The 56,187-nt window shown below is 55.7% G+C and carries 55 protein-coding genes and 1 pseudogene (2 of these 56 only partly in view); 30 read left to right on the top strand and 26 right to left on the bottom strand.

The features are described from left to right. Together zwf and C1Y41_RS06385 are read left to right on the top strand one after the other, a co-directional pair. Positions 1–1,414: the 3' portion of a glucose-6-phosphate dehydrogenase gene (zwf, locus tag C1Y41_RS06390; RefSeq protein WP_071668883.1), read on the top strand. It extends 65 nt beyond the left edge of the window; only the last 1,414 of its 1,479 coding nucleotides appear in the window; the start codon falls outside the window, past its left edge; its stop codon occupies positions 1,412–1,414. A 215-nt stretch (positions 1,415–1,629) separates the two neighbouring features. Continuing rightward, positions 1,630–2,268: a bifunctional 4-hydroxy-2-oxoglutarate aldolase/2-dehydro-3-deoxy-phosphogluconate aldolase gene (locus tag C1Y41_RS06385; RefSeq protein WP_094111070.1), complete on the top strand. Its 639-nt coding sequence runs from the start codon at positions 1,630–1,632 to the stop codon at positions 2,266–2,268. A gap of 50 nt (positions 2,269–2,318) precedes the next feature. Here C1Y41_RS06385 and purT read toward each other — a convergent pair whose 3' ends face one another. Then, a complete protein-coding gene (gene purT, locus C1Y41_RS06380; protein ID WP_104085098.1) occupies positions 2,319–3,497 on the bottom strand; it encodes a formate-dependent phosphoribosylglycinamide formyltransferase in 1,179 nt (392 codons plus the stop codon). Positions 3,498–3,660: 163 nt separating this feature from the next. Between purT and C1Y41_RS06375 the strand changes: the two genes are divergently transcribed. After that, complete coding sequence (locus tag C1Y41_RS06375; RefSeq protein ID WP_104085097.1) at positions 3,661–4,296, top strand: tellurite resistance TerB family protein; 636 nt, start codon at positions 3,661–3,663, stop codon at positions 4,294–4,296. Between the two features lie 95 nt (positions 4,297–4,391). Then, positions 4,392–6,455: a prolyl oligopeptidase family serine peptidase gene (locus C1Y41_RS06370; RefSeq protein WP_104085096.1), complete on the top strand. Its 2,064-nt coding sequence runs from the start codon at positions 4,392–4,394 to the stop codon at positions 6,453–6,455. On the opposite strand, the gene exoX is transcribed toward C1Y41_RS06370, so the two are convergent. Together exoX and C1Y41_RS06360 are read right to left on the bottom strand one after the other, a co-directional pair. Next, entirely contained in the window at positions 6,449–7,117 is a 669-nt protein-coding gene (gene exoX, locus C1Y41_RS06365; RefSeq protein WP_104085095.1) for an exodeoxyribonuclease X, read from the bottom strand. The genes C1Y41_RS06370 and exoX overlap by 7 nt on opposite strands. A gap of 3 nt (positions 7,118–7,120) precedes the next feature. Beyond that, a complete protein-coding gene (locus C1Y41_RS06360; protein ID WP_039385974.1) occupies positions 7,121–7,351 on the bottom strand; it encodes a DNA polymerase III subunit theta in 231 nt (76 codons plus the stop codon). 191 nt (positions 7,352–7,542) lie between these two features. Here C1Y41_RS06360 and C1Y41_RS06355 point away from each other — a divergent pair, with 191 nt between their 5' ends. After that, a complete protein-coding gene (locus tag C1Y41_RS06355) occupies positions 7,543–7,890 on the top strand; it encodes a YebY family protein (protein ID WP_039384858.1) in 348 nt (115 codons plus the stop codon). 374 nt (positions 7,891–8,264) lie between these two features. On the opposite strand, the gene C1Y41_RS06350 is transcribed toward C1Y41_RS06355, so the two are convergent. Beyond that, positions 8,265–9,020 carry a glycosyltransferase family 25 protein gene (locus tag C1Y41_RS06350; RefSeq protein WP_104085093.1) on the bottom strand — a complete coding sequence of 252 codons (756 nt, stop codon included), beginning with the start codon at positions 9,018–9,020 and terminating at the stop codon, positions 8,265–8,267. Positions 9,021–10,101: 1,081 nt separating this feature from the next. Then, positions 10,102–10,272, bottom strand: coding sequence for a hypothetical protein (locus C1Y41_RS20105; protein ID WP_039384855.1), 171 nt, complete (start codon positions 10,270–10,272; stop codon positions 10,102–10,104). 202 nt (positions 10,273–10,474) lie between these two features. Here C1Y41_RS20105 and C1Y41_RS06345 point away from each other — a divergent pair, with 202 nt between their 5' ends. The 3 genes from C1Y41_RS06345 to C1Y41_RS20100 all read left to right on the top strand — a co-directional run bounded on the left by C1Y41_RS06345 (position 10,475) and on the right by C1Y41_RS20100 (position 11,291). After that, a complete protein-coding gene (locus C1Y41_RS06345) occupies positions 10,475–10,681 on the top strand; it encodes a hypothetical protein (protein WP_039384852.1) in 207 nt (68 codons plus the stop codon). Positions 10,682–10,818: 137 nt separating this feature from the next. Next, complete coding sequence (locus tag C1Y41_RS20020; RefSeq protein WP_158086430.1) at positions 10,819–10,956, top strand: hypothetical protein; 138 nt, start codon at positions 10,819–10,821, stop codon at positions 10,954–10,956. A gap of 167 nt (positions 10,957–11,123) precedes the next feature. Beyond that, complete coding sequence (locus C1Y41_RS20100) at positions 11,124–11,291, top strand: hypothetical protein (protein ID WP_166713891.1); 168 nt, start codon at positions 11,124–11,126, stop codon at positions 11,289–11,291. Positions 11,292–11,487: 196 nt separating this feature from the next. On the opposite strand, the gene rsmF is transcribed toward C1Y41_RS20100, so the two are convergent. The 3 genes from rsmF to yebS all read right to left on the bottom strand — a co-directional run bounded on the left by rsmF (position 11,488) and on the right by yebS (position 16,834). Then, positions 11,488–12,912 (bottom strand): 16S rRNA (cytosine(1407)-C(5))-methyltransferase RsmF, encoded by a 1,425-nt coding sequence (gene rsmF, locus C1Y41_RS06340; RefSeq protein WP_104085092.1) that lies wholly within the window; start codon positions 12,910–12,912, stop codon positions 11,488–11,490. A 75-nt stretch (positions 12,913–12,987) separates the two neighbouring features. After that, a complete protein-coding gene (locus C1Y41_RS06335) occupies positions 12,988–15,621 on the bottom strand; it encodes a PqiB family protein (protein WP_104085091.1) in 2,634 nt (877 codons plus the stop codon). After that, positions 15,590–16,834, bottom strand: a complete 1,245-nt coding sequence (gene yebS / locus C1Y41_RS06330) for a membrane integrity lipid transport subunit YebS (RefSeq protein WP_071668878.1) — start codon at positions 16,832–16,834, stop codon at positions 15,590–15,592. Before yebS ends, C1Y41_RS06335 begins: the two co-directional genes overlap by 32 nt. Before the next feature lie 217 nt (positions 16,835–17,051). Here yebS and C1Y41_RS06325 point away from each other — a divergent pair, with 217 nt between their 5' ends. From C1Y41_RS06325 to htpX, 4 genes are all read left to right on the top strand, one after another. Continuing rightward, entirely contained in the window at positions 17,052–17,552 is a 501-nt protein-coding gene (locus tag C1Y41_RS06325) for a GAF domain-containing protein (RefSeq protein WP_104085090.1), read from the top strand. A 96-nt stretch (positions 17,553–17,648) separates the two neighbouring features. Further along, positions 17,649–18,329 (top strand): RNA chaperone ProQ, encoded by a 681-nt coding sequence (proQ, locus tag C1Y41_RS06320; RefSeq protein WP_039384840.1) that lies wholly within the window; start codon positions 17,649–17,651, stop codon positions 18,327–18,329. Positions 18,330–18,349: 20 nt separating this feature from the next. After that, a complete protein-coding gene (prc, locus tag C1Y41_RS06315) occupies positions 18,350–20,389 on the top strand; it encodes a carboxy terminal-processing peptidase (RefSeq protein ID WP_039384838.1) in 2,040 nt (679 codons plus the stop codon). A gap of 220 nt (positions 20,390–20,609) precedes the next feature. After that, positions 20,610–21,491 (top strand): protease HtpX, encoded by an 882-nt coding sequence (htpX, locus tag C1Y41_RS06310; RefSeq protein WP_039384837.1) that lies wholly within the window; start codon positions 20,610–20,612, stop codon positions 21,489–21,491. 68 nt (positions 21,492–21,559) lie between these two features. Here the strand turns inward: htpX and C1Y41_RS06305 are convergent, their stop codons facing one another. Together C1Y41_RS06305 and C1Y41_RS06300 are read right to left on the bottom strand one after the other, a co-directional pair. Next, the gene (locus tag C1Y41_RS06305) at positions 21,560–22,936 is read right to left on the bottom strand and encodes an MFS transporter (RefSeq protein WP_104085089.1); all 1,377 of its coding nucleotides are present in this window, start codon (positions 22,934–22,936) and stop codon (positions 21,560–21,562) included. Between the two features lie 142 nt (positions 22,937–23,078). Beyond that, complete coding sequence (locus C1Y41_RS06300) at positions 23,079–23,318, bottom strand: YobH family protein (RefSeq protein WP_039384778.1); 240 nt, start codon at positions 23,316–23,318, stop codon at positions 23,079–23,081. Between the two features lie 208 nt (positions 23,319–23,526). On the opposite strand from C1Y41_RS06300, the gene C1Y41_RS06295 reads away from it, so the two are divergent. The 5 genes and pseudogenes from C1Y41_RS06295 to rlmA all read left to right on the top strand — a co-directional run bounded on the left by C1Y41_RS06295 (position 23,527) and on the right by rlmA (position 26,647). Beyond that, positions 23,527–23,802, top strand: a complete 276-nt coding sequence (locus C1Y41_RS06295) for a YebO family protein (RefSeq protein ID WP_094111077.1) — start codon at positions 23,527–23,529, stop codon at positions 23,800–23,802. Between the two features lie 18 nt (positions 23,803–23,820). Further along, positions 23,821–24,822 (top strand): MBL fold metallo-hydrolase, encoded by a 1,002-nt coding sequence (locus C1Y41_RS06290; protein WP_104085088.1) that lies wholly within the window; start codon positions 23,821–23,823, stop codon positions 24,820–24,822. A gap of 514 nt (positions 24,823–25,336) precedes the next feature. Next, a pseudogene (locus tag C1Y41_RS20430) lies at positions 25,337–25,408 on the top strand (DUF2627 domain-containing protein); the annotation flags it as partial. Between the two features lie 84 nt (positions 25,409–25,492). Next, positions 25,493–25,702 carry a transcription antiterminator/RNA stability regulator CspE gene (cspE, locus tag C1Y41_RS06285; RefSeq protein WP_021510024.1) on the top strand — a complete coding sequence of 70 codons (210 nt, stop codon included), beginning with the start codon at positions 25,493–25,495 and terminating at the stop codon, positions 25,700–25,702. Positions 25,703–25,840: 138 nt separating this feature from the next. Then, on the top strand, positions 25,841–26,647 hold the full coding sequence (rlmA, locus tag C1Y41_RS06280) for a 23S rRNA (guanine(745)-N(1))-methyltransferase (RefSeq protein ID WP_104085087.1): 807 nt from the start codon (positions 25,841–25,843) through the stop codon (positions 26,645–26,647). Here rlmA and C1Y41_RS06275 read toward each other — a convergent pair. Genes C1Y41_RS06275 through manX form a run of 4 tightly spaced genes read right to left on the bottom strand, consistent with a single transcriptional unit; the run spans position 26,644 to position 29,819 of the window. Next, positions 26,644–27,102 carry a DUF986 family protein gene (locus C1Y41_RS06275; RefSeq protein WP_104085086.1) on the bottom strand — a complete coding sequence of 153 codons (459 nt, stop codon included), beginning with the start codon at positions 27,100–27,102 and terminating at the stop codon, positions 26,644–26,646. The genes rlmA and C1Y41_RS06275 overlap by 4 nt on opposite strands. A gap of 52 nt (positions 27,103–27,154) precedes the next feature. Beyond that, a complete protein-coding gene (locus C1Y41_RS06270; RefSeq protein WP_071668873.1) occupies positions 27,155–28,000 on the bottom strand; it encodes a PTS mannose transporter subunit IID in 846 nt (281 codons plus the stop codon). 14 nt (positions 28,001–28,014) lie between these two features. Continuing rightward, the gene (locus C1Y41_RS06265) at positions 28,015–28,815 is read right to left on the bottom strand and encodes a PTS mannose/fructose/sorbose transporter subunit IIC (RefSeq protein WP_104085085.1); all 801 of its coding nucleotides are present in this window, start codon (positions 28,813–28,815) and stop codon (positions 28,015–28,017) included. Between the two features lie 47 nt (positions 28,816–28,862). Further along, on the bottom strand, positions 28,863–29,819 hold the full coding sequence (gene manX, locus C1Y41_RS06260) for a PTS mannose transporter subunit IIAB (protein ID WP_104085084.1): 957 nt from the start codon (positions 29,817–29,819) through the stop codon (positions 28,863–28,865). A gap of 493 nt (positions 29,820–30,312) precedes the next feature. Here manX and C1Y41_RS06255 point away from each other — a divergent pair, with 493 nt between their 5' ends. Then, the gene (locus C1Y41_RS06255; protein WP_039384757.1) at positions 30,313–31,878 is read left to right on the top strand and encodes a TerC family protein; all 1,566 of its coding nucleotides are present in this window, start codon (positions 30,313–30,315) and stop codon (positions 31,876–31,878) included. Positions 31,879–31,925: 47 nt separating this feature from the next. Here the strand turns inward: C1Y41_RS06255 and C1Y41_RS06250 are convergent, their stop codons facing one another. From C1Y41_RS06250 to pabB, 4 genes are all read right to left on the bottom strand, one after another. Then, complete coding sequence (locus tag C1Y41_RS06250) at positions 31,926–33,485, bottom strand: EAL domain-containing protein (protein WP_039384755.1); 1,560 nt, start codon at positions 33,483–33,485, stop codon at positions 31,926–31,928. Positions 33,486–33,714: 229 nt separating this feature from the next. After that, complete coding sequence (locus tag C1Y41_RS06245) at positions 33,715–35,079, bottom strand: L-serine ammonia-lyase (protein WP_039384754.1); 1,365 nt, start codon at positions 35,077–35,079, stop codon at positions 33,715–33,717. A 188-nt stretch (positions 35,080–35,267) separates the two neighbouring features. Continuing rightward, the gene (locus tag C1Y41_RS06240) at positions 35,268–35,834 is read right to left on the bottom strand and encodes a CoA pyrophosphatase (protein WP_039384751.1); all 567 of its coding nucleotides are present in this window, start codon (positions 35,832–35,834) and stop codon (positions 35,268–35,270) included. A 1-nt stretch (position 35,835) separates the two neighbouring features. Beyond that, on the bottom strand, positions 35,836–37,194 hold the full coding sequence (gene pabB / locus C1Y41_RS06235; protein ID WP_104085083.1) for an aminodeoxychorismate synthase component 1: 1,359 nt from the start codon (positions 37,192–37,194) through the stop codon (positions 35,836–35,838). Positions 37,195–37,305: 111 nt separating this feature from the next. Between pabB and C1Y41_RS06230 the strand changes: the two genes are divergently transcribed. Continuing rightward, on the top strand, positions 37,306–37,491 hold the full coding sequence (locus C1Y41_RS06230) for a YoaH family protein (RefSeq protein WP_039384746.1): 186 nt from the start codon (positions 37,306–37,308) through the stop codon (positions 37,489–37,491). Positions 37,492–37,503: 12 nt separating this feature from the next. On the opposite strand, the gene C1Y41_RS06225 is transcribed toward C1Y41_RS06230, so the two are convergent. Further along, positions 37,504–37,848: a RidA family protein gene (locus C1Y41_RS06225; RefSeq protein WP_104085356.1), complete on the bottom strand. Its 345-nt coding sequence runs from the start codon at positions 37,846–37,848 to the stop codon at positions 37,504–37,506. Between the two features lie 124 nt (positions 37,849–37,972). Between C1Y41_RS06225 and C1Y41_RS06220 the strand changes: the two genes are divergently transcribed. The 5 genes from C1Y41_RS06220 to rnd all read left to right on the top strand — a co-directional run bounded on the left by C1Y41_RS06220 (position 37,973) and on the right by rnd (position 44,392). After that, positions 37,973–39,883 (top strand): ATP-dependent DNA helicase, encoded by a 1,911-nt coding sequence (locus C1Y41_RS06220; protein ID WP_104085082.1) that lies wholly within the window; start codon positions 37,973–37,975, stop codon positions 39,881–39,883. A 52-nt stretch (positions 39,884–39,935) separates the two neighbouring features. Next, positions 39,936–40,634: a tRNA (adenosine(37)-N6)-threonylcarbamoyltransferase complex dimerization subunit type 1 TsaB gene (tsaB, locus tag C1Y41_RS06215; protein ID WP_039384741.1), complete on the top strand. Its 699-nt coding sequence runs from the start codon at positions 39,936–39,938 to the stop codon at positions 40,632–40,634. A gap of 61 nt (positions 40,635–40,695) precedes the next feature. After that, complete coding sequence (locus tag C1Y41_RS06210; RefSeq protein WP_104085081.1) at positions 40,696–41,289, top strand: Slp family lipoprotein; 594 nt, start codon at positions 40,696–40,698, stop codon at positions 41,287–41,289. Between the two features lie 205 nt (positions 41,290–41,494). Then, positions 41,495–43,171 carry a long-chain-fatty-acid--CoA ligase FadD gene (fadD, locus tag C1Y41_RS06205; RefSeq protein ID WP_139239674.1) on the top strand — a complete coding sequence of 559 codons (1,677 nt, stop codon included), beginning with the start codon at positions 41,495–41,497 and terminating at the stop codon, positions 43,169–43,171. 99 nt (positions 43,172–43,270) lie between these two features. After that, positions 43,271–44,392 (top strand): ribonuclease D, encoded by a 1,122-nt coding sequence (gene rnd / locus C1Y41_RS06200; RefSeq protein ID WP_104085355.1) that lies wholly within the window; start codon positions 43,271–43,273, stop codon positions 44,390–44,392. A 55-nt stretch (positions 44,393–44,447) separates the two neighbouring features. Here the strand turns inward: rnd and minE are convergent, their stop codons facing one another. Genes minE through minC form a run of 3 tightly spaced genes read right to left on the bottom strand, consistent with a single transcriptional unit; the run spans position 44,448 to position 46,274 of the window. After that, positions 44,448–44,717: a cell division topological specificity factor MinE gene (gene minE / locus C1Y41_RS06195; protein WP_039384731.1), complete on the bottom strand. Its 270-nt coding sequence runs from the start codon at positions 44,715–44,717 to the stop codon at positions 44,448–44,450. 3 nt (positions 44,718–44,720) lie between these two features. After that, the gene (gene minD / locus C1Y41_RS06190) at positions 44,721–45,533 is read right to left on the bottom strand and encodes a septum site-determining protein MinD (protein WP_039384727.1); all 813 of its coding nucleotides are present in this window, start codon (positions 45,531–45,533) and stop codon (positions 44,721–44,723) included. Positions 45,534–45,566: 33 nt separating this feature from the next. Continuing rightward, a complete protein-coding gene (gene minC / locus C1Y41_RS06185) occupies positions 45,567–46,274 on the bottom strand; it encodes a septum site-determining protein MinC (RefSeq protein WP_039384722.1) in 708 nt (235 codons plus the stop codon). 154 nt (positions 46,275–46,428) lie between these two features. On the opposite strand from minC, the gene C1Y41_RS06180 reads away from it, so the two are divergent. The 3 genes from C1Y41_RS06180 to C1Y41_RS06170 all read left to right on the top strand — a co-directional run bounded on the left by C1Y41_RS06180 (position 46,429) and on the right by C1Y41_RS06170 (position 48,139). Beyond that, positions 46,429–46,704 (top strand): YcgL domain-containing protein, encoded by a 276-nt coding sequence (locus tag C1Y41_RS06180; protein ID WP_039384721.1) that lies wholly within the window; start codon positions 46,429–46,431, stop codon positions 46,702–46,704. A 263-nt stretch (positions 46,705–46,967) separates the two neighbouring features. Further along, positions 46,968–47,627, top strand: coding sequence for a fumarylacetoacetate hydrolase family protein (locus tag C1Y41_RS06175; RefSeq protein WP_039384719.1), 660 nt, complete (start codon positions 46,968–46,970; stop codon positions 47,625–47,627). A 65-nt stretch (positions 47,628–47,692) separates the two neighbouring features. Beyond that, the gene (locus tag C1Y41_RS06170) at positions 47,693–48,139 is read left to right on the top strand and encodes a YcgN family cysteine cluster protein (RefSeq protein WP_039384718.1); all 447 of its coding nucleotides are present in this window, start codon (positions 47,693–47,695) and stop codon (positions 48,137–48,139) included. Between the two features lie 11 nt (positions 48,140–48,150). On the opposite strand, the gene dsbB is transcribed toward C1Y41_RS06170, so the two are convergent. Next, complete coding sequence (gene dsbB, locus C1Y41_RS06165) at positions 48,151–48,681, bottom strand: disulfide bond formation protein DsbB (protein WP_039384717.1); 531 nt, start codon at positions 48,679–48,681, stop codon at positions 48,151–48,153. 285 nt (positions 48,682–48,966) lie between these two features. On the opposite strand from dsbB, the gene fadR reads away from it, so the two are divergent. Beyond that, on the top strand, positions 48,967–49,686 hold the full coding sequence (fadR, locus tag C1Y41_RS06160; RefSeq protein ID WP_039384716.1) for a fatty acid metabolism transcriptional regulator FadR: 720 nt from the start codon (positions 48,967–48,969) through the stop codon (positions 49,684–49,686). 35 nt (positions 49,687–49,721) lie between these two features. Here the strand turns inward: fadR and C1Y41_RS06155 are convergent, their stop codons facing one another. Further along, positions 49,722–51,257, bottom strand: coding sequence for a SpoVR family protein (locus tag C1Y41_RS06155; protein WP_039384715.1), 1,536 nt, complete (start codon positions 51,255–51,257; stop codon positions 49,722–49,724). Positions 51,258–51,745: 488 nt separating this feature from the next. On the opposite strand from C1Y41_RS06155, the gene C1Y41_RS06150 reads away from it, so the two are divergent. Together C1Y41_RS06150 and dadX are read left to right on the top strand one after the other, a co-directional pair. Then, positions 51,746–53,047 (top strand): D-amino acid dehydrogenase, encoded by a 1,302-nt coding sequence (locus C1Y41_RS06150; protein WP_104085079.1) that lies wholly within the window; start codon positions 51,746–51,748, stop codon positions 53,045–53,047. Positions 53,048–53,068: 21 nt separating this feature from the next. Beyond that, a complete protein-coding gene (gene dadX, locus C1Y41_RS06145; protein ID WP_039384712.1) occupies positions 53,069–54,139 on the top strand; it encodes a catabolic alanine racemase DadX in 1,071 nt (356 codons plus the stop codon). Here the strand turns inward: dadX and C1Y41_RS06140 are convergent. After that, positions 54,132–55,325, bottom strand: coding sequence for a multidrug effflux MFS transporter (locus tag C1Y41_RS06140; RefSeq protein ID WP_104085078.1), 1,194 nt, complete (start codon positions 55,323–55,325; stop codon positions 54,132–54,134). The two genes, dadX and C1Y41_RS06140, sit on opposite strands and share 8 nt — an antisense overlap. 118 nt (positions 55,326–55,443) lie before the next feature. After that, positions 55,444–56,187: the 3' portion of an undecaprenyl-phosphate galactose phosphotransferase WbaP gene (wbaP, locus tag C1Y41_RS06135; protein WP_039384708.1), read on the bottom strand. The gene runs 723 nt beyond the window's last position; 744 of the gene's 1,467 nt are visible here — the last part of the coding sequence; the start codon falls outside the window, past its right edge — the gene reads right to left on this strand; it ends in the stop codon at positions 55,444–55,446.

Raw genomic sequence — 56,187 nt, 5'->3', positions numbered from 1 at the left:
ACGCCGTAAACTGTTGCCTTCGCTGTATCAGCTGGAGAAAGCTGGTCAGATCCACGAAACCACCCGTATTATCGGAGTAGGGCGTGCGGAGTGGGATAAAGCGGCTTATACCAAAGTGGTACGCGAGGCGCTGGAAACCTTCATGAAAGAGAAGATTGATGAAGCGCTGTGGGATAAGCTTAGCGGCCGTCTCGACTTCTGTAACCTCGATGTGAACGATACAACGCATTTCACCAAACTGGGTAAAATGCTCGATCAAAAAGAGCGCGTAACCATTAACTACTTTGCTATGCCACCGAGCACGTTCGGTGCCATTTGTGAAGGGCTTGGCGCAGCGAAGCTGAACGCAAAACCTGCCCGCGTGGTAATGGAAAAGCCGCTGGGTACCTCGCTAGAAACCTCGCGTGAAATCAACGACAGCGTGGGTAAATTCTTTGACGAGAGCCAGGTGTTCCGTATTGACCACTATCTGGGCAAAGAGACGGTGCTGAATCTGCTGGCGCTGCGCTTTGCTAACTCAATCTTTGTGAATAACTGGGACAACCGCACCATCGACCACGTGCAGATCACCGTGGCAGAGGAGGTGGGGATTGAAGGCCGCTGGGGTTATTTTGATAAAGCGGGCCAGATGCGCGACATGATTCAGAACCACCTGCTGCAGGTACTGACCATGATTGCTATGTCACCGCCCTCCGATCTCAGTGCAGATGCAATCCGCGATGAGAAAGTAAAAGTACTGCGTTCACTGCGCCGGATCGATCAAACCAACGTGCGTGAAAAAACCGTACGCGGTCAGTACACGGCAGGATTTGTACAGGGTAAAAAAGTACCGGGCTATCTGGAAGAGGAGGGCGCTAACAAGCAGAGCGCAACCGAGACTTTCGTGGCTATTCGCGTTGATATTGATAACTGGCGCTGGGCGGGTGTACCTTTCTACCTGCGCACCGGCAAACGTCTGCCTTCCAAATGCTCTGAGGTCGTCGTCTATTTCAAGAACCCGGAGATGAACCTGTTCAAAGACTCCTATTCTGAACTGCCGCAGAACAAACTCACTATTCGTCTGCAGCCGGATGAAGGTGTGGATATCGAGATCCTTAACAAAGTACCAGGGCTGGATCACAAGCATAAGCTGCAGACCACTAAGCTGGATCTGAGCTATTCAGAAACCTTTAATCAGTCACATCTGGCGGATGCCTATGAGCGTCTGCTGCTGGAATCGATGCGCGGCATTCAGGCGCTGTTTGTCCGTCGCGATGAGGTAGAAGCAGCATGGGGCTGGGTGGATTCGATTATCGAGGCCTGGAATGCGGATGGCGATGCCTCTAAACCGTATCAGGCAGGCACCTGGGGCCCGGTGGCTTCCGTTGCGATGATCACCCGCGACGGCCGTTCATGGAACGAATTTAGCGAGTAATCGCCCGTCGTACGGATGCGCTATTCAGACTCAACCAATACCTCTGCCATGCAGGGGTATTTTTTTGCGCAGCGCGTGCCAACGCCCATAGCAGAGAGAGTCCACAGCAGCATCACCACGTGGTGCTGCATAGACGCAAAGCCGTTTTATCTTGTATGGTAAAGCGCTAATGATGAGAACGCAGCCGTCGGGGCTGCGGTGACCAGGGAAACCTCATGAAGAACTGGAAGATAAGTGCAGAGCAGGTGCTGAGCACCGGACCGGTCGTGCCGGTCATTGTGGTGAAGCAGCCTGAGCACGCTGTGCCGATGGCAAAAGCGCTGGTCGCAGGCGGTATCCGGGTGCTGGAGGTGACGCTGCGTACGCCGGTTGCGATGGATGCGCTGCGCGCCATTATTCGTGAGGTGCCGGAAGCGATTGTGGGCGCCGGTACGGTTATCAACACGCAACAGCTGAAAGAGGTCACGGATGCAGGCGCGCAGTTTGTGATAAGCCCGGGACTGACCGAATCGCTGCTGCGGGCCGCAACAGAGGGGCCGGTACCGCTGATCCCGGGGATCAGCACCGTATCAGAGCTGATGATGGGTATGGATCATGGCCTGCGCGAATTCAAGTTCTTCCCGGCTGAAGCCAGCGGCGGCGTAAAGGCGCTTTCCGCGCTTGCCGGACCTTTTCCGCAGGTACGGTTTTGCCCGACCGGCGGCATTTCACCGGCAAACTATCGTGACTATCTGGCGCTGAAAAGCGTGCTGTGTATCGGCGGCTCGTGGCTGGTACCGGATGAGGCGCTGCAGCAGGGCGACTGGGAGCGGATCACGCAGCTGGCGCGTGAGGCGATAGCGGGCGCGCGGTAGCCCGGGAAGCAGATATCTGGCAGCAGGCGTATGGCCTGCTGCCAGCGCTGTCAGCCTTCGGCGGTTATCGCTGCCGCACTGGCGACGGCGCGCGCTACCGCCTCTTCCGTGCTCTCTCCGGTTGCCAGCGCCACGCCCAGGCGCCGCTGTCCGCTGATCTCCGGTTTACCAAACAGACGCAGCTGCAGACCCGCGCCCAGCGCGGCATCAACGTGCGCAAAGCGCACATCCTGACTCTCCAGCTGCGGCAGGATCACGGCTGACGCCGCCGGTCCATACTGGCGAATACTGCCGATCGGCAGCCCGAGAAACGCCCGCACGTGCAGAGCGAACTCAGAGAGATCCTGAGAAATCAGCGTCACCATGCCGGTATCATGCGGGCGGGGCGACACTTCGCTGAACACCACCTCATCACCACAAACGAACAGCTCAACGCCAAACAGGCCATATCCACCCAGCGCGTTTACCACGCTGGCCGCAATCTCCTGCGCCCGTGCGAGGGCAGCGGCGCTCATCTGCTGCGGCTGCCAGGATTCGCGATAATCTCCCTCCTCCTGGCGATGGCCGATCGGGGCGCAGAAGTGGATGCCGTCAACGGCGCTGACCGTCAGCAGCGTAATTTCGAAATCGAATCTGACCACGCCTTCAACAATCACCCGGCCGGCACCGGCACGACCACCCTGCTGGGCATAATCCCACGCCTGCTGCAGCGCGTCCGCGCTGCGAATAAAGCTCTGACCTTTGCCGGATGAACTCATCACCGGCTTCACGATGCAGGGAAACCCTATCGCTTCCGCTGCGGTAAAAAAGTGCGCCTGGCTGTCGGCAAACTGATAGCGTGAGGTGGGCAGGTTCAGTTCTTCAGCGGCCAGACGACGGATCCCCTCCCGGTTCATGGTCAGGCGTGCGGCGCGTGCGGTCGGCACCACTTTCTGCCCCCGGGCTTCAAGCTCAACCAGCGTATCGGTGGCAATCGCCTCAATTTCCGGCACCACAAAGTGCGGCTGTTCACGGGCAATCAGTGCAGCCAGCGCCTCGCCATCGAGCATATTGATTACGTGGCTGCGATGCGCAACCTGCATCGCCGGCGCATCGGCATAGCGATCGACGGCGATCACTTCCACACCTAAACGCTGGCACTCCAGCGCGACCTCTTTACCCAGCTCGCCTGAGCCCAGCAGCATAACGCGCGTGGCACCGGGTCGCAGTGCCGTTCCGAGAGTTGTCATACCTGTCACCTTAGCAGTCAAAAAAGCGCCAGCAGTATATACGAAAACGTTTGCGCGCTCACGTTTTACGCCGGTAAAGATTTTCCGTACTTTGCCTGCTCTGACATTTTCTGACGCAGGTTGCGCCAGGATAAAGCGGGCTAACTTAAACGGGAGTTAAACAATGAATCAGTGGCTGCAGCAGCTTCAGACGGTTCTGGCAAAGAAAAAGGGCGGCACTTCCGGGTTGGGTGACCTCCTGGGGCCCGGGGCACTGGGTGGGCTGGCAGGCGTGCTGGCGGGCAGCAAATCGTCACGTAAGCTGCTGACAAAATTTGGCGGCAAGGCGCTGCTGCTGGGCGGCGGTGCGGCAGCCGGTGCGCTGTTATGGAATAAATATAAAGATCGTATCCGCACAGCGTATCCGCCCGCATCCGGCACTGACGGGCAGCAGACGCCGCCTGACCAGCGCGCAGAGCGGCTGATCGCTGCACTGGTATTTGCGGCCAAAAGTGATGGTCATATTGATGAGGCTGAACAGGCTGCAATTGAGAAACATATTCAGCAGGCGGGCTATGGCGCGCAGGCGGAAAGCCTGATTAAGCAGGCGATGGCGCGTCCGCTCGATCCGCAGTGGCTGGCGGCTGGAGTAAAAAATGAAGAGGAGGCGCTGGAGCTATACGTGCTCAGCTGTGCAGCTGTCGATATCGACCACTTTATGGAGCGCAGTTATCTCACCGCGCTGGGCGATGCGCTGAAAATTCCGCAGGATGTGCGTGACGGGATCCAGCGAGATATCGCCGCAGAATCTGCTGGCTGAGAGGTCTGAAAAAGCTGCGCCTGCGGCAGTTCTGGCATTCCCGCCTGATTGGTGCCACGCTTGCATAAAACGATTTCTCCGGGAGAAACCGCGTTATGAAACAGCCGCAGGCAAAAAAAATTCCGCATGTCATGACGTTGCATGGCGATACGCGCACCGATGATTATTTCTGGCTGCGCGATGACGATCGTGAAGACCCCAGCGTGCTCGCCTATCTGCAGGAGGAGAACCGCTACGGCAGGGCGATGATGGCGTCGCAGAATGCGCTGCAGGAGAAGGTGCTGAAAGAGATTGTCGATCGTATTCCGGGTCAGGACTATTCCGTGCCCTATACGAAAAACGGCTTTCGCTATCAGCGCCGCTATGAGGCTGGCAACGAATATGCAGCGTTTTATCGGCAGCCGGTTGAGGGCGGAGCGGACGCACCCTGGCAGCTGCTGCTTGACGGCAACCGGCGCGCTGCGCACAGCGACTTCTACACCATGGGAGCGCTGGATATCAGCCCGGACAATCAGGTTATGGCACTGGCGGAAGATTTTTTATCGCGCCGTCAGTATGGTATCCGCTTTCGTAACCTGCAGAGCGGCAGCTGGTATCCTGAAGTATTACATAACGCCTCATCCAGCGTAGCCTGGGCAAACGACTCGCGTACGCTTTACTATGTGCGCAAACATCCGAAAACGCTGCTGGCGTATCAGATATGGCGCCATGAGCTGGGCCATCCGCAGAGTGATGACCAGCTGGTATATGAAGAGAAGGATGAGAGCTTTCATCTTAGCGTGCATAAAACCACGTCAGAGCACTTTATTCTGATTGCGCTCTTCAGCACCACCACCAGTGAGATCCTGCTGCTGGACGCGGAGTATCCTGACGCGCAGCCGCAGGTATTCTGCCCGCGCCAGCGCGATCACGAATACAGCATCGACCACTATAACCACAATTTTTATATCCGCTCGAACCGCGACGGCAAGAACTTCGGTCTCTACCGCAGCGCCTGGCTGGCGGAGCAGCGCTGGGAGACGCTGATACCGGCGCGCGAGCACGTCGTTCTGGAGGATTTCCAGCTGTTTCGCAGCTGGCTGGTAGTAGAAGAGCGCCAGCGCGGCGTCAGTACTTTGCGGCAGATTAACCGCGCCAGCGGCGAGAGCTATGGTATCGCGTTTGACGATCCCGCCTATGTGACCTGGCTGGCGTTTAACCCCACGCCGGAGAGCGATACGCTGCGCTACGGCTACTCCTCGATGACCACGCCCGATACGCTGTTTGAACTGAATATGGAGACCGGGGAGCGGCGCATCCTCAAACAGACGCCGATACCAGGCTTTGATCCGGATGAGTACAGAAGTGAGCACCAGTGGATCAAAACGCGCGACGGTACCGAAGTGCCGGTATCGCTGGTTTATCATCGGAAATATTTTCAGCGCGGTAAAAATCCGCTGCTGGTCTATGGCTATGGTGCCTACGGCAGCACAATGGAGGCGAACTTTAGCGCCAGCCGCGTCAGCCTGCTGCAGCGCGGTTTTATCTATGCCATTGTGCATGTCCGCGGCGGGGGCGAGCTGGGCCAGCAGTGGTATGACAGCGGCCGTCTGATGCATAAGATGAACAGCTTCACCGATTTTATCGACGTGACGCAGGGGCTGGTGGCCAAAGGCTATGGCGATCCGCAGCGTCTCTACGCCATGGGCGGTAGCGCGGGCGGGCTGCTGATGGGCGCGGTTGTCAATATGGCACCGACCCTGTTCCACGGCGTGGTAGCGCAGGTGCCGTTTGTGGATGTGGTGACAACCATGCTCGATCCTACTATTCCGTTAACCACCGGCGAGTATGATGAGTGGGGCAATCCGGAACAGCCCGACGCCTATCACTACATCAGCCGTTACAGCCCCTATGATAATGTGACCGCGCAGGCGTATCCGCATCTGCTGATCACCACCGGGCTGCACGATTCACAGGTGCAGTACTGGGAGCCCGCCAAGTGGGTGGCAAAGCTGCGCGAACATAAAACCAGTGACGCGCTGCTTCTGCTCTGCACCGACATGGACTCCGGCCACGGCGGTAAGTCGGGACGCTTTAAATCCTATGAGGGCGTTGCGCAGGAATTTACGTTCCTGATTGCGCTGGCGCAGGGCAGCCTGCCGGATCGGGTGGATTACTGATCGTCTTTGACATATTTACGCAGCGCCTGCCGCAGCGGCGGGCGCAGATCGCGGACATTGTCCAGTACCCAGCGCAGATAACCCGGATCGCGGCGCGCAATAGCGCTGATACTCTGTCCGCGATATTTGCCAAATGGAAAGATATCGCCGGAGAGCGCAGCCGGTTCAGTCCGGCTTACCATCTCCGCCGGACTCCAGCCGGAGATCTCCATAATACGGATCAGCAGCGCGGCGGTAACGTAGCAGTCATAAAGCGCGCGGTGTGCATGCAGGTCTGCAGGCGGCGTCACCTCAAGTTTCAGGCTGTGCCGCAGCACCTGATTACCATATTTAATACCGGGCCACAGTTTGCGCGCCAGCGTCATGGTGCAGATCCATTCGCCCGGCATGGCGGGCAGCATGCGGCGGTCAAAGCTGGCGTTATGAGCCACATAGTGCGGACTGCCGTGATAGCGGCTGATGATCGCTTCTATCGGAGGTTTATCCGCCACCATCGCTTCTGTGATGCGATGCACCATCATTGCCTGACGACTGATAGGGCGATCCGGGCAGACCAGATCGCTCATCGGATTGACAATCTGTCCGTCAATGACATCCACCGAGGCGATCTCTACCACGCCGCCCTGCAGGCCGCAGGTTTCTGTATCTATCACGCGTAACATAGGTTATTTCTGCTTAGGTTCGTAGGGCAGGCGGGAGAGGCTGAGCGAAGCCTGGCGATAGTGCATCAGGCGCTGACGGAACCAGTCGCGCAGCGCTTCCGGCTGCTCGCGTTCAACCATCTCCGCCACGACCGGCATATTGTAGCGCTCTTTGAACGCGACGCCTGCCGCCGCCAGCTCAACGTTGACTTTGTCTTTCTCTTCCTGCGACAGCTGTGCAAGATTATAACGCATGCTTTTCTCCTGATAATCAGCGGCAAAAATAATGGTTTCATGCAGCAGGATCAAGGGCAACCGGATCGCACTGCAGGTCTCGACACGCTGAATCGGGCGGCGTATCCTGCTGCCACATCAGCGGCAGCGCCGGAAAACCCGCCGGGTAATCTGTCTGCCTGCCGTGTCAGTGAAGATGAAATGAGGTCAATATTTTGCTGAAAAAAGTGATCCCTGCCTGCCTGCTGCTGGCGCTCTGCAGCCAGGCGCTGGCGGGCGAAATTATTACGGTCAGTCGTTTTGAAATCGGTAAGGCAAAGTGGCCCTTCACGCGTGAAGAGGTGATGCTGACCTGTGAAAAGGATGGCGCACTGTTTGCCATTAACCCCAGCACGCTACTGCAGTACCCGCTGAATGAAAAAGCGCTGGCGCGTGCCGATGCGGGGCAGGGCACGCTGCAGTCGATTAATACTATCCTGGCAGATGATAAGGCGCATCCCGGCAGTAAAATGTCGCTGCAGCCGATTATCGATCGCGCGCAGCAGCTGTGCGTTAAGTAAAAGCCGGCAGACGCCGCCGTCAAAAAGCGTTGCAGGCGTCTGGTAGTGCCAGCGCGATCACAGAGTTGGCAGCTTTCCGGCTCGCCTCAGGCTGCTTGCTGGACAATGTTCGCCGTTGGACTACCTTTAAAAGGCAAGGCACCTCGCCTTCAAAAATGCCAACTTTTAGCGCACGGCTCACTACGAGCCATTTCCCTGGACCCGATACAGGAATCGTATTGGGTCTTTTTTTAATTGGTTGTTTTCAAAAGATAATTCAGGCATTTCCCGGTATTTAACTGACATCTCACTCCGGACGGCACTCGCACTGGTTCTGAACAGGTAAATCCAGGCGTTAGCGGATAGTCAGTCAGCTACCTGACAGAACAGAAGCGTTATCCCTTTCCCTGATCCACTATTTTATAAAACAGTGGAACGATCGCTCGCCGGAAACGGTGTTTTAACCTGGCTTTTAACGGTCGTGATGACATAAGTTGATTCCAGATAGCCTTTTTTTGCCGGGCAATCTCGCTCATATCATTATTACCGTTTATTGTAGACTGGCTGGCTTCTTCGGAGAGCTGAACCGGATGCGGAATCACTGAAAAAACGCTTACAAAAGCGTGCTCTTCAAAAAGCGTCCACTTATCTGCAGTGATCCAAATAGGGTGCAGGTTTTTTAACAGAGATTGCGCAGCTTTGTGGTTAATTACGTAGGAGTGAGTGGTGGTGGCCTGCAGCGTTTTATGCAGAGTATGTTTATGGGTTAAATGAGAGACAGGAGATGATAGATAACTGTTTGCCCGGCTAAAAAGGATCACTTCTGGCCTATGACTGGCTGGCTTTATTTTTTCCAGTACGTCGCTGGCTTCGCGAGTGAAAATAATGTCATCTTCCAGAATCATCGCAGCTTCAATATTGCTGTCGACGATTTTCTGGTAAATTTTTTGATGACTCAATGCACACCCAATCTCTCCGGGTAAAAACGCATAATTAATGGTTGCGCTTGCGGCAGCTCGTTCATCGGCTGTCATGAGCGTGCCATCGACCGCTTCGACAAATTCATAATCAAGATTAAGTGCATCAAGCTGGGACGCAATTTTATTCCGTCTTTCAACCGATCTTTTTAAGTTTACAATAAAAATTTTCATTATCTGCCGGGCGCGATGTGCGTTTCCTCTGTATTCATGACCTGAATAATGCAGATATTATCATATAAATAATCTTGCTGAGTATATGGCCTCAGTTGGTAACAGGCTGCGTTCTGCAGGTTGTAAGCCGGATAAAACAGGATAAAAGTTTGCCTTATTGCTGACACAGGCTACGCTTAAAGGGTGACAACTCAATGCGCCGCATCTAACGACGGACTGTTTGCTAATCAATGATGATAAACAGGCGCACCAATTCAGGGCTCTGCTTCGGCAGGGCCTTTTCTTTGCCCGCTGCTGACCTGAATGTACAGGCAGCAGCGGGTAAAGCGCTCACTCCAGCAGATAAATACCCGCAACAAGTGTGCCGACAGAAATAATGTGCAGTAGCTCAGTCATGGTTCGCCCTCCCGGATATGTACAGACAAAGTCAAGGACGGATATCACACTTCGTCAAATTTAATCATGGCGGGTGATTATTCTGAAACAGTGCTATCGTCCTGCGTTTTGTCTGAATTCAGCGTGACAGCGGTGATATCAGCAAATCGCTAACTGATTAAGTTCAGGGAATAAAGTGGTTTACCTGCCGCACTAACTTCAGGTTGGGCTGTCTCAGTTACAGATGTTTTAGTCCGTATCGATCTTAAAAACACAGCAAAACTCTTTTTTTGTACTATATTGTTATAGCAAAGGGTGAGTTTTGTAAAAAAGAGTCATGCTGTACCCTTAACAATAAACAGACAGGCCGCGAAAGGCCGTTTTAAACCAAAGGATATAAAAATTATTTCAGTTTCAATTTCTATGCGTTGCCCTCACTGTCTGGGCTCGCAGTATCGCAAATCCGCATTTGACGTTTCTGAGAAGAATCCGGCGGGTGCTAAGTGCATATTCTGTAAAACAGCGATGGTTGCTCTTAACCCTGCGGCGATGAATACGTTAGCTAAGCTTAAAATGAATAACGATATGCTTCACAGATAACCGATCTCTGCCACGCAAAAGGCCACCTCAGGGTGGCCTTTTTACTTGTTGCGGACGACAGCATCTACCCCGATGGCTACAGAATAATCCAGCGCCTGGCAGGCGCTCAGGCTTCAGGCTGGCCTGCCGGGCCTTTACTCATCGGCCCGCCGGGCACCGGATGCTCCATCGGCGGAGCAGGGCGGCCATCCGGACCCAGCGGGCGTTCCGGCTGCTGACAACCGGCCAGCATCAGCAGGCTGGCAGAGATAATTAATCCACTAAAAAACAGCTTCATCAGAGACTCCTTGATTAACAGGCAACCCGGCGTTGCACATTAACCCTAGCTGATAAATCTGTGCGCTGACGGCAGCGGCTGGCTTAATTTTATCGTCCTGATTAAAACCGCTGTAAGGCCAGATTTTTATCTCAGACGTCGCCATTCATGGCGTCATTGCTTCTGTTGCCTATACTTAGGTTCTTGATGACAGGAGGCGAACATGTTCAAACATAACAGTAATGAAGAGCGTAAACATGAGGGCGATGTAGCCAAAGGATTGCCTGAAGCGGCCCCCTCTGCCGGAAATGCGTATGAAGAGGATGACCATCCGGTTCAGGACGCGCCGGATGAGCATGGCGAAATTCCCCGTACGCGTGACAGCAGTGAAGATGAAAAGAAAGATCCCTGGGAAGATAAAGGGAAATAACGCGTAGACGCTAAATAAGAGTGGTGTGACATTTATCTTTTTTTCTGCGGCTGGCGCACATATCCCTCAGGCTGCCGCAGAGCGTCAGACAGCAGTGCCTATACTGAAAATACCCAACCCAGGGTCAGGAGGTAAATATGTCAGAACGTCCAGAAGATATTCAGCCTATCCCCGATGATGGACAGGCACCCGGTGCAGATGAAGATTTGCCCATGGATGACGGTGCTGTGCCCAATGATGACGCGCTTCCTGTGGATGACACGCGCAGAATCTGATCGGGATGTATTTACCACTCAGTTAACCCGTATGGCCTGACGCTATACGGGTTTTTTAATGAGCGCTTCTCTGGCTGTACCTGAGATCGGGAAAGAGTAAAGCAGCGTTATACTGCCTGAAATGGTATAAAATGCCCTGGTTTCGTATATTTCAGGACAGATCATTAATGGCAGATACACACTATTTACTTTGGGTAATGACAGGGACGCTGACCATCCTCAGCCTGTTTATTGGTGCAATTGTCGGACAGGCAAAAACCCGCCGGCTGGGTATGATGACCTTTACCGGTCTCTGGGCATTTTTTATGCTGGCAATATTTTTGATAACCCGCTAACCCACTATCAGCAGATGCACCAGCCGGGCCAGCGATTCAAGCAGCAGCAGGCTGCCGGTCACCAGCATAATCAACACAATGATAAACTGCTTACGGCCTTTCATGCTGTGCTCTCCATGGCGACGCCATACCGGCATTACACTATGCCGGTTGGGTTAAACTAACGCTCAACCATCAGATTATGAGCCGCAGCCTGCTAGCGAAACAGCCGGCCGTCACGCACCAGCTCGCGCGGATAGCTGTTTTTAATGCGGTTGCCCACTTTTTTAGCCAGTCCAAGCGGCTGCTGCTGCCAGGTGACGATGACTTCATCCCGGTCAGGCAGTGTCTCCGGGTGGATATCCTGTCCGCGATACCAGCTTTCCGCTTCCGCTTCATTCAGCGCAAACGCCAGCGATGCATCAGGCCTGGCCAGTGCCATCACCGCCTCATGCTGCCAGCGGTAGCCTTTGGGAAAGGTTTCAGCCAGTTTCAGACCAATGCGTGAGAAGCGTACCTTATTCAGCCACTGCTCTGCGCTGGCCGGAAACAGCCACAGCTCTTTATCGCGCTGCCAGAGCGTCAGGCTCTCATCCCACTGCAGGCCCACCTTAGCCGCTGCCTGCATCACCTCCGCGCTGAGTTTTCGGCTGGCGGGCGCAAACGGCAGTTTCCCGAGTTTATAGCCCGGCGCCGGCAGTGCCGGTACGCTGGCGGTTTTACGCAGACGCGCGACGAAAAATCCTTCGCTGTCGAAGCAGTGAGGAAACACGTGCAGATAGCCTTCCGGCGTCAGGGCAGCCTCTGCGCCGGCAAACAAATCCTGCAGCGACATGATCTCAATGGCGTCGGGATAGCGTGTCAGCAACCAGGCTATGACCTGCTGATTCTCGATGGTGTTAAGGGTACAGGTTGAGTAGATCAGCACGCCACCGGGCCTGAGCGCGTGAAAAGCGCTGTCGATAAGATCGCGCTGGGTGGCCGCAATCGCCTCGGTGCTGGCCAGCGTCCAGTTGCGCAGCGCATCTGCATCTTTACGCACCACGCCTTCGCCTGAGCAGGGGGCATCAAGCAGGATGGCGTCGAACTGTTCCGGCAGCGCTGCGCCAAACACCCGGCCATCGAAATGCGTCAGCGCCACGTTGCTGACGCCGCAGCGGCTGATATTGGCATGAAGGACTTTGACCCGGCTGGCGGAGTATTCATTGGCGAGGATCGCGCCGCGATTATGCATCAGCGCCGCCAGCTGCGTGGTTTTGGATCCCGGTGCCGCCGCCATATCCATAACCTGCTGTGCGTCCGGCGCGGCGGCAAACAGCGCCGTTACCGGCAGCATCGAGCTCGCTTCCTGAATGTAGAACAGACCGCTGAGATGTTCAGCCACGCTGCCAAGCGGCAGGCTCTCATCATCGCGCTCGATCCAGAATCCCTCTGCGCACCAGGGAACCGGCGTCAGCCGCCAGCCATACTGCGCCGTGCGGGCAAGAAAATCAGCCACGCTGATCTTCAGCGTGTTGACGCGTACACTTTTGCGCAGCGGCTGCTGGCTGATAGCAAGAAAGCGTTGCAGTTCAGCCTCATCAGGGAGGCTGGCACGCATGAGGGTAATGAACTCTTCAGGAAAACGACTGGACACAACAATTTACCGCGCTGACAAATGATGGACTCAGTGTAACACGCGCAAAGAGAACGGGCAGCCTGCTGGCTGCCCGGTTGTTTAGCGCGGAGCAGGGATAGCGGTACCCCAGTCACGCCACGCTTTCGGCGCTTCATCCTGCAGCAGGAAGTGTTTGTTGGCGCCTGCCTGCGGTGCCAGCGGCACGGTTGGCGGCGTAGCGAACTGAATGCCGCCGCGAATAAACTGCTGGAAGGTGCCGGTTTTCACCACGCCGCCAATCAGGCCAAAATCGAGGTTATAACCGGATGCCAGCCAGAATACTGAGTTATTCCGCACCAGATGCTGATACTTTTTACTGATGCGCAGCGCAATCTGCACCCGATCGGCCATATTACCCAGCGAGGTGCCGGTGACCGTACCGACCTCAACGCCGCGGAACAGAACCGGCGTACCCAGGGAGAGCGATCCCGCCTCGGCGGCATCGACATAAATGTTCAGGCCGTTCAGGTAACGCGAGTCGGTGATTGTGCTTTCCTGCAGCTCAAAGCTGCGCGCCATCGCACCTTTGCCGGGATCGACGTTGACATAGGGCTGCAGAATCGTCTCCAGATGGTTAACGCCTGCCGCAGAAATTTCCGGCGATACCACTGAGAAACGGCTGCCCGTGCGGGCAAAGTCCTGCACATACTCCGGATAGAGCACGGCTTTAGCGACCACCTGATTGTTATCCTGACTCAGCGCCAGCGACTCCACCTGACCGACATTAATACCGAGATAGCGCACCGGCATGCCTGCCGCCAGCTTGCTGCCGTCGTAGGTGTGCAGGGTGATCTGGCTGCCGACGGCGCGCGCTGCGGTTTCTGACGCATAGAGCACGCGCTTAACGCCTTTTTTCGCCTGTGCACCGGTCAGATTGTCAAAGCTGATGGCGCCTTTCAGCGCCCGGTTAATCGGCGACGCCTGCACGGTCAGACCGCTGCCGTTGAGCTGCACTTTTGCGCCACCTTCGGCCCAGAATACGCTTTCGCTGGTCAGCAGCTTGCGATACTGCGGCTGGATATGCACTAAGATATCAAACGCATCCGCACGCGGCACCACGTCGACCACTTCACCGACTTCAAACTTACGGTAGAGCACTACTGAACCTGCCTGTACGTCCGGCAGGCTGGTTGCCGTCAGCGTCAGCGTGGCAGGCGGCTGATCGCCGGTGATCCCTTCAGCAGCACGCTCGGCGTCTGCATAGAGTGGGTAGCGGCTGGAGGCTTTCCCTTTTGCGCCGGGATCGAGACGAATACCGCCATCCACCCATTCACGTGCGCTGGCACCCAGCACCTGCATACCATCAAGGCCAAATTTTACGTTCAGGCGACTGTTGACGATAAACTTGCTGTCAGCGTGCACCAGCTGACGATATTCAGGATTAATCGCGACCACGAAATTGATGCCGTTCTCATCCAGTTTGCGCGAGATCACCTGACCAATCTTCATGCCATAGATCACCAGGGGCTGGCCGGCATCGATACCGTAGGTTTCCGGCGCGCTAAGCTGTACCGTCAGGACATCCGGTTTCTGCAGCAGCGTTTCGCTGGCGGGCAGCACGCTGAAATGGTCCTGCGGTTCGCCCTCACCGGGCACCAGCTCCAGCGTGTTACCGGTGAGCAGGCTGCTCAGGCTGGTGTCAGTGAGGCTGAGTTTCGGTGCGCGCATCTCAATACGTGTTCCGCTGCGCATCAGGCCGGTCACTGAGGGATCAATCGTCAGTTCGCCAGAGACTTTGCCGTCAGGCAGCAGCGTAAGTTTTGTCAGGATGCCTACTTCCAGCCCCTGATACATCAGAGGCGTACTGTTGGCTTTGAGGTTGTTACCATCAGGCAGATCGAGGTTAATCAGCACGCCGCGCTGGCTGTGTGCCAGATCCGGATAGAGCTGATAGTTCTGCTCGCTCTCAGCCGGTTCGCCTTTATCGGGTGAATCAAACGCGATAGCGCCGTTTACCAGCGCGGCCAGACTCTCCAGCTTCACTTTCGCGCCGCTCAGGCTGACATCTGCATCAATACCGGAAACATTCCAGAAGCGGCTCTGCTTTTTGATGAGATTGATAAAGCGCCGCTCGATCAGCACATCAATGGTGACGCCATCAGTATTGCTATTAAGGCTGTAGTCATAGACGTGACCCACCGGAATTTTCCGGTAGTAGACCAGCGAGCCGGTATTAAGCGAGCCGAGATCGGGCGCATGCAGATGGATGAGCAGCTCGCCGGTATTGACCCGGTATTTAGGCTGCGTATCAAGCGCGGTGAAATGGTCGCGCTCTTTACCATCGCCAGGCATCATACCGATGTAGTTACCGCCCACGAGCGCATCAAGCCCGGAGACGCCGGCCAGGGAGGCTTTTGGCGTCACCAGCCAGAATTGTGTATTCTCGCGCAGGGCGTCGCGCATATCGCTTTTGATGCTCGCTTTGATACGAATGCTGCGATAATCATCACTCAGCTCAATACCCTGCACAGTACCGACCTCCACGCCCTGATAACGAATCGGCGTGCGGCCCGGCACTATGCCGTCCGCCGTCTGGAAGTTGATGGTAATGGTGGTACCGCGCTCCTGATAATTGGTCCATAAAAGCCAGCCGGCAATCAGCAGGGCGATAATGGGCAAAAGCCAGAATGGCGACAACTTGCGTTTGTTACGCACGGTTGCGCTAGTCGGTGTAGTCGGCGTTTCCTGTTGCATGTGCATCCCAGATCAGGCGGCTATCCAGCCACTCAACAGCCATAATAGTCAGGATTACCGCTGCGCCGAAGTAAAGCGCGGCAGGTCCCATGGTAAAAGCCAGCAGCTGATCGCGATTGACCAGCGACATGGTTAAAGCAATAACAAACAGATCCAGCATCGACCAGCGTCCCACCCAGGTCACCACGCGCAGCAGCCGGATGCGGGTTTTCAGCCCCTGTTCACATTTGAAGTGAATACTGAGCAGCAGCGTCAGCATCACCAGCACTTTAGTGAAAGGCACCAGGATACTGGCGATAAACACCACCGCAGCAATGGGAATATTGCCTGAGCCCAGCCCGAGGATACCGGAAAAGATAGTGTCTTCACGCCGCGAACCGTTTACAAACACCACGGAAATCGGCAGCAGGTTGGCGGGTATCAGCATCACGATCGACGCAATTAACGCCGCCCAGGATTTTTGCAGGCTGTGGCGACGGCGAAAATCAAGCGGCGTGTGGCAGCGGGTACAGCGACCACGCTCATCGGGCATGCCGGTGTGATGACAGTTGAGGCACACCTGCCAGCGCTCTGGCGGCGCGGTTGGGATGGACTGGGGATAGTAATGCTCCCAGAGCTCTTCCACATTAAGATGAATAATAGTGAGCAGGCTTAACAGGGTCAGAGCTACGTAAGCGACCAGACCATAACCCAACGCCAGCGAGGCGTAATCCTGAACTTTGATAGAGGCGACGCCAATACCTACCAGGTAGATATCCAGCATCACCCACTCTTTCAGCCGCTCAAGCATTAGCAGCACCGGTCGCAGATTCATGCCCAGCCGGTTGCCAATCCACAGATAGCTGATGCCGGCAACCAGCGTCACCGGAGCCCCGATTGTACAAAACGCGACCATGGCGGCCGTCAGCACGTTGCCCTGCTGCGCCATCTGCAATACGCCTTCCAGCAGACTGGCGTTTATGCGCATGCCAAGTAAGCGAATTTCAACCAGTGGCAGGCTGAAAGCAAAGGGCATCAGCACCAGCATTGTCACTGCCATCGCGGTCAGACGACGCATTGACCAGTCACGGCCATTCTGGATTTTGGCATGACAGCGCGGGCAATAAGCCGTTTGATGCGATTTCACATCCGGTAAGGAAAAAAGGGTATCGCATTGGGGGCAACGCTGATAACGTGCGTGGGGCAAGCTCTGGCTGATAGCGTGAATTTTCATAAGTGACGCGAGTGGCCCATCATTCGTTACGGTTGCCGGCAGTCTGAACAGAACGTGCAGCCTGCACTATCTTGTGGTACGAGATCAGTCTCAATCATAGCGTGCTAAGGGTATAGCAACTTATTCAATGATTCACCTTGTTGGGCTGGATTATTAGTGCTTATTTTAACAACTGAGGGAAAACTGATACCTCTCAGTGATGAATTATGGTTGATCAATGAACAAAAAAGCCTTTTACGAGGAATTAAATCGTGATGCCCGGGCGCTGCTGGCGGGCGAAACCTCTTTTCTTGCCGCGCTGGCTAACTGCAGTGCGCTGCTGTTTGAGCGTCTGGAGGGGGTTAACTGGGCAGGCTTCTATCTGCTGACTGAAGAGAATACGCTGGTCCTGGGTCCGTTCCAGGGCAAGATTGCCTGCGTGCGTATTCCGGCAGGTAAAGGCGTTTGCGGTACGGCAGTGGCTGAAGAGCGCGTGCTGCGCGTGGATGACGTTCATGCGTTTCCCGGTCATATCGCCTGCGACGCCGCCAGTAACGCAGAAATCGTGATTCCTCTGAAAGTGAACGGCCTGCTGGCAGGCGTTCTTGATATCGACAGTACGCTTTATTCCCGCTTTGACAGTGAGGATGAAGCAGGGCTGGTAGCCCTTGCCGACGGGCTTTGTGAGGTGCTGGCGAACAGCAACATCGAAAAATTTATTGCGCTGTCGCATAGCTAATCGTCTGGATTGCATGGCATTTGGCGATGTTGTCATTATAATGTCGCCTGTTCATGCCCGCTCTGGTCGGCAAATCCGTTGTAATCAGGAAATTTCATGGAAAATCAACCTAAGTTGAATAGCAGTAAAGAAGTCATCGCCTTTCTGGCGGAACGTTTTCCGCACTGCTTTAGCGCCGAAGGTGAAGCGCGTCCGCTCAAAATCGGTATCTTTCAGGATCTGGTCGAGCGTGTTCAGGGCGAAAATAGTCCGAGCAAAACGCAGCTGCGTTCAGCTCTGCGTCTTTATACCTCCAGCTGGCGTTATCTTTACGGTATCAAAGCCGGCGCAACGCGTGTCGATCTCGATGGCAACGCCTGTGGCGTACTGGATGAGCAGCACGTAGAGCATGCGCGGAAGCAGCTGGAAGAGGCAAAGGCACGCGTTCAGGCGCAGCGTGAGCAGCAGCGGGCGAAGAAGCGCGAGGCAGGAGAGGAGAGTGCAGAGCGTCGTCCGCGTAAGCCAGCACCGCGTAAAGCGGCTGAAGGTGATACGCCGCGCAAGCCGCGCCCTCAGACGCCACGCACCGGTGCTGCAGAACGCAACGCCGCACCACGTCCGCCGCGGGCAAAACCCGTTACCGACACCTCAGCTTTGCAGCCAGGCCAGAATATTAAAGTCAAAGCAGGCAAAAGTGCTATGGACGCCACCATTCTTGAAATCACTAAAGATGGCGTTCGGGTACAGCTTGCTTCAGGCCTGGCAATGATTGTGCGCGCAGAACACTTGCAGTTCTGAAACGGAGGCCCGACCCTGGCATGAACAGCTTTTTTAAGATCGGTATGATCGCGGGCCTGCTGCTGGCAGGCCCCTCCGTTGCCGCAGACAATATCACGCGTGCAGACCAGATCCCGCAGTTACATGAAGAAGCGCAGCATCCCACGGTCAGTGAGCGGGTTACATCGCGCTTTACCCGCTCTCACTACCGTCAGTTCGATCTGAATCAGGATTTCTCAGCAAAGATTTTTGATCGCTATCTGAACCTGCTGGATTACAGCCATAACGTGCTGCTGGCATCAGACGTTGCGCAATATGCGGACAAAAAAACCACGCTCGGCGACGAGCTGCGCAGCGGCAAGCTGGATCTGTTTTACGCGCTCTATAACCTGGCACAAAAACGCCGTTTTGAGCGCTATCAATATGCGCTGACGGTGCTGGATCGTCCGATGGATTTCAGTGGCAATGACACCATTGATATTGACCGGGCGAAAGCACCATGGCCAAAGAGCACCGCAGAGCTGAACGCGCTCTGGGACGCCAAAGTTAAATATGATGAGCTCAGCCTGAAGCTGGCGGGCAAAGATGACAAAGAGATCCGTGAAACGCTGACCAAGCGCTACAACTTTGCCATCCGTCGCCTGGCTCAGAGCAACAGTGAAGATGTCTTCCAGCTGGCAATGACCGCCTTCGCTCATGAGATCGATCCCCACACCAACTACCTTTCCCCGCGCAATACTGAGCAGTTCAACACCGAGATGAGCCTGTCGCTTGAGGGGATTGGTGCCGTGCTGCAGATGGATGATGACTACACGGTCATCAACTCTATGGTCGCTGGCGGTCCGGCAGCAAAAAGCAAATCGATTACCGTTGGCGATCGCATTGTCGGCGTCGGTCAGCCAGGCAAGCCTGTTGAGGATGTTATCGGCTGGCGGCTGGATGATGTGGTATCGAAAATCAAAGGACCTAAAGGCAGCAAAGTGCGTCTTGAGATCCTGCCTGCCGGTAAAGGCACCAAAACCCGGACCGTTACGCTCACGCGTGAAAAGATCCGTCTGGAAGATCGGGCAGTTAAAGGCACGGTGCATAACGTCGGCAAAGAAAAAGTGGGCGTGCTGGATATTCCGGGCTTCTATGTCGGTCTGACTGACGATGTCAAAGTGCAGCTGCAGAAACTGCAAAAGCAAAATGTGGACAGCGTCGTTATCGACCTTCGAACCAACGGCGGCGGTGCACTGACTGAAGCGGTCTCTCTCTCCGGACTCTTTATTCCGGGTGGCCCGGTGGTTCAGGTCAGGGATAACAATGGACGGGTGCGTGAAGACAGCGATACCGACGGCATTGTTTACTACAAAGGTCCGCTGGTAGTGCTGGTCGACCGGTTCAGCGCGTCAGCTTCGGAAATCTTTGCCGCGGCGATGCAGGACTATGGCCGGGCTCTGATTGTTGGCGAACCGACCTTCGGCAAGGGAACCGTACAGCAGTATCGTTCTCTGAACCGCATTTACGATCAGATGCTGCGTCCGGAGTGGCCTGCGCTGGGTTCCGTACAATATACCATTCAGAAATTTTATCGTATCAACGGCGGCAGCACGCAGCGTAAAGGGGTAACCCCCGATCTGCTGATGCCAACCGGCGTTGAAGCGGCAGAGACCGGCGAAAAATTTGAAGATAACGCGCTGCCGTGGGACAGCATTAATGCGGCAACCTATACCAAAACCGGTGATATCACCGCGCTGGTGCCGAAGCTGACGCAGTCTCATGCCGATCGCATTGCGCAGGATCGTGAGTTTCAGTACATCATGAAAGATATTGCGCGTTTCAATGCGATGAAAGATAAACGCAATATCGTGTCGCTCAATCTTGCCCAGCGTGAGAAAGAGAGTCACGAAGAGGACGCGCTTCGTCTGGAGCGTATTAACGCGCGTTATCAGATGGAAGGTAAAAAGCCGCTTAAGAATCTTGAGGCGCTGCCAAAAGATTATAAAGAGCCCGATCCCTATCTGGATGAGACGGTGAAGATCGCTAACGATCTGGCTCAGCTGGCCTCCTCTCAGCCCGCTGCCACTCCGGCGAAGTAATCCTGAAGCCGGTCACAAAACACCGCTACGGCGGTGTTTTTTTTTACACTATACTCGCTAAATAAGTGGTCTGAGCAGTTTGCAATCGATCGCCAGAGTGGAATGTAAAGTTTTGTTTTTTTAGGCACTTAAAGATTAAGGTCGCTTGAAAAGCCGCGCAATGAACATAGGATATATATCCGCGTACAAGCGCGTGAACAACTGAGGAAGATTAACATTTATGATGCGTATTGCTCTTTTCCTGATCACCAACCTGGCGGTGATGTTGGTATTCGGACTCATTCTGAGTCTGACAGGAATCCAGTCAAGCAGTGTTCAGGGCCTGATGATTATGGCGGGTCTGTTTGGCTTTGGCGGTGCGTTCGTTTCACTGCTGATGTCCAAATGGATGGCGCTACGCTCCGTTGGCGGGGAGGTGATTGCACAGCCCCGTAATGAAACCGAGCGCTGGCTGATGGAGACCGTGGGTCGCCAGGCGCAGCAGGCTGGCATTGCGATGCCGCAGGTCGCGATTTATCATGCGCCCGATATCAATGCCTTTGCGACCGGTGCGCGCCGTGATGCGTCCCTTGTCGCTGTCTCAACCGGTCTGCTGCAAAACATGAGCCGCGATGAGGCTGAAGCCGTGCTGGCGCATGAGATCGCGCATATCGCCAACGGAGATATGGTCACCATGACCCTGATTCAGGGCATTGTGAACACCTTTGTTATCTTTATCTCGCGCATTATTGCGCAGGTTGCGTCGGGCTTTCTGTCCGGCAACCGCGATGGTGAAGAGAGCAGCAACGGTAATCCGCTGGTCTATTTTGCGGTTGCAACGGTGCTGGAACTGCTTTTTGGTATCCTCGCCAGCATCATTACCATGTGGTTCTCACGCCACCGTGAGTTTCACGCTGATGCAGGATCGGCAAAACTGGTTGGCCGTGAAAAAATGATCGCCGCGCTGCAACGTCTGAAAACCAGCTACGAGCCGCAGGAGCCAGGCAGCATGATGGCGTTCTGCATCAACGGTAAAAACAAGTCGTTCAGCGAGCTGTTTATGTCTCACCCGCCGCTTGATAAGCGCATCGAAGCGCTGCGCAGCGGGCAGTATCTGAAATAATCCGCTCAGGCGACGAAAAAAAAAGGCATCACCCTGGTGATGCCTTTTTTATTTGCGTGCGGATAGCGTCAGGCTGGCGCGCGTGACTGGGTCATCCGCACCAGACTTATCGCAGCAGCAGCGGAAGCAAAGCCACCGGCAAGGATCAAAGAAGCGTGCGTGCCGCTGTCGCTGAACAGGTTAAACATCAGAGCCACCAGCGCGGCACCGGCACTCTGTCCTGTCAGCCGGGCGGTGCCCAGCATGCCGCTGGCTCCGCCGCTGCGGTTGCGCGGGGCAGCAGAGATAATGGTGTGATTATTGGGTGACTGAAACAGGCCAAAACCGGCACCGCACAGCATCATACGCCAGATGATATCTGCATCAGCAGGCTGCGCCGGGAGCATGGCCAGCAGAAACAGCCCGGCGGCAAACAGCGCCAGCCCCAGTCCACCCAGCAGGCCGGCGTGATACTTCTCAATCAGACGTCCGGCAATCGGCGCCATCACCATTGTTGCCAGCGGCCACGGCGTCAGCAGCAGCCCGGTTGCCACTTCATCCCGGCCAAGCACGTTCTGCAGGTAAAACGGCAGCGATACCATCGCCAGCATCTGCGCGCAGAAAGAGCAGACGGAGGTGCCAATGGAGAGCGAGAACAGCGGCAGACGTAGCAGATCAACCGGTAACAAGGGCACCGGCAGGGTTAGCTGACGCCGCACAAAGATAATACCGGTAACGATCAGCGCCGCCAGTTCGGCCACGATAAGGCTGGCTGGCTGCCCCTGCGAAAAGCCGCTCAGTGCAGTGATGAGTAACCCAAAAAAGAGCGCGTTCATCACCGCACTTGGAATATCAAACTTCTGCTGGCGCGCTTTTTGCAGATTGTCAGGCAGGAAGCGCAGTGCCAGCCAGAGTGCGGCAAGGCCAAACGGGATATTGATTAAAAAGAGCCACTGCCAGCTGGCCACGGCCAGAATAGCCGCGGCAATAGTGGGGCCGGCGGCGCTGGAGACCGCCACAATGAGTGAGTTGATTGCCATGCCGCGTCCAAGAAAGCGCTGCGGATAAATAATCCGGATTAGCGCGGTGTTGACGCTCATCAGCGCGGCGCCGCCAAATCCCTGCAGTACGCGCGCCACGGTTAGCGTCGTCAGCGTGGAGGAGAGGGCGCAGAACAGCGATGTCGCGATAAACAGGATCAGGCCGGCCTGAAAGATACGGCGGTATCCCAGCATATCTCCCAGAAAGGAGAGCGACAGCAGCGAGATCACGATTGCGATCTGATACGCGTTAACTATCCAGATTGATTCAGCCGGGCTGGCGCTGAGATCGCGGGCTATCGTCGGCAGCGCTACGTTAGCGATAGCGCCATCGAGTACCGCCATCATAATACCCAGCGCAATCGTGATGATTGCGCCATAGCGCTGCGGTAGCGGAAGTCCATCCTGAGGGGCAATTGAAGGCATAATAGTGGTAAGTAAAGGGAGTAAATATCATCATGCTAATCAATTTAGCGCCGGAAAGCATCGCCGCAGGCGTGAAAAACCTCTATTTCGCTGATGCCGGCATAGCGAAAATCAAAATGGGCTCACGCTGAGCCCGGAAGGGTTACTGGTTATCAATGACATCGCCGCTTTTTTTCAGCAGCGGACAGGCCGTTACACCGACAATTCCGCTGTCGCTATGCAGATAACGGGCGGTCATCATGCCGCGTGCGGTCAGGTAGTTACACTCCAGGCCAAGACCGGCTGCTTTCTCAGCGCTGCCGGTCAGAACACCATAGCCGGTGAAGAGCAGCGCCAGCCACAGCAGGGCGAACAGCATCACCAGACGAATAAAATATTTCATTATTATCTCCCGAAATTGAAAACGCGCCGCATCCGTTTGGCAATAAGCGCGACAGGCGTACCATGCCGTGCTTTACACGTTAATACGATCGGAGATAGCTGAAAGCGCTGCGGCAGGCAACTGCTTTGGTTGCAGAAGATATCTTTTCCTGGCGCAACAGGTAGAATTAGCGCCGTTAAATCCTTACTGATAGTTACCCGAGGCAGTTATGAACGAATTAGCCGCAAACTCCAGCCCGCTGCTGCACTATGGTATCGTGGCGCTCATTATTCTTGTGGCCTTTATCGTCTGGTTTTTTGTTAATCGCGCCAGCGTGCGTGCCAGCGAGCATCTGCAGCTGCTGGAAATGCTGGTGGAAGAGCAGAAAAAACAGACCGCGCTGCTGCGCCGTATTGCGGAGGCGCAGGGAGAAACGTCGTCCGCTGTGCAGGATGACGAAGGCACGGCTTCACGCGATTTTATCCGGCTGATCCCGGAGCGCTGAGAGTAAAATGGAGAGGGCATGAGCCGCAGAAATCCCTGGTACGACGCTTCAAAAGCACACCATACCCCTGACGGGTTTTGCAATCCTGAAGGGGAACAGCGCAAGCCGGGTGATTTACAGCGCTGGCGTCGTGAACGTAAAGCGCAGCATCTCCCGCTGCCGCCTGCCAGCGGCTATGCTGATTTCAGCGCTCGCTGGTATCAGCCCGCCGACCTGAGCGGCAGTGACGATCGCATCTGGTGGCTGGGTCACGCCGCGCTGCTGCTGCGCCTTAAGCAGCGCTATATCCTGATTGACCCGGCTTTATCACCGCGCGCTTCGCCGCTGCCCTTTGCCGGTCCTGAACGCCGGGTACCCTCACCGCTTGATGTGACCCGGCTGCCGCAGCTCGACTATGTACTGATTTCACATAACCACTACGATCATCTTGACCGGGGCACGATAAAGCGCCTGCTGCGCTGTTTTCCGGAGGTAAAGATGATAGTACCGCTTGGCCTGGGCGCATGGTGCCGGAAGCGGGGGGCCCGCAACGTCACCGAGATGGACTGGTGGGAGTCAGCGGATAGTCAGGATTTGAGCATTACCGCTGTGCCGGCGCGCCACTGGAGTATGCGCACGCTGTGGGATCGCAATCGCTCGCTATGGTGTGGCTGGGTAGTGCGCTGCGGCACGCTCAACTTCTGGTTTTCCGGCGACAGCGGTTACAGCGATAACCTGCTGCAGATTGTGCAACGGCTGGGGCCGTTTAATCTGGCCGCCCTGCCGGTTGGCGCGTATGCACCAGAATGGTTCATGGGCAGCCAGCACATGAACCCGCAGCACGCCGCAGACTTATGGCAGTATGCCGGGCATCCATTAACAATACCTATACACTGGGGTGTTTATGAACTGGCTGATGAGTCGCTGGATGCGCCTCCTGCTGAACTGCAGCGTGTGCTGGACGCAGCCGGGACGCCTCTGGCCGGACGGTTCAGCCCGTGGCGAATAGGGGAGAGCCGGACGCTGGCGGATATTGAATGAGATTTTTCTCACCGGTAATGAATAAGGTGTACAGTTTTCTTAACCTGTCCGGATTAGCGTGCTTATAAAAATAACAGATAAGTTCAGCAGGTTAATGATTATATCCGGAGCAGCCGGATAATAATTTTCCCGGTTTTGGTGCAAAAGCGTTTTATAACCTGTACTCCGCGGGTTTAATTGTACACCTTGTGCATTAAGAGAAGCAGGCGCTGTTATTTTACACTGCAGAGAGAAATAATCTTTGTCTGCCATAATAGTGCAACACGTTTAACGTAGCGTCTGGCACTTAACGCAAATTCATGTCCTGCCGCTGCGCTTGACGTTGCTGCAGAAAAACGCTGGTCATCAAGGATTTTGTGCGCCATCAGGTGTTTGCGGTTCCTGTTTCACCACGAAGGAGCAGGGGTCCCGGATAATAATGTGCGACAAGTCGACCACTGTTTAAAAATGGCTTGCCATTATTTAGCGGATATGTGATAACCATCAGCGGGTCAAACGAGGTACAGTTCTGTTTATGCATGGCATCTTCAGTAAAGAAGTTTTGAGTAAAGACGTTGACGTTGAATACCGCTTCCTTGCCGAACCTTAAATTAGTGCCTCATTCAGTAACGTCTCTGTTTCTCTGCAATACTGCCTTCGGGCAAAATAAACATTTAAAGGAATTTGCAAAATGGCAAAGATTAAAGGTCAGGTTAAGTGGTTCAACGAGTCTAAAGGTTTTGGTTTCATTACTCCTGCTGACGGCAGCAAAGATGTTTTCGTACACTTCTCTGCTATCCAGGGTAACGGCTTCAAAACTCTGGCTGAAGGCCAGCAGGTTGAGTTTGAAATTCAGGATGGCCAGAAAGGTCCTGCAGCGGTTAACGTTACCGCTATCTGATTTTCCGCTCAGCCCGGGTCACTGTACCTGCTGAAACGAATCGTAAGCCCTGCTCTCTGAGCGGGGCTTTTCTTTATGCTTTTTGTTACTCCTGCTTCAGGGTAAACTGCGCCGCTTATCGTTGAACCGGAGTCCGCTATGTCCCTGATCTGTCCCCTGTGCCGCCAGCCATTAACCCAGCAGCCGGGCGTGTTTCGCTGTGACGCTGGTCATCAGTTTGATCGGGCCAGAGAAGGGTATGTCAATCTTCTGCCGGTGCAGCACAAGGGGTCGCGAGAGCCGGGTGACAGCCTGGAGATGCTGCAGGCGCGCCGTGCTTTCCTGGATGCCGGGCACTATCAGCCGCTGCGCGATCGCGTGGCGGCGATACTGGCGCAACGCCTGACGCAGCCTGCGGCTCAGGTTCTGGATATCGGCTGCGGTGAGGGGTATTACACCAGTGCCCTGACCAGCGCGCTGCCTGACGCCGAAGTCTATGGGCTTGACGTTGCCAAACCGGCTATCCGGATGGCGGCAAAACGCTATACGCAGGTACGCTTTTGCGTTGCCTCCAGCCAGCGGCTGCCGTTTGCCAGCGCGGTGCTGGATGCGGTGGTACGCATCTATGCGCCCTGTAATGAAGAGGAGCTTAGCCGGGTGGTAAAGTCAGGCGGTTATCTGCTGACCGTTACGCCGGGTCCGCACCATCTGCAGCAGTTCAAGGCGCTAATCTATTCGCAGGTGCAGCTGCATGCTGCAGAAGAGAAAACCTATACCGGCTTTACGCTCTGCGAGTCGCAGTCTCTCAGCTATGACCTGACGCTAAGCGGCGCTGAAGCGGTAAGCCTGCTGCAGATGACACCCTTTGCCTGGCGTGCATCGGAAGCGGTATGGCAGACGCTGGCAGCGGCAGAGCAGTTCCGCTGTGACGCGGACTTTACCCTCTCTCTGTGGCAGCGCGATTAGCGAGCGGTGAGGAGCGTATGCCAGATACGCTCCAGGTCATCCAGCGTATGAACAGCAATAAGCAGCCGGCGCCGCTCCAGCTGCATCATTAAAACCCCCTCCGGCGAGAGGTTAATCGCGGCAATGCGCGCATAGCGGATCCAGATCCCGTTATCAAACAGGCCCTCCTGCTTCATCAGCAGCACCGGACGGCGCAGCCAGAATACCCAGAGCGTCAGGGCGCACAGCACCATGATAAGCGTTGTCGTCAGCACCGGCCCTGCATTGCTGATATTTTTCCACAGCAGAATCAGCAGCAGTCCGATAAAAATCGCGCTATCGGGCAGGTGACGTCGTCGCAGTGCGACCCGCAGCAGGGTGATGCCTTTACGGCGCGGCAACACTACATCATGGTAAATAGCAAACAGCAGCAGAGCGGCGATGCAGAACATCAGCAGCAGATCGGTCAGCGCCATTATCGCTCCTTTTTACACTCTGCCCATATTACGCGTCCGGCCGGAAAGCGGCTTACAGTCCCAGCAGGCCAATCGAGTAACCAATAATCCCGATCGCAAAGAAACCGATGATGATCCACAGCGCGTTAACTTTACGACGCAGCAGCCACATACAGCCAAATGTCAGCAGCAGCGGGATCAGGCCGGGCATAAGCTGGTCAAGAATAGACTGAACGGTGGTTACCGTGGTTTTACCGGTCTGGTCGGTAATACTCGATACCACCAGCGGCACGTTAACGTGGGTCCATTTATTGACCAGTGCGCCCATCACAAACAGGCCGAGGATCGAGGCGCCTTCGGTGAGCTTCTGCAGAAAACCGCCGCCCATATCGCTGACGATATCAACGCCTTTGCGATAGCCGTAAGCAACGCCGTAATAGCGGGTCAGCAGGCGCACAACGTTAAACAGCACAAAAAACAGCAGCGGGCCCAGCAGGCTGCCGCTCATGGCAATCCCTGCACCAAGCGCGGCAAACACCGGCCGTACGGTGCCCCAGAAGATGGGATCGCCTACGCCTGCCAGCGGCCCCATCAGACCCACTTTAATGCCGTTAATAGCACCATCATCAATGGCGGCGCCGTTTGCCCGCTGCTCCTCCATCGCCATAGTGACGCCCAGTACCGGCGCGGCGACATAGGGCTGCGTGTTGAAAAACTCCAGATGACGCCGGATCGCCTGTTTACGTGCGTCGTCGTTTTCCGGGTAGAGGCGACGGATCACCGGCACCATGGAAAAACAGAAACCGAGCGCCTGCATACGTTCAAAGTTCCATGACCCCTGAAGCAGGTTAGATCGTATGAACACGGCGCGGACATCACCGGAGGTGAGCTTTTTAGCCATTCGCGTGCTGTCAACCATAGTGGCACCTGCTCCTAGTCAAGTTCATTATCAAGGTCGTTTTGCGAGGCACCTGCCGGCGCTGCGCCTGCGACCCGGTTATATTTCGGGGCGAGCTGGATATAGAGAATCGCCATCACGACGCCGATAACGCCCAGCGCAACCAGATTGAAGTCAGTAAACGCGGCGGTGACAAACCCGAGATAGAAGAACGGCATCAGATAACCGGCGCGCATCATATTGATGACCATTGCGTATCCCACTACCACAATCATGCCGCCGGCGATGTTAAGGCCGTTGGTGACTACCTCCGGAATGGAACTCAGTAGCGTATGCACGGCGCTGGTGCCGACAGAGATAGCGACAATCAGCGCCGGGATGGCAATGCGCATCGCCTGCAGCAGCAGGGCAGAGACATGGATCCAGGAGATAGCGGTGAGGTTACCTTTCGCGGCCGCGTTATCTGCCGCATGCTGAAACGCCACGGTCAGAGTTCGCACGATAATGGTCAGCACCTGACCCGCTGCGGCCAGCGGGATCGCCAGAGCGATACCGGCACCGACGCTCTGTCCGCCGGCAATCACCAGGATGGTGGATATAATGGAGGCGAGAGCCGCATCGGGTGCTACCGCCGCCCCGATATTCATCCAGCCCAGCGCGATCATCTCCAGCGTGCCGCCGATAATAATGCCGGTTTTCATGTCACCCAGCACGGCACCAATCAGGGTACAGGCCACCAGCGGACGGTGAAACTGAAATTCATCCAGGATAGAACCCATACCGGCAATACAGGCCACGATAAATATCAGCACAATCTGTAACGTGGTTATTTCCATTTTGCATCTCCTCAGCACGCCCGCCATTATTGCCGGGCGGCAACAAGTCAGGCGGTGGCCTTCGCAATCAGGTCCATCATATTAAGCTTTTGATCGGTGGAGACTTTGCGTACCTCAAGCTCAATCCCGTGGGCGTTGAGCTGACGAAAAGCGGCAATATCTTTTTCATCTACTGAAACCGCATTATTGACCTGCGTCTTACCCTGACGAAACGCCATGCCGCCGATATTCACAGAGGTAATATTGACGCCCTGCGCAACCACGCGCTCAACGTCGGTGGGATTAGTAAACAGCAGCATGACGCGTTCGCCCGCATATTTGGGGTTATTCCAGACGCGGATCATTTTTGCGATATCGACCACGTGTGCGGTTACGCCCGGCGGCGCCACCTGGGTCAGCAGGGTTTTACGCACGTGATCGTTTGCCACTTCATCACTGATCACAATAATGCGACTGACGCCGGTCTCTTTAGTCCAGCGGGTCGCTACCTGGCCATGGATCAGACGATCGTCTATGCGCGCCAGCCCGATTTTCATATGCTGGCCCGGCGCCAGCGGTGGCGGCGGCGGCACAGCACATTTAGCCGGCGCTGCGGCAGCGGAAACCGGGTTCGCCTTTAGCGCTTTAATGCCCTCACGGCCGGCATCGGTTGCGACCTGCACCAGCGCCGCCAGTTCAGGATTGTCATCGCGGGCCATCAGCGTTTCGACCAGCATCGGAATATTCACGCCAGCAATGACCTCCTGATCCGGGCGATCCGTGACGAGGCGGCTGGCGGCATTAAACGGGCTGCCTCCCCATGTATCGACCAGAAACAGGACTCCCTGAGCGGTATCAAGCTCTGCCAGCCGAGCACGATACTTATCCATCAGGGTTTCGGCGTTTTCACCGGGTGCAAAATCGATACAGGCGACATTGTGCTGTTCGCCCAGCAGCATCTCTGCTGTTTTCAGGAGCGGCTCTGCTGCCCAGCCGTGTGTACCAATGACTAATGCGATGGTCACCTGCTACCTCCGTTTATGACGAAACCCTGTCATTAAAGGACGTTGACAGGAATAAAGGATGCGGCCGGGCCCGTCAGGCAATATAAGCCTGAGCCGCTACGATGGAGCCCCCATCGGTTTGCGTTAAGGTCGCCGTTTATTTTAGTTAGCGAAAGAAGAAAGAGTGTGACGCCTGTCGGTTATCTGGTGTAACGGCGGTTCAGCGGACTTTTTTATGCCGTTTTTATGCGCCAGCGCAGCTATGTGTAAATGTAAGAAAATTTTTTGATCTTGTTGAGGTAACTGATACATTAACTTTCTGTTTATTACTCAGGAGTACCGGGCTCAAGCTCACCTTTATGGACCGTCACCGACGTCGCTTCTTATCCTTACTGTGCCAGCCGGCGCAGATCGCCACGCCGTTCAGCGTTATTTCGCCTTCGACTCTTCAGCTGTCTCACTTACCGGTGCAGGCTGATTTTCGTGCGTCTACTTTCTTAGCAAGGAGTCACTAATGGAGTTTCTCTTGGATCCCTCGATCTGGGCGGGGCTGTTAACGCTGATCGTGCTGGAAATTGTGCTGGGTATCGATAACCTGGTCTTTATCGCCATTCTTGCTGACAAACTGCCGCCAAAGCAGCGCGATAAAGCGCGACTGATCGGTCTGTCGCTGGCGCTGGTGATGCGCCTCGGCCTGCTCTCCCTGATCTCGTGGATGGTCACGCTGACCCGTCCGCTGTTCAGCGTGATGGATTTCAGCTTTTCCGGTCGCGATCTGATCCTGCTGTTTGGTGGCCTGTTCCTGCTTTTCAAGGCCACGATGGAGCTGCATGAGCGTCTGGAAAATAAAGGCATGGAACAGCAGGGTAATCGCAACTATGCCAGCTTCTGGGCAGTGGTCGCACAAATCGTGGTGCTGGATGCCGTCTTCTCACTGGATGCCGTGATTACCGCAGTGGGTATGGTTAACCACCTGCCGGTGATGATGACTGCGGTGGTGATCGCAATGGGCGTAATGCTGCTGGCATCGAAGCCGCTGACTAATTTTGTCAACGCTCATCCGACGGTTGTCGTGCTCTGCCTGAGCTTCCTGCTGATGATCGGTTTGTCGCTGGTAGCGGAAGGGTTCGGTTTCCATATTCCGAAAGGTTATCTCTATGCGGCGATCGGCTTCTCAATTTTGATTGAGCTGTTTAATCAGATCGCGCGCCGTAATTTTATGCGCCATCAGGCGCGCCGGCCAATGCGTGAGCGCACGGCAGAAGCTATTTTACGCCTGATGGGCGGGCGCAATCGTCAGCAGCAGCCTTCAACGGATGAGCATACGCTGAATAACGCTATGCCGCAGGAAGCGTTTAAGGATGAAGAGCGCTATATGATTAACGGCGTACTGACGCTGTCGCAGCGCTCTATTCGCAGCATCATGACGCCGCGTGGCGATATCTCATGGGTTGATGTGACGCGTCCGCTGGATGAGATCCGTATGCAGCTGCTGGATACGCCACACAGTCTGTTTCCGGTGTGCCGCGGTGAGCTGGATGAGATTATTGGCGTGGTGCGCGCAAAAGAGCTGCTGGTGGCGCTGGAGCACGGTATGGATGTGACCACGTTCGCATCAGGCTCGCCGGCGATTGTTGTCCCTGAGACGCTGGATCCTATTAATCTGCTGGGCGTGCTGCGCCGGGCGAAAGGCAGCTTTGTTATCGTAACCAACGAATTTGGTATGGTGCAGGGTCTGATTACGCCGCTGGACGTGCTGGAAGCGATTGCCGGTGAGTTCCCGGATGAAGATGAGACGCCGGATGTGATCGCCGATGGTGATGGCTGGCTGGTCAAAGGCGGCACCGACCTGCATTCGCTTCAGCAGCTGCTCGACTACCATGAACTGGTTAAACAGGAGGACGATCACGCTTCGCTGGCGGGCCTGCTGATTGAGCAGAAAGGTCAGCTGCCGCAGCCTGGTGAGGTAATCGATCTGCCGCCGCTGCACTTTGAAATTGTTGAGGCGACAGATTACCGTATCGACCTGGTACGGGTGACCAAAGATGCGCCTCACGATGAAGATGAAGAAAACGCGTAATCGCGCGTAGCTGTTCAATCAGGGCCGTCGTGAAGACGGCCCTTTTTTTAACCCGCTGTTTCCTGATGCTGAGCCAGCCATGCCGGAAAATCTTCGATCGGCATGGGGCGCGCATAGAAGTAACCCTGCAGATGATCTACCCCGCGCTCGCGCAGATAGGAGGCCTGTTCAGCGGTCTCCACGCCTTCGGCCACCAGCGCAATCTTCAGCCGCTGCGCCAGTGAAATCACCATATCGGTTACCGTGGCGTTGATCGCGTCAGTGCCGATCGCCGCGGTAAAAATCTTGTCAATTTTCAGCACATCCGGCTGCAGATCTTTCAGGTAGGCCAGCGAACTGTGCCCGGTGCCGAAATCGTCTATCGCCAGGCGTACGCCAATGTTATGCAGCTGCGCCACGACCGACTGATCGATAACCGGCAAGGCGTCACGCTCTGTCAGCTCCACAACCAGCTGCGGATGGGGGTTAGCAGGCCACCAGATCTGCTGCAGATCTTCCACAATGGCGCGATCGTGAAAATGGCTGGCGGCGACGTTAATCGCAATATGGAACGCGCTGCTTTGCGGCAGCTGCGGCAGCGCCTCTACGGCCCGGGCAATCACGAAGCGGGTAAGGGGAGCGATCAGGTTTTGCCGTTCCGCCAGAGGGATAAAGACGTCAGGTGCAATCCATCCCTGACGCGGATTATGCCAGCGCAGCAGAAGCTCAATACCCTCACACTGTTCGCTGCGAGCATTGATTAGCGGCTGACAGTAAACCATAAACTCACTGGCGGTGATGCCGTAGCTGATCTGCCAGCTAAGGCTCATGCGATTGGCCGTTGCCAGCCAGACAATATAGCCAATCAGCAGGCTCAGCATCACCGCCAGCGGCAGCTGGGAAGGCAGCGTATTTAACGCCAGGCGCGCCGGAGAAGGGCCGTAGAGCGTAATGGTGAACGGGTAGCGTAAAGATGCCTGATCGTAAGCGACCTCGTCATCCGAGGGCACCGTGTGTTCAATCATCGGATTACCATACTCAAGGCTCTGACCGCCCACGTTGAAAATAGCCCGCTCTACCCACGGCAGCTGAGGCTCAAGCAGATAATTGCTCATCAGTTCAACATTCACCACCTGCAGCAAGCCATCGCGATTATCCAGCGACTTTGGCGTCCAGAGCAGCAGCACCGGCGAGCCTTTAAGCAGATAATCATCTGTGGTCAGCAGCATGCGCTGATTATTGAGCGCCAGCTCCGGATAGGTCTGACTAAAAGAGATATCGCGGGCGCCATAGATGCTGGAGCAGTAGATAGTGTCATTTTGCACCAGCAGCACGGTGCGTACCGTCTGCAGCGCAGCGATCTTTTCAATCAGCGGATAACGCACCAGCGAACAGGGCAGGCCCACCAGGCCCAGCGTGTTATTGGCGGAGACGTCCAGCGGCGAGAACATACGGTCAAAGCGCTCAATGGCGCGGCTGGCAAAGTTAAGAGACTGCTGCTCAATACGTGACTTCTCTTCGATATAACGAAAAGTCAGGGTAAGGATCAAAACCAGCGTCGCGATCACTAACGCAATAAGCAGCCGCTTACGGCGAAATTGACCCACAAATTGCTGGGGAATGAGCATCAGTAACCACCTTGTTAAGACACAGACCAGGAGCAAATTAACGTGAAGGTTATCGGCATCGGGACGGCCAGGTTTAGCGCTGCCCGTTAAAAAAGCAGGCAATAAAAATTGCGTCCTGCCGGATCCGCGCAGGAAAATTACAATATCTGGTTTGGCAACGCCGAGGTAGGTAAAAAAGCAGAAATCAGTATGAGTGCGCTGATTTTAACCAGCGCACTCCGGACAGGTATCAGTCACACTGAACTTTGATGGCCAGACCGCCACGCGAGGTTTCGCGATATTTAGCGTTCATATCTTTACCGGTCTCATACATGGTCTCAATGACTTTATCCAGCGAGACGCGCGGGGCGCTGGTCCGGCGCAGCGCCATGCGCGCTGAGTTGATGGCTTTGACCGATGCAATAGCATTGCGCTCAATGCAGGGCACCTGCACCTGACCGGCAACCGGATCGCAGGTCAGACCCAGGTTATGCTCCATACCAATTTCCGCGGCCACGCAGACCTGCTCCGGGCTGGCGCCCAGCAGCTCCGCCAGACCCGCCGCCGCCATAGAGCAGGCCACGCCCACTTCACCCTGACAGCCTACTTCGGCACCGGAGATAGAGGCGTTCATTTTATAGAGAATACCGATAGCGCCTGACGCGAGAAAATAACGGATAAAGATATCGGGCGTGACGCTTTCGATAAAGTGATCGTAATAGGCAAGCACCGCCGGCACGATGCCGCAGGCTCCGTTAGTCGGGGCCGTTACCACGCGTCCGCCTGCCGCATTCTCTTCGTTTACCGCCAGGGCAAACATATTGACCCAGTCGATAACGTTCATTGGATCATTGGAGTGCTTGGTCGATGAGACCAGCAGGCGACGCAAAGAGGCGGCACGGCGCGGAACGCGCAGCGGCCCCGGCAGCACGCCTTCGGTGTTCAGACCGCGGTCAATACACGCCTGCATGGTCTGCCAGACATCGGTAAAATAGCGGGTGATCTCTTCACGGCTGTGCAGCGCCAGCTCATTTTGCATCACCAGTCCTGAAAGCGACATGCCGGTCTCGCTGCAGTGGCTGAGCAGCTCTTTTGCCGAGTGAAACGCATAAGGTACCGCGACTTCGTCCAGCACCGGCTGGCCAAAATGCGCTTCATCCACGATAAACCCGCCGCCAATTGAGTAGTAGGTTTTCGTCAGAATCAGCAGATCGCCGGCAAACGCATACAGCGTCATACCGTTTTCATGCAGCGAAAGATTCTCACTGCGGAACACCATGCCGCCTTCGCGTGGAAAGTCGACCTCATGCGCGCCCTTAGCCAGCAGCAGGCGCTCACGCGTTTCCGTATCTTTAATAAATGCCGGGATCGCATCAATATCCACGGTGGCAGGTTCATAACCCGCCAGACCCATAATGATAGCAATATCCGTATGGTGACCTTTACCGGTCAGCGAGAGAGAGCCATACACATCCACCGCTACGCGCGTGACATCCTGCAGTTTGCCCTGCTCAGCCAGCAGATCCACAAACTGTTTGCCCGCTTTCATCGGACCTACGGTATGTGAACTGGATGGGCCGATGCCCACTTTGAACATGTCAAAAACACTAATCAACGGTAACGCTCCTCACAAATACGGGGTTCTGCGGCCTGAGCCGTAATTGCGGCTAATAGTAATCGCCACGGCGGGCGAAAGAACAGCTTTTCGCATGAAATAATCTAATTATAAACCGCAGAAATAGTTATCAATCCGTACCTTTGTGAAGTGGATCGATTTTTCAGCCATGAGTTTACAGACAGCATTCAGGGCAGCGCGATCTGCTGACCAAGCGCACGAATAATTCCGGCCGTCATGCCCCAGATAAAATAATCGTTATACCAGGAGAGCCATATCCGGTGCTGACGCTGGCCGCGATATAACGTCAGCGGATGATAGCGGGCCAGATGCAGTGCTTCACGCAGCGGCATGGTAAAGGCGCTTTCGACTTCATCCGGGTTCAGACGGAGCGGCATGGCTGGCAGGATCCCCACCACCGGCGTGACGGCAAAACCGGTACTGCTGGTGACCGCCGGCAGTACACCGGCTATCTGCACCTGACGGGGATCGATCCCGATCTCTTCCTGCGCTTCACGCAGCGCGGTATCGATCAATGACGTATCGCTGGCATCCTGCATGCCGCCCGGAAAAGCGACCTGGCCGGCATGTTTACGCAGCAGCGCCGAGCGCCGCGTCAGCAGCAGTGCCGGCTCGGCGCTGTTGATAATCGGCACCAGCACTGCCGCATGACGTCCGGCAGGGGCCGGCAGGCGTGCGGGTGGCGGAGGCTGCAGCATAAAACGCGTCAGAAACTGGCTGAGTTCGGCAGTCATATTACTTCTCATCGCTGAGGCAGGGCAGAATGCGGTTAACCTTATGGAAGGTCTCTTCATATTCAGATTGCAGATCGCTGTCAGCCACCAGTCCGCCACCGGCGGCGCAGTAGAGGGTATTGTTTTCAGCGATCAGCGTACGAATGGTAATACTGCTGTCCATACGGCCACACAGGCTGATATAGCCTATGCTGCCGCACCAGGCGTTGCGACGATGCGGCTCCAGCTCTTCGATAATCTCCATCGCACGGATTTTTGGCGCTCCGGTGATTGAGCCGCCTGGAAAGCAGGCGCGCAGCAGATCGGTGGCGCGCAGCCTGTCGGGCAGACGGGCCTGCACGGTGCTCACCAGATGATGCACTGCCGGAAAGGGTTCAACCACAAACAGCTCAGGCACGCTCACGCTGCCGGGTTCAGCCACCCGACCAATATCATTACGCATCAGATCAACAATCATCAGATTCTCCGCACGATCTTTCGCGGAGTGCGCCAGCTTTTCCGCCTGCAGACGATCGGCCTCTGCATCGGCCAGACGCGGCAGCGTGCCTTTGATCGGACGCGTTTCAATAACGTTTTGCTGCAGAGAGAGAAAACGTTCCGGCGACAGGCTGAGCAGCGCGCTGTCCGGCAGACGCAGAAAGGCGCTAAAGGGCGCGCGATTGGCGCGCGTAAGGCGCAGAAACGCCTGCCACTCATCCCCGCTATAGCGCGCCTCGAAACGCTGAGCAAGATTGACCTGATAGCAGTCACCTGCCTGAATATACGCCTGTACAGCATTGAAGCGTGCTGCATAGGCTTCGCGCGTCAGGTCAGAGCGCCACGCGCTGGTTAAGTGAAACGCACGCGGCAGCGGAACCGCCTGCGCCTGCAGCCAGCGCCAGCGCGCGTCAGCATCGCTGAGAGAGACCAGCGTAAGCCGCTGCAGGTGATGATCGGCAATCAGCGCCCAGTCATAAAGGCCCACCGCCATATCAGGCGTCTGCAGATCCTGCTGCGCCACCGCCGGCAGCTGTTCAAACCGGCGGCCGAGATCGTAGCCAAACAGACCCAGCGCACCGCCCTGAAAAGGCAGATCAGGATGGGTGGCGGGCTGCAGGCCCAGCCGGTCCAGCTGCAGCTGCAGCAGCTGCAGCGGATCCTCCTCAGAGCGCCGGATGCCGGTACCATCATCAGTTTCGGTAAACCCGCCGCGCGTGGTAAGCGTGACGCGTGGATCGGCGGTCAGAATATCAAAGCGGTTATCAGCGTGATCGGCCTGACCCGAGGTCAGCAGCATGGCCCACGGGCGATGCGCCAGCGTGGCAAAGCGGTTCAACAGTGCATCGGGGGTATAGGTAAGCGTGAGGGTTTTCGCGATCATGGGTTCAGCAGCATTCAACAGGCAGAGGCGTAGCCTGGCATATTTTTTTGCCACTGGCACCTGTTTGTTCCGCGTGGGATAATGCCCGTCCGATTTAATCTGGAGTAACGTATGTTTACAGGGCTTCCGGCACTATCTCATGAGCAGCAGCAGCAGGCGGTTGAGCGAATTCAGGAACTGATGGCGGGCGGCATGGCCAGCGGCCAGGCGATTGCGCAGGTGGCGCAGGAAATTCGTGAGACCTTTACCGGAGAGGCGATTCGGGCACGCTTCGAAGATGAAGATGAAAACGAATAGTGCCCGTGCCGCTTAACGTGCGGCGATAATTTTTATTTCTACTTTATATTTCGGGTTCATCAGTCCGGCCTGTACGGTACAGCGTACCGGCGCGTTGCCCGGTGATACCCATGCGTCCCAGGCGCGATTCATCGCCGCAAAATCCGCTTTATCCACCAAAAAAATCGTGGCGTCGAGAATATTGCTCTTGTCCGATCCGGCACGCGTCAGAATACGATCGATAACTGCCAGCGCGTTAGCCGTCTGCGCCTCCGCATCGGCATCCAGATTTTCCGGGACGCTGGTGTAGTAGATCGTATTGCCGTGTATCACGGCTTCGGACATACGATGTTCGGGATCGATACGCGTAATAGACATGCTGTTCTCCTCTGTTTTTTGCTGCGCCAGCCTGGCATAACCGGGCTGCGATGTCATCTGTTGTGGTCGCGTCTGCGGAATCCTGACATAATTACAGTGTTTTTCAGGTTACAGGTGAGGATGTGTGGCAGACGATTTTGCAGCAGATGGCGCGTTAGCGCAGGCAATTCCGGGTTTTAAACCGCGTGCGGCCCAGCATGAGATGGCACAGGCGGTCACGGCAGCGGTAACGCACGGCGGTGAGCTGGTGGTGGAGGCGGGCACCGGAACCGGTAAAACCTACGCCTATCTGGCGCCTGCACTGCGCGCAAAAAAGAAAGTCATTGTCTCTACCGGCTCCAAAGCGCTGCAGGATCAGCTCTACAATCGCGATTTGCCCACCATTGCCCGGGCGCTCAAATTCAGCGGAAAAACTGCGCTGCTGAAAGGCCGCTCTAACTATCTTTGTCTCGAACGTATGGAGCAGCAAAACCAGAGCGGCGGCGATCTTACCGTACAGGCGCTGGGCGATCTTATCCACGTGCGCAGCTGGTCATTGGAAACCAAAGATGGCGATATCAGCAACTGCGCCGGTGTCGCTGAAGATAGCCCTGTCTGGCCTTACGTCACCAGCACCAATGACAACTGTCTTGGCAGCGACTGCCCGCTCTATAAAGAGTGTTTTGTCGTAAAAGCGCGTAAAAAAGCGATGGATGCTGACGTTGTGGTGGTCAACCATCATCTGTTTCTGGCTGACCTGGTGGTCAAAGAGGGCGGGTTTGGCGAGCTGATCCCGGAAGCGGACGTAATGATCTTCGATGAGGCACATCAGCTGCCCGACATCGCCAGCCAGTACTTTGGCCAGCAGCTCTCCAGCCGTCAGCTGCAGGATCTCGCCAAAGATATCATTCTTGCCTATCGCACCGAGGTGCGTGATGTGCAGCAGCTGCAGAAATCTGCCGATCGTCTGGCGCAGTGTGCGCAGGATTTTCGCCTGACGCTTGGCGAACCCGGCTTTCGCGGTAATCTGCGCGATCTGCTCAGTGATAACAACGTCATGCGCATGTTTACTCTGCTGGATGATGCGCTGGAACTCTGTTACGACGTCATTAAACTCTCCCTGGGACGCTCAGCGCTGCTTGACGCGGCCTTTGAGCGCGCGGCGCTCTATCGCACCCGCCTGAAGCGTTTACGTGCCATCAGCGAACCCGGTTTCAGCTACTGGTATGAATGTACCAGCCGGCATTTTACGCTGGCGCTGACGCCGCTTTCAGTTGCGGAGCGCTTTCGCGAAGTGATGGATACGCGTAAAGCGGCCTGGGTGTTTACGTCCGCCACGCTGGCGGTGAATGAACAGGTCGGGCATTTCGCCAGTCGGCTCGGGGTTGAGCAGGCGCAGACGCTGATCCTCGACAGTCCGTTTGACTACGCCCGGCAGGCGCTCCTGTGCGTGCCGCGCAACATGCCGGAGCCGAATGCGCCTGGCGGGGCCCGGCAGCTGGCGCGGATGATGAAGCCGCTGATTGATGCCAATAAAGGACGCTGCTTTTTTCTCTGCACCTCACACAAGATGATGCGTGAGCTGGCGGCCGAGTTTCGTGCATCAATGACTCTGCCGGTGCTGCTGCAGGGCGAGACCAGCAAAGGGCAGCTGCTGAAGCAGTTCCTGGAGGCGGGTAATGCGCTGCTGGTTGCCACCAGCAGCTTCTGGGAAGGTGTCGACGTGCGCGGCGATGCCCTGTCGCTGGTCATTATTGATAAACTGCCGTTTACCTCGCCAGACGATCCGCTGCTGAAGGCGCGCATGGAGGATTGCCGGCTGCGCGGCGGCGATCCGTTCAGTGATGTGCAGCTGCCGGATGCAGTAATCACCCTCAAACAGGGGGTGGGGCGTTTGATCCGCGACACCGCCGATCGCGGCGTACTGGTGATTTGCGATCAGCGTCTGGTCTCCCGCCCCTACGGCGAACTCTTTCTCAACAGCCTGCCACCCACGCCGCGGACCCGCGATCTGGCGCGTGCGATCGACTTTGTCCGGCAGGCTGAGGAACACTAATTTATGCCGCTTTGTGATAAGATGCGCGCCATTTTGATTCTCTGAGGTTGTTATGTCCGCCCGAATTTTAGCACTGGACACGGCGACAGAAGCCTGTTCTGCCGCGCTGCTGAATCAGCAGCAGATCGATGCCCGTTTTGAAATTGCTCCGCGCGATCACACGCAGCGCATTCTGCCGCTGGTGCAGTCGCTGCTGCAGGCGCAGCAGCTGGACCTGACCGCGCTGGATGCGCTGGCGTTTGGGCGCGGGCCGGGTAGTTTTACCGGCGTTCGCATTGGTATTGGCATTGCGCAGGGGCTGGCGCTGGGCGCAAACTTACCCATGATTGGCGTCTCTTCGCTGGCAACGATGGCGCAGGGGGCCTGGCGGCTGACCGGTGCCACTCGTGTGCTGGTGGCGATTGATGCACGCATGGGTGAAGTCTACTGGGCTGAATATCAGCGCGATGATGCGGGTCACTGGCACGGCGCCGACAGCGAAGCGGTGCTGAAGCCTGAGGCTGCCGCCGCTCGCATCGCGGCGCTGAGCGGCGAATGGGCGACCGCAGGTACCGGCTGGCAGGCATGGCCTGAGCTGATGACCACGCCGGGCGCAACGCTACTGGCCACCCCGGTTACGCTGCCCGCGGCTGAAGATATGCTGCCGCTGGCGCTGCAGGCGTGGCAGCGAGGCGACACCGTAGCGGTTGAGCATGCAGAGCCGGTTTATCTGCGTAACGAAGTGGCGTGGAAAAAGTTGCCCGGACGCTGAGCCGCCACGCAACTTATTTTTGCACCTCCAGTCTAAATTAAAAATTACAGGAGATGTGCTTATGCCAGGTTATCGTGCTGGAATCGCTGGTGGCGTACTGGCGTGTGTATTGCTGCTGAGCGGCTGCGTCAGCGTACCCGATTCTATTAAAGGAAACTCGGCGCTTCCGCAGCAGGATTTATTGCGCGTGATGAACGCTCCCCAGCTCTATACCGGGCAGGAGTCACGCTTTGGCGGTAAAGTGGTTCGCGTTACAAACCTCAACGGACTGACGCGGCTGGAGATAGCCACGCAGCCGCTGGATGAGAGCGCACGGCCCCGGCTGGGGGCTGCCTCAATCGGACGGATATATGCCGATCTCAAAGGATTTGTCGATCCGGTTGATGTGAATAACCAATATGTTACGGTGCTGGGTACCATCAAAGGCACCGAAAAAGGTGAAATTGGCAAGGCCAGTTATAACTTTGTTGTGATTGATGTGCGCGGCTATCAGCGCTGGCATCTGACTCAGCAGGTAATGACGCCGCCGCAGCCAATCGATCCCTGGATCGGATATGGCCCGACGCGGCATCATCCGGGTTACTGGGGGCCAAACCCTTACTGGGGGATGAACCTGGGGGGGCCGGCTCAGGTACAGACTATTCTGACCGAGTAGCCGCCACATACTTTTCCGGCCCGGTTGCGGTGCACGCAGCCGGGCTTTTTTATTGGGCGCGTAACCGGCGCACGAAATTTAGTGATGGGCTTCGCAACCTGAAAATGCCGTAACCGGCAAACTGGTACAATCAGTTAAAGTATTGTTAATAACACTGATTGCAGAGGCGGCGATGGCTACGCAACATGAATATCGGGGTGACTCTTTGACCAAAGTTTGGCTGAAACGCTATCCGCCAGATGTGCCAGCAGAAATAAATGCCGACCGTTATCCCTCTCTGGTCGATCTCTTTGAACATGCGGTGTTGCACTATGCCGACAACGTTGCCTTTATCAATATGGGGCAGCCGCTGACCTATCGCCAGCTCGACGCGCAGAGCCGCGACTTTGCCGCCTGGCTGCAGCAGGGGCTGGGACTGCAGCAGGGCGATCGCGTGGCGCTGATGATGCCTAATCTGCTGCAGTATCCGGTGGCGCTGTTTGGCGTACTGCGTGCCGGTATGGTGGTGGTAAATGTTAACCCGCTCTATACCCCGCGCGAGCTGAAACATCAGCTCAATGACAGCGGTGCCAGCGCCATTGTTATCGTTTCCAATTTTGCTCACACGCTGGAAAAAGTTGTGGCAGAGACGGCGGTAAAGCACGTGATGCTGACGCGGATGGGCGATCACCTGGCACCGGTCAAAGCGACGCTGGTGAACTTTGTGGTCAAGTATGTCAAAAAGCTGGTGCCGAAATACCATTTGCCCGGAGCTGTACCGCTGCGGCATGCGCTGCAGCAGGGCGCACGCATGGCTTATCAGCGTCCGGCGCTCAGCAATGACGATCTGGCATTTCTGCAGTATACCGGTGGCACCACTGGCGTTGCCAAAGGCGCGATGCTCACCCATGGCAACATGCAGGCAAACCTGGAGCAGACAAAAGCCACCTACGGCAAACTGCTGCGCGCCGGGCAGGAGCAGGTGGTAACGGCGCTGCCGCTCTACCATATTTTTGCGCTGACGGTTAACTGTCTGCTGTTCCTCGATCTGGGCGGCACTAATCTGCTGATTACCAATCCGCGCGACATACCCGGATTCGTTAAAGAGCTGGCTAAGTTTCCTTTTACCGCCATTACCGGCGTAAACACGCTGTTCAATGCGCTGCTGAATGATGAAAACTTTAATAAACTCGATTTCTCCACGCTGCGGCTCTCCGCTGGCGGAGGCATGTCGGTTCAGAAAGCGGTAGCGGAGCGCTGGGAAAAGCTTACCGGGCATTACCTGCTTGAAGGCTACGGCCTCACCGAATGCTCCCCGCTGGTATCGGTTAACCCTTACGATATTACCTGCCATACCGGCAGTATCGGCCTGCCGGTGCCCTCTACTGATATCCGGGTTATTGACGATCAGGATAATGATGTGACGCCGGGTGAGCCGGGTGAGCTCTGTATCCGCGGCCCGCAGGTGATGGCGGGCTACTGGCAGCGTCCTGATGCCACGCTGGAAGTGCTGAAAAATGGCTGGCTGCATACCGGCGATATTGTTACCGTGGACAGTGAAGGGTTTATCCGGATTGTCGATCGTAAAAAAGATATGATTCTGGTATCCGGCTTCAACGTCTATCCTAACGAAATTGAAGATGTGCTGATGCAGCATCCAAAAATTCGTGAAGCTGCAGCGATTGGCGTGCCAAGCGAACTCTCGGGTGAAGCGGTGAAGGTCTGTATCGTTAAAAAGGATCCCGGGCTGACTAAAGAAGAGGTGCTGGATCACTGCCGTCGTCAGCTGACCGGCTACAAGGTGCCGAAAATTATCGAGTTTCGTGAAGAGCTGCCAAAGACAAACGTGGGCAAAATTTTACGCCGCGAACTGCGCGATGAGGCGAAGCGGGAAGGGCAGTAGTGTCGCCATGCTTCCCCAGGTTAACGCCGGCTACGACCGGCGTTTTTATTGTTTTTAACATGGAGCGCTGCGCGGGGTTTGCGCAGCGGGAATAAATACGTGAATTACACCCTGATCGACCAAGACCACCAGCTGGCTGACGTGTGCCGCCTGGCTCGCCAGCATGATGCTGTTGCTCTGGATACTGAATTTGTACGTACCCGGACCTACTATCCTCAGCTCGGGCTGATTCAGCTGTTTGATGGCGAACAGCTGGTTCTGATCGATCCACTGCCGATTGGTGACTGGACGCCGTTTATCGCCCTGCTGCAGGATACGCAGGTGACTAAATTCCTGCACGCCGGAGGCGAAGATCTGGAAGTCTTTCTGCATCGCTTTGATTGCCTGCCGCAGCCGATGATCGATACGCAGATTCTGGCCGCCTTTTCCGGCCAGCCGCTCTCCTGGGGATTTGCAGCGATGGTTAATCACTTTAACCAGATTGAACTGGATAAAAGTGAGGCCCGCACCGACTGGCTTGCGCGCCCGCTGACCGAGCGTCAGTGCCAGTATGCCGCAGCGGATGTCGCCTACCTGCTGCCTATTGCCCGTGAGCTGATGGCGCAGACTGAAGCCGCCGGCAACATGAAGGCCGCCCTGAGCGAGTGCGACATGCTGTGTCAGCGCCGGCTCGATATATTGCAGCCTGAAGAGGCATGGCGCGATATTACCAACGCCTGGCAGCTGCGTCCGCGCCAGCTGGCCGCACTGCAGCGCCTGGCGGCCTGGCGCCTGAAGGTCGCGCGTCAGAAAGATATGGCGGTTAATTTTGTGGTACGTGAAGAAAATTTGTGGAAGGTCGCTCGCTATCTGCCCGGCAGCCTCGGTGAACTGGATCACCTTGGACTCAACGGCCATGAAATCCGTTTTCACGGTAAAGCGATGATTGATCAGGTCGCTGAGGCGCAGGCACAGGATGAGGCAACGCTACCGGCACCGCTGCCCAATCTTATTGAGCATCCGCACTATAAGCAGGTCTTTAAAGCGATTAAAGCGCTGGTACAGCAGGTAAGCGAAGAAACGGGATATGGTCAGGAACTGCTGGCTTCACGCCGTCAGATTAATCAGGTTCTCAGCGTGTTCTGGGGGCTGAAATCAGCAAACCGTCCACCCGAACTGCTGAACGGCTGGCGTGGCGAGCTGCTGAAGCCGGGAATCGACAAGATTCTGCAGGCACTTTAAGCGCGCTGTTTTCCCCTGCGCTATTACGCAGGGGAAACGCTGCGATCCGCTACACTCATTTCGGCGCGTCTTCCGTTTCCGGCAGCGTCACGTTCAGCTCCAGAATCGAAATATCGTCGCCTTTCTGATCGAGCTGTACTGTCACCATATCGGGATCGATTTTGACATATTTGCAGATCACTTCCAGGATATCGCGTTTAAGCTGAGGCAAATAGTGGGGCTCACTGTCGCCCCTCCTGCGTTCAGCAACGATGATCTGCAGCCGCTCCTTGGCTATATTGGCTGTGCTCTTTTTACGGGATAAAAAGAAATCGAGTAAGGCCATTGGTTATCCCCCGAACAGGCGTTTCAGGAAACCCTTCTTCTCTTCTTCAATAAAGCGGAAGGGGCGTTCTTCGCCAAGCAGGCGTTCTACGGTATCAGCATAAGCTTTACCGGCGTCAGAATTGATGTCGAGGATCACCGGTTCGCCCTGGTTTGAGGCGCGCAGCACAGACTGATCTTCCGGAATAACACCGACCAGCGGAATACGCAGGATTTCCAGCACATCTTCCATGCTGAGCATATCGCCACGGGTCACACGGCCTGGGTTGTAACGGGTCAGCAGCAGATGCTCTTTGACCGGGTCCTGGCTGTTTTCAGCACGGCGCGATTTAGAGGAGATAATGCCCAGAATACGGTCAGAGTCGCGTACGGATGAGACTTCCGGGTTGGTTGTGATGATCGCTTCATCAGCGAAATAAAGCGCCATCAGCGCGCCGGTTTCGATACCCGCCGGGGAGTCACAGACGATAAAATCGAACTCCATAGCGGCTAAATCGTTCAGCACTTTCTCTACGCCTTCGCGCGTCAGAGCGTCTTTATCACGCGTCTGCGATGCCGGCAGAATGTAGAGCTGCTCGGTGCGTTTATCGCGGATCAGCGCCTGATTCAGGGTGGCATCACCCTGAATAACATTCACAAAGTCATACACGACGCGACGTTCACAGCCCATAATCAAATCGAGATTACGCAGACCGATATCGAAGTCGATAACAACGGTTTTTTTGCCCTTTTGCGCTAACCCTGTCGCGATGGCCGCGCTTGACGTGGTCTTGCCAACGCCCCCTTTGCCCGATGTTACTACAATAATGCGTGCCATAAATGTTGATTTCCTTAACGAAAGAAAAGGGGCCTAATTAAGTGTCTGGATGGTAAGCGCGCCCTCTTTCAGACAGAGGCGCGCCGCTTTACCAAAAAATTCCGCCGGAATCTGATCCATGATCCAGTACTCACCGGCGATTGAGACCAGCTCAGCGGCAAGGTGAGTACAAAAAATCTGGCAGTCACGATCGCCACTGGCGCCTGCCAGCGCCCGGCCGCGCATCATGCCGTAAATATGTATATTGCCATCGGCAACCAGTTCTGCTCCGGCGCTAACGCTGCTGGTCACAATCAGGTCGGCGTTACGGGCATAAATCTGCTGACCGGAACGCACTGGCGTATTCACCACGCGCGTTTTGTTGATGCTCTCGGTAACAACAGCGGGTGCAGCAGCTTCTTCCGCAGGCGGCGCTTCAGCCGTTTTGCGGTTCTCTTTGCCTTCAGAGAGCACCGGTAAGCCCGCGCGGGCCACCATTTTTTTCTGGGCGTCATCTTTGCAACCGCTGACGCCAACGATACGCAGTCCGGTGGCGCTGATCGCCTGCTGCATCTGCTTCCAGTTAATATCTCCGGATAGCGCTGAGATGTTCAGGACGACCGGAGCGTTCTGTAAAAAGGCCGGCGCCTGATCGATCTTCTCCTGCAGCGCCTGACGAATCACATCGGGTTGTGAATGGTGCAGATGAACAACTGACAGGGTAAAACTGCTTCCCTTGAATTCGATTGGCGATTGCGGCATCTGTCCTGGCTCAGTCCTGTTTTTTTGACCCGGAGATGAACGTCGATAAAATCGCCATTAACATCATCGGGTCAATATTCGAAGTTCTGCAAGCATGTTATAGTTACTGTAATATTCAGGCAAGTGACGCTAACAGTTAATTCGAGTAAAAAATATGTTTTGTGTGATCTATAGAAGCCCGCAACGCGACCAGACTTATCTTTATGTAGAAAAAAAGGACGATTTCTCCCGCGTGCCGGAAGCGCTGCTTAAAGGTTTTGGCAAGCCGCAGTTAGCGATGGTGCTGTCGCTGGACAAGCGTGAGAGACTGGCCAACGCAGACATTGAAAAGGTAAAGCAGGGACTGCGCGAGCAGGGTTTTTATTTGCAGATCCCGCCGCCTGTAGAAAGTTTGCTCAACGTCCATCTTGAGCAGGGTAAAGAAGTTTAATTCAGATTCATCTGTAAAAAATATAGCCTGTAAATATATTCAGTGTTCAGTGATTAATTAATTGCCCATGTTCCATCCTGTCGTGGGCAATTAATATTTGTTTGCCCACCGTCGTAAGAAAGATAAATCTCTTTTGACAATTTCTGTTACACCTGTCGCGATAACCGTTAATATTATCTTTACTGGCGCCCCGTTCCGGCCGCTACTCACAGAGCCTCTGTCATCCCGACAGAGCGCAGACATAACTCAGGCAGGTGAAAAATATGTATCAGCATCGTAACTGGCAGGGTGCTCTGCTGGATTTTCCGGTCAGCAAAGTGGTATGCGTAGGCAGTAATTATGCAAAACATATTAAAGAAATGGGAAGCGCAACGCCGGATGAGCCGGTGCTGTTTATCAAACCTGAGACAGCCTTATGCGATTTGCGGCAGCCGCTCTCTATCCCGACCGCGTTAGGCGACGTGCATCATGAAGTGGAACTCGCTGTCCTGATCGGCGCCACGTTAAAGCAGGCCAGCGAAGAGCATGTGGCAAAAGCGATTGCGGGTTACGGCGTAGCGCTGGACCTTACGCTGCGCGATCTGCAGGCGGGGTTCAAAAAAGCGGGTCAGCCCTGGGAGCGCGCGAAAGGGTTCGACAACGCCTGTCCGCTTTCCGGCTTTATTCCGGTCGGTGAGTACACGGGCGATCCGCAAAACAGCGAGCTGCAGCTGGTGGTGAACGGAGAGCGGCGTCAGCATGGTTCTACGTCCGATATGATCCACAAAATCAAGCCGCTCATCGCCTATATGAGCCAGTTTTTTACGCTGCGCGCGGGCGATGTGATCCTGACCGGCACGCCAGAGGGCGTAGGCCCGCTGCGCTCAGGGGATAAACTTGAGATATCGCTGGCGGGTCACGGTATCAGCACGCGCGTGCTGTAATACTTGCATCACCGCATCTTAACCTTTATAAGGTGCGGTTTTGCTGAACAACCCGGACCGCAATGATGAGTGACCAACCTTTCTGGCAGACCAAACGTCTGGAACAAATGGACGACGCTGAGTGGGAATCGCTGTGTGACGGCTGCGGACAGTGCTGTCTGAATAAGCTGCAGGACGCCGATACGGATGAGATCTATTTCACCAATGTCGCCTGCAACCAGCTGAATATTAAAACCTGCCAGTGCCGCAACTACGAACGCCGGTTTGAGTATGAAGAAGATTGTATCAAGCTCACGCGTGAAAACCTCACAACCTTTAACTGGCTGCCGCGCACCTGCGCCTACCGGCTGCTTGGCGAAGGCAAAGCGCTGCCCGCCTGGCATCCGCTGCTGGCGGGATCAAAAAAAGCGATGCATGCCCAGCGGATCTCGGTGCGCTACATCGCTGTACGCGAAAGTGAAGTACGCGACTGGGAAGATCACATTATTGACCGACCCGATCGGAATGGCTGATTCTGCGTCCCTCAGCGGCCAAACAGGTTGCGCTGACGCGGCCTGAATATCTGAGCGACAAGTACCACTATCGCCACCAGCAGGTAGGCGGCAAAAATGGCGATCATCCACTGCGGCATGCTCCAGCCGAGGAGCGTCCAGCCGCGCTCAGCGCAGTCGCCGCTGGCAACAAATACCGCGGGCAGCCATTTGTCCAGCGGCAGCCATGCCGGAAAGCGTGCGGCAAAGTCGCAGGTGACAAACGGGTTAGGGTGCAGCTGCAGCATGGTATGCTCCCAGGATAAGCGCAAGCCCTCAGCGGCGCTGTAGATCCAAATGGCCAGGCTGGCCCAGCGCAGCGGAGTCTGCGGCGCAATAGCGCCCACCACGCCTGCCGCCATTACGCCAAACAGCGCACACCGCTCGTAGATACACATCACGCAGGGCTTAAGCCCCATACCGTGCTGGAAGAACAGCGCCACCAGCTCCAGCGCCAGCGCGGTCAATGCCAGCAGCAGCCAGGCGCCACGCCCGCGCGAGCAGAGATTCAGATATCGCAACATAGTGGATTTCCCTTAGCTATCAGTGCCTGGCAGTGTAAACCAAAAGCCTGACGCTGCCAGCCTGCAATCAGGAATTCAGCGATAAAAATGACGCAGATCGTTTATGTGGCAGGTTGTCTGACCCGATAGCCACTTGCCCGGCCCGGGCCAGGTGAAAGCATTCAGCCCGCATGCTGAAATTTGCGCCAGGCCATGCTTTTAATCCGCCGGCAGACTATTTCCGCTATAGCCCCTCTGGTATGATGAGTGTAATGACGATTAAGAACGCAATGAGAACGTAACGCTATGGTTATCAAGGCGCAGAGCCCTGCAGGATTCGCAGAAGAGTACATAATTGAGAGTATCTGGAACAGTCGTTTCCCCCCCGGGTCGATTCTGCCTGCTGAACGTGAATTGTCTGAACTGATTGGCGTTACCCGCACCACCCTGCGCGAAGTGCTGCAGCGTCTGGCGCGTGATGGCTGGCTCACTATTCAGCACGGCAAGCCGACGCGCGTAAATGATTTCTGGGAAACCTCAGGTCTCAACATCCTTGAGACGCTGGCCCGGCTCGATCACGACAGCGTGCCGCAGCTGATTGATAATTTGCTCTCAGTACGCAGCAACATCGCCTCTATTTTTATCAGCCGTGCGCTGCGTCACCATCCGGAAAAAGCCCGCGAAGTGCTGGAGAGCGCGCTGCATGAGCAGGATCAGGCTGATGCCTATGCTGAGCTTGATTACCGGGTATTCCGCGGTCTGGCGTTTGCTTCCGGTAATCCGATTTACGGTCTGATCCTCAACGGACTGAAAGGGCTCTATACGCGGGTCGGACGCCACTATTTCTCTGATTCCGAAGCGCGCGAGCTGGCACGCAGCTTTTATCAGCAGCTGGCGGATATGTGTTCGCAGCAGCCGACGCAGGAGCAGGTGGTTGAGTGCGTGCGGGTGTATGGACGCCGCAGCGGGGAGATCTGGCACAGTATGCAGAAAAATCTGCCGGACGATCTCGGTAACAAGCGCTAAAGAAAACCGGACTCTTCAGTCCGGTTTTTTTATGCTCAGAGTCCGGGCGCACGCGGCGGACATCGGTCGAGCAGTTCTATGCTGCCATCTTCGTTCTGCTGCTCCAGATGAATATCAAATCCCCAGAGCCGGTGAACATGTTTCAGCACATCGCGCCGGCTTTTATCCAGCGGCGCACGCTGCTGAGGAACATAGCGCAGCGTCAGCGAGCGGTCGCCGCGCAGATCCACGTTATAGACCTGAATATTGGGTTCCAGATTGCTGAGATTATACTGGGCAGAGAGCTGCTGGCGAATGGCTCGATAGCCAGCCTCATCATGAATCGCCGCAATTTCCAGATAGTTATTGCGATCGTCATCCATCACGGTGAACAGACGGAAATCGCGCATCACTTTCGGCGACAGGAACTGGCTGATAAAGCTCTCATCTTTAAACTCGCGCATCGCAAAATGCAGCGTTTTAAGCCAGTCGGAGCCGGCAATATCGGGGAACCAGTGGCGATCTTCTTCTGTCGGCGCCTGACAGATGCGTTTGATATCCTGGAACATAGCGAACCCCAGGGCATAGGGGTTAATACCGTTATACCACTGGCTGTTATAAGGCGGCTGATAGATAACGTTGGTATGACTGTGCAAAAACTCCATCATAAAGCGTTCTGATACTTTGCCCTCGTCATAGAGATGATTGAGGATCGTGTAGTGCCAGAAGGTTGCCCAGCCCTCATTCATCACCTGCGTCTGTTTCTGCGGATAGAAATACTGGCTTACTTTACGCACGATGCGCAGCACTTCGCGCTGCCACGGCTCCAGTAAAGGGGCATTTTTTTCCATAAAGTAGAGCAGATTCTCCTGCGGTTCAGAGGGATAGCGCGCGGCTTCTATGTGCGACGCCTCTTTCTCTTTACGCGGCAGCGTACGCCATAGCGTATTTACCTGACTCTGCAGATACTCTTCGCGGCTCTTTTGCCGCGCTTTCTCCTCCTGCAGTGAAATTTTCTGCGGGCGCTTATAGCGGTCAACGCCGTAGTTCATCAGGGCGTGGCAGGAGTCAACCAGACGCTCAACCTCTTCGACACCAAAGCGCTCCTCACAGTCGGCAATATAGTTACGGGCAAACAGCAGGTAATCGACGATTGAACTCGCATCCGTCCAGCTGCGGAACAGATAATTATTTTTAAAGAAAGAGTTGTGTCCGTAGCAGGCGTGGGCCATCACCAGCGCCTGCATGGTCATCGTATTCTCTTCCATCAGATAGGCGATACAGGGGTTAGAGTTGATGACGATCTCATAGGCGAGCCCCTGCTGCCCATGCTTATAGCGCTGCTCGGTTTCGATAAACTTTTTACCGAACGACCAGTGCGCATAATTGATCGGCATCCCCACGCTGGAGTAGGCATCCATCATCTGTTCGGAGGTAATAACTTCAATCTGATGCGGGTAGGTATCAAGCCCGTAGCTTTTCGCCACGCGGTCGATTTCAGCCAGGTAGACATCAAGCAGTTCAAATGTCCAGTCGGGCCCGTCACTGAGTCGTTTACTGCTGCGGGTTGGCTCGTCAAACATTGTCGTCATAGCGCACCTCTGTTTTGCAGGCGGCAGGAAGACCCTGCCACACGGGTGAAGGCTTCGTCCTGAGAAAGAGCGCCCAAAAACTGAGCGAACAGATCAAGGATAGTTCACTGTCTCGCATCCGATAACGGAACTCAAACGAATTCTTTTGGCAGAAAATCATCCGGATAGCGCGATTACACCATGCTATGAGATATTAATCCGGCTGCAAATCAAAATACAGAATAATAAACTGGGAAAACCGCAGTCAGGCAGCAGCGGGTGATTCTGCTGAAAAAGGGAAAAAGCCCTGATTTTTTTCTGACAAAGCGCTCCGGCCAGCGCTTCAGAAGCGGTAAAACTCTGATCTTTGCTATCAGGAAGGATTTAAGTGTGCAGAATGTTAAAAAAGATGTGAAATAGCCGGGTCAATTCTAAGATAAACAGAGCAGCCTGATTATTCTGACTCAGGTGCTCATACCAGTTAATTATGCTTTTGTCTCGAGGGGCCTATGCGTGTCGTGATTCTGGGTAGTGGGGTGGTGGGAGTGGCAAGTGCCTGGTATCTGGCGCAGGCCGGACATGAGGTTACCGTCATCGATCGACAGCCTGCCGCCGCGCTGGAAACCAGTGCCGGTAACGCCGGTCAGATCTCGCCTGGCTATGCGGCACCGTGGGCCGCGCCTGGCGTGCCGCTGAAAGCGATTAAATGGATGTTTCAGCGCCACGCACCGCTGGCGATGCGGCCAGACGGCAGCCGGTTTCAGCTTGAGTGGATGTGGCAGATGCTGCGTAATTGCGATATGCGCCACTATCAGGAAAACAAAGCCCGCATGGTACGTATTGCTGAATACAGTCGCGACTGCCTGAAAACGCTGCGGGCGGAAACCGGAATTGCCTATGAAGAGCGGCAGGGCGGAACGCTGCAGCTGTTTCGTACTCAGCAGCAGTTCGACAGCGCCAGTAAAGATATCGCCGTGTTGAAAGAGGCGGGCGTGCCCTATGAGCTGCTGCAGGCTCATGAGCTGCAGCGTGCCGAGCCGGCGCTGGCAGCTACCGCGCACAAGCTGACCGGTGGCCTGCGGTTGCCTAATGATGAAACCGGTGATTGTCAGCTCTTTACCCAACGCCTGGCAGAAATGGCTATGGCGGCAGGCGTCACGTTTCGCTTCAATACGCCGGTTGATCGGTTACTGCGTGAAGGCAACCGCATCTATGGTGTGAAGTGCGGAGATGAAGTGATTAAAGCGGATGCTTACGTCGTGGCATTTGGCTCCTATTCGACCGCGCTGCTGAAAGATATCCTCGCCATTCCGGTTTATCCGCTGAAAGGCTATTCGCTGACTATTCCGGTAAAAGATGCTGACGCTGCGCCACGCTCTACGATCCTTGATGAGACCTATAAAGTCGCTGTGACCCGCTTTGATAACCGTATCCGGGTAGGCGGCATGGCTGAAATTGTTGGTTTTAACACCAAACTGTTGCCGGCACGGCGGGAAACGCTGGAGATGGTGGTGCGCGATCTCTATCCTGAAGGCGGGTTTATCGAACAGGCCTCTTTCTGGACGGGGCTGCGTCCGATGACGCCAGACGGTACGCCAATTGTGGGACGTACCCCGCTGACAAATCTCTATCTCAATACCGGACACGGTACGCTGGGATGGACCATGGCCTGTGGTTCCGGCCAGCTACTGGCTGATATTGTATCGGGTCAGAAACCCGCGATTGCCGCAGACGATCTCTCTGTATTGCGCTATCTGCCGGGTTTTGCCTCGCACGCATCGCCTTTACGCCGCGCGGATATCGCACGCTAACACTCACGGAGAGTTAACACTATGTCACGTCCTGTGCGCGCGTCGGTTAACCGACAGGCGCTGCGTCATAATCTGTCTGTGGTGCGTCAGGCCGCGCCGCAGTCACACGTATGGTCAGTGGTCAAAGCTAACGCCTACGGACACGGCATTGCCCGCGTCTGGCAGGCGCTGGAGAGCACCGACGGTTTTGCGTTACTCAATCTCGAAGAGGCTATTCTGCTGCGCGAGCAGGGATGGAAAAAACCGATTCTGCTGCTGGAAGGTTTTTTCCACGCAGACGATCTGAAGCTTATCGATCGCTACCGGCTGACCACCAGCGTGCACAGTAACTGGCAAATCAAAGCGCTGGCGACCGCACAGCTCTCTGCTCCCGTGGATGTTTACCTGAAAATGAACAGCGGTATGAACCGGCTCGGTTTTCGCCCTGAACAGGTGCATAACGCCTGGCAAAAACTGCGTGCGCTGCCGGGGGTAGGTGAGATCACGCTGATGGCACATTTCGCTGATGCCGATAATCCCGAGGGGGTAGCCGGGCCACTGCAACGCATTGAGCAGGCAGCTGAAGGCCTGAACTGTCCGCGTTCGCTCGCTAACTCCGCCGCCACGTTGTGGCACCCGCTTACGCATTATGACTGGGTTCGCCCCGGCATCGTGCTGTATGGCGCCTCACCCAGCGGTCGCTGGCAGGATATCGCCGGTACCGGGCTGCAGCCGGCTATGACGCTGAGCAGTGAGATTATCGGCGTGCAGCAGCTGACAGCGGGCGACGGCGTCGGCTACGGCTATCGCTACCGGGCCAGCGGAGCGCAGCGGATTGGTATTGTGGCCTGCGGCTATGCAGATGGTTATCCGCGCCATGCACCTACCGGCACACCGGTATCCGTTGGCGGCGTACGCACCCGCACCCTGGGAACGGTGTCGATGGATATGATGATGATCGATCTCGAACCCTGTCCGCAGGCGGGTATCGGCACCGCCGTTGAGCTGTGGGGTAATGACGTGAAGATTGATGACGTTGCTGCAGCGGCCGGCACGGTCGGGTACGAGCTGATGTGCGCGCTTGCCCCGCGCGTGCCGGTTGAGGTTATTTAAGCGCGGTCACGCTGCCGCGTATTTTACGGCTGCAGCGCCAGGCAATTAGTGCCAGCGCTGCGCCAGTCAGCATCATCAGGGCCAGTGACGATTTTTCCGCGACCGGCAGGGCAACAATCAGCATGCTGCCGCCAGCGCCTCCCGCCATCTGAATAAAGCCCTGCAGCGCTGCGGCTACACCCGCCTGCTGCTGATAGGGTTCCAGCGCATAGCTGGTGGCCGGGCCAACGGTAAAGGCAAGGCCTGCCACCGAGACCGCCACAGGGATCATATAGAGCGCCCAGTGAGGCTGCCATTCAGCAGGCAGAAAGTGAGCGCCCGCCAGCAGCAGTATTGCCCCCAGCAGCATCGTAATAAAGCCCATCGCCAGACAAAATGGCCGGCCCGCTTTGCGGATCGTTTTATTCACAAAGGCGCTGACCAGCATGATCCAGAAGCCGTTGGCCCCAAAGGCAAATGAGAATTGCAGCGGCGTCAGGCCGCCTTCAGTCATCAGCACATGCGGAGCCAGAGAGACGTAGGTCAGCACCATGCCCAGCGCGCCTGCATTGGCAAACGCAAAAGCGAGAAAGCGCGGCTGGCGCAGAATCGCGCCATATTGCGCCAGCGGCAATCCCTTCACCCGCAGCGTATCCGCCGGCCGGGTTTCCGGTAAGGCCACGATCACCAGCAGGCCAATCGCCAGCGCATAGCTGCACAGGAACCAGAAAGGTGCACGCCAGCCATAGGCTTCCGCCAGAAGGCCGCCCAGCAGCGGTGCCAGAGCCGGAACGATGTTTAGCGCGCCATTCAGAAATCCGTAAGCGCGTGCCGCCTCATCGCCGCTCAGGCGATCGCGTACGCCGCTGAATGCCACCACCGCGCTGCAGCAGACGCCGCAGCCCTGAATAATGCGGGCCAGGAAAAATACCGGCCAGAGCGTGGCGGTTGCCGCAACGGCGCTGCCCACGATATAGAGCAGCAGGCCAGCCAGCGCCACGGGCTTGCGGCCAAAGTTGTCCACCAGCGGACCCGTCACCAGCTGACCTATGCCCATCACCAGCAGGAACAGCGGGATGGTAAGCTGGATCAGGCTCACCGGGGCGTTAAGGCCATCGGCAATCTGCGGCAGAACAGGCAGGTAGAGATCAATACCGAGCGGAGCCAGCAGCACCAGACTCAGCAGAATAAGCGTAAATTTTTGCATGAAGAACCAGAAACGTCCTGTTAAACAGGCGAGAAGGGTAATGAGTCTGCGGATAAAAAGAAAGCGCTAAAGTGAAAAGGCGATGCCTGCCGGACGGCAGGCATCGCACAGAGAGCGGTCAGTAGGCACCGTCGCGGCGCAGTACCACGCCAGCGGTTTTAAACAGAATGGCAATATCGGTCCACAGCGCCCAGTTTTTTACATACCAGGAATCAAAATAGACGCGGGTGTCATAATCGATATCATTACGACCGCTTACCTGCCATAAACCGGTCATACCCGGTTTGGCCATCAGGTAGTAATCAACGTCACCGGCATAGCGCTCCAGTTCAGCTTCGATAACCGGACGCGGCCCCACCAGGCTCATCTCTCCGCGGATCACGTTCCAGAGCTGCGGCAGCTCATCGAGGCTGGTTTTACGCAGGAAGCCGCCGATGCGGGTAACGCGCGGATCGTTTTTCAGCTTAAAGTCACGATCCCATTCGGCCCGCGCCTCTTCGCTGGTGGCCAGCAGCGCCTGCAGGACGTCCTGCGAATTGGTAACCATAGAGCGAAACTTCAGGCATTTAAACTTTGCGCCATCCTGACCTACGCGCTCATGACCGTAGATAGCGTTACCGCCATCGCGTTTCACCATCCAGCAGAGCAGGCCAAATATCGGTGCGAGAAACAGCAGCAGCAGCGACGCTACCACAATATCAAAGGTGCGCTTCAGGAAGCGCGATGAGCGCTTGGCCAGATTATTGCTGACGCGCAGAATCATCACTTCGTGACTGAAGATAAATGACATATCGGTACCGTAAAGCGGTACGCCACGCAGCGTCGGGATCACTGAGACAGAGCGGCATTTCATTCTGGAGAG

The organism is Pantoea sp. ICBG 1758, assembly GCF_002928325.1.
Lineage (GTDB): Bacteria > Pseudomonadota > Gammaproteobacteria > Enterobacterales > Enterobacteriaceae > Pantoea > Pantoea eucrina.
Note: the sequence above shows the minus strand (reverse complement) of the source record. Positions and strands in the feature narration are given on the sequence as shown.

What these genes read in the sequence shown, in the direction of transcription:
- C1Y41_RS06385 (WP_094111070.1), top strand. Translation starts at nt 1,630, where the DNA reads ATGAAGAACTGGAAGATAAGTGCAGAGCAGGTGCTGAGCACCGGACCG.
- purT (WP_104085098.1), bottom strand. Translation starts at nt 3,497, where the DNA reads ATGACAACTCTCGGAACGGCACTGCGACCCGGTGCCACGCGCGTTATG.
- C1Y41_RS06375 (WP_104085097.1), top strand. Translation starts at nt 3,661, where the DNA reads ATGAATCAGTGGCTGCAGCAGCTTCAGACGGTTCTGGCAAAGAAAAAG.
- C1Y41_RS06370 (WP_104085096.1), top strand. Translation starts at nt 4,392, where the DNA reads ATGAAACAGCCGCAGGCAAAAAAAATTCCGCATGTCATGACGTTGCAT.
- exoX (WP_104085095.1), bottom strand. Translation starts at nt 7,117, where the DNA reads ATGTTACGCGTGATAGATACAGAAACCTGCGGCCTGCAGGGCGGCGTG.
- C1Y41_RS06360 (WP_039385974.1), bottom strand. Translation starts at nt 7,351, where the DNA reads ATGCGTTATAATCTTGCACAGCTGTCGCAGGAAGAGAAAGACAAAGTC.
- C1Y41_RS06350 (WP_104085093.1), bottom strand. Translation starts at nt 9,020, where the DNA reads ATGAAAATTTTTATTGTAAACTTAAAAAGATCGGTTGAAAGACGGAAT.
- C1Y41_RS20105 (WP_039384855.1), bottom strand. Translation starts at nt 10,272, where the DNA reads ATGAAGCTGTTTTTTAGTGGATTAATTATCTCTGCCAGCCTGCTGATG.
- C1Y41_RS06345 (WP_039384852.1), top strand. Translation starts at nt 10,475, where the DNA reads ATGTTCAAACATAACAGTAATGAAGAGCGTAAACATGAGGGCGATGTA.
- C1Y41_RS20020 (WP_158086430.1), top strand. Translation starts at nt 10,819, where the DNA reads ATGTCAGAACGTCCAGAAGATATTCAGCCTATCCCCGATGATGGACAG.
- C1Y41_RS20100 (WP_166713891.1), top strand. Translation starts at nt 11,124, where the DNA reads ATGGCAGATACACACTATTTACTTTGGGTAATGACAGGGACGCTGACC.
- C1Y41_RS06335 (WP_104085091.1), bottom strand. Translation starts at nt 15,621, where the DNA reads ATGCAACAGGAAACGCCGACTACACCGACTAGCGCAACCGTGCGTAAC.
- yebS (WP_071668878.1), bottom strand. Translation starts at nt 16,834, where the DNA reads ATGAAAATTCACGCTATCAGCCAGAGCTTGCCCCACGCACGTTATCAG.
- C1Y41_RS06325 (WP_104085090.1), top strand. Translation starts at nt 17,052, where the DNA reads ATGAACAAAAAAGCCTTTTACGAGGAATTAAATCGTGATGCCCGGGCG.
- proQ (WP_039384840.1), top strand. Translation starts at nt 17,649, where the DNA reads ATGGAAAATCAACCTAAGTTGAATAGCAGTAAAGAAGTCATCGCCTTT.
- prc (WP_039384838.1), top strand. Translation starts at nt 18,350, where the DNA reads ATGAACAGCTTTTTTAAGATCGGTATGATCGCGGGCCTGCTGCTGGCA.
- htpX (WP_039384837.1), top strand. Translation starts at nt 20,610, where the DNA reads ATGATGCGTATTGCTCTTTTCCTGATCACCAACCTGGCGGTGATGTTG.
- C1Y41_RS06305 (WP_104085089.1), bottom strand. Translation starts at nt 22,936, where the DNA reads ATGCCTTCAATTGCCCCTCAGGATGGACTTCCGCTACCGCAGCGCTAT.
- C1Y41_RS06300 (WP_039384778.1), bottom strand. Translation starts at nt 23,318, where the DNA reads ATGAAATATTTTATTCGTCTGGTGATGCTGTTCGCCCTGCTGTGGCTG.
- C1Y41_RS06295 (WP_094111077.1), top strand. Translation starts at nt 23,527, where the DNA reads ATGAACGAATTAGCCGCAAACTCCAGCCCGCTGCTGCACTATGGTATC.
- C1Y41_RS06290 (WP_104085088.1), top strand. Translation starts at nt 23,821, where the DNA reads ATGAGCCGCAGAAATCCCTGGTACGACGCTTCAAAAGCACACCATACC.
- cspE (WP_021510024.1), top strand. Translation starts at nt 25,493, where the DNA reads ATGGCAAAGATTAAAGGTCAGGTTAAGTGGTTCAACGAGTCTAAAGGT.
- rlmA (WP_104085087.1), top strand. Translation starts at nt 25,841, where the DNA reads ATGTCCCTGATCTGTCCCCTGTGCCGCCAGCCATTAACCCAGCAGCCG.
- C1Y41_RS06275 (WP_104085086.1), bottom strand. Translation starts at nt 27,102, where the DNA reads ATGGCGCTGACCGATCTGCTGCTGATGTTCTGCATCGCCGCTCTGCTG.
- C1Y41_RS06270 (WP_071668873.1), bottom strand. Translation starts at nt 28,000, where the DNA reads ATGGTTGACAGCACGCGAATGGCTAAAAAGCTCACCTCCGGTGATGTC.
- C1Y41_RS06265 (WP_104085085.1), bottom strand. Translation starts at nt 28,815, where the DNA reads ATGGAAATAACCACGTTACAGATTGTGCTGATATTTATCGTGGCCTGT.
- C1Y41_RS06255 (WP_039384757.1), top strand. Translation starts at nt 30,313, where the DNA reads ATGGAGTTTCTCTTGGATCCCTCGATCTGGGCGGGGCTGTTAACGCTG.
- C1Y41_RS06250 (WP_039384755.1), bottom strand. Translation starts at nt 33,485, where the DNA reads ATGCTCATTCCCCAGCAATTTGTGGGTCAATTTCGCCGTAAGCGGCTG.
- C1Y41_RS06240 (WP_039384751.1), bottom strand. Translation starts at nt 35,834, where the DNA reads ATGACTGCCGAACTCAGCCAGTTTCTGACGCGTTTTATGCTGCAGCCT.
- pabB (WP_104085083.1), bottom strand. Translation starts at nt 37,194, where the DNA reads ATGATCGCGAAAACCCTCACGCTTACCTATACCCCCGATGCACTGTTG.
- C1Y41_RS06230 (WP_039384746.1), top strand. Translation starts at nt 37,306, where the DNA reads ATGTTTACAGGGCTTCCGGCACTATCTCATGAGCAGCAGCAGCAGGCG.
- C1Y41_RS06225 (WP_104085356.1), bottom strand. Translation starts at nt 37,848, where the DNA reads ATGTCTATTACGCGTATCGATCCCGAACATCGTATGTCCGAAGCCGTG.
- tsaB (WP_039384741.1), top strand. Translation starts at nt 39,936, where the DNA reads ATGTCCGCCCGAATTTTAGCACTGGACACGGCGACAGAAGCCTGTTCT.
- C1Y41_RS06210 (WP_104085081.1), top strand. Translation starts at nt 40,696, where the DNA reads ATGCCAGGTTATCGTGCTGGAATCGCTGGTGGCGTACTGGCGTGTGTA.
- minE (WP_039384731.1), bottom strand. Translation starts at nt 44,717, where the DNA reads ATGGCCTTACTCGATTTCTTTTTATCCCGTAAAAAGAGCACAGCCAAT.
- minD (WP_039384727.1), bottom strand. Translation starts at nt 45,533, where the DNA reads ATGGCACGCATTATTGTAGTAACATCGGGCAAAGGGGGCGTTGGCAAG.
- minC (WP_039384722.1), bottom strand. Translation starts at nt 46,274, where the DNA reads ATGCCGCAATCGCCAATCGAATTCAAGGGAAGCAGTTTTACCCTGTCA.
- C1Y41_RS06180 (WP_039384721.1), top strand. Translation starts at nt 46,429, where the DNA reads ATGTTTTGTGTGATCTATAGAAGCCCGCAACGCGACCAGACTTATCTT.
- C1Y41_RS06175 (WP_039384719.1), top strand. Translation starts at nt 46,968, where the DNA reads ATGTATCAGCATCGTAACTGGCAGGGTGCTCTGCTGGATTTTCCGGTC.
- C1Y41_RS06170 (WP_039384718.1), top strand. Translation starts at nt 47,693, where the DNA reads ATGAGTGACCAACCTTTCTGGCAGACCAAACGTCTGGAACAAATGGAC.
- dsbB (WP_039384717.1), bottom strand. Translation starts at nt 48,681, where the DNA reads ATGTTGCGATATCTGAATCTCTGCTCGCGCGGGCGTGGCGCCTGGCTG.
- fadR (WP_039384716.1), top strand. Translation starts at nt 48,967, where the DNA reads ATGGTTATCAAGGCGCAGAGCCCTGCAGGATTCGCAGAAGAGTACATA.
- C1Y41_RS06155 (WP_039384715.1), bottom strand. Translation starts at nt 51,257, where the DNA reads ATGACGACAATGTTTGACGAGCCAACCCGCAGCAGTAAACGACTCAGT.
- C1Y41_RS06150 (WP_104085079.1), top strand. Translation starts at nt 51,746, where the DNA reads ATGCGTGTCGTGATTCTGGGTAGTGGGGTGGTGGGAGTGGCAAGTGCC.
- dadX (WP_039384712.1), top strand. Translation starts at nt 53,069, where the DNA reads ATGTCACGTCCTGTGCGCGCGTCGGTTAACCGACAGGCGCTGCGTCAT.
- C1Y41_RS06140 (WP_104085078.1), bottom strand. Translation starts at nt 55,325, where the DNA reads ATGCAAAAATTTACGCTTATTCTGCTGAGTCTGGTGCTGCTGGCTCCG.